This window comes from Stenotrophomonas sp. AB1(2024) (genome assembly GCF_037482345.1).
Taxonomy (GTDB): Bacteria; Pseudomonadota; Gammaproteobacteria; order Xanthomonadales; family Xanthomonadaceae; genus Stenotrophomonas.
The window spans coordinates 1-57,193 of sequence record NZ_JBBHKO020000002.1 but is presented as its reverse complement, the minus strand read 5'-3'; the positions used below and the strand labels follow the sequence as shown (position 1 = coordinate 57,193).

51 protein-coding genes and 1 tRNA gene (1 of these 52 cut by a window edge) are annotated in these 57,193 nt (G+C 66.4%); 22 read left to right on the top strand and 30 right to left on the bottom strand.

Annotation, left to right across the window (positions count from 1 at the left end; translation table 11 throughout):
- The 3 genes from WIX41_RS16845 to WIX41_RS16835 form a co-directional block, all read left to right on the top strand.
- Window positions 1-1,285 carry the 3' portion of an Nramp family divalent metal transporter gene (locus tag WIX41_RS16845; protein WP_339449612.1) on the top strand. 62 nt of this gene lie to the left of the window's left edge, so 1,285 of the gene's 1,347 nt are visible here — the last part of the coding sequence; its start codon lies off the left edge, out of view; its stop codon occupies window positions 1,283-1,285.
- A 155-nt stretch (window positions 1,286-1,440) separates the two neighbouring features.
- Window positions 1,441-2,250, top strand: a complete 810-nt coding sequence (locus WIX41_RS16840; RefSeq protein WP_339449610.1) for a hypothetical protein — start codon at window positions 1,441-1,443, stop codon at window positions 2,248-2,250.
- 29 nt (window positions 2,251-2,279) lie between these two features.
- The gene (locus WIX41_RS16835; RefSeq protein WP_339449608.1) at window positions 2,280-2,456 is read left to right on the top strand and encodes a hypothetical protein; all 177 of its coding nucleotides are present in this window, start codon (window positions 2,280-2,282) and stop codon (window positions 2,454-2,456) included.
- A gap of 72 nt (window positions 2,457-2,528) precedes the next feature.
- Here WIX41_RS16835 and WIX41_RS16830 read toward each other — a convergent pair whose 3' ends face one another.
- The 8 genes from WIX41_RS16830 to WIX41_RS16795 form a co-directional block, all read right to left on the bottom strand.
- On the bottom strand, window positions 2,529-4,793 hold the full coding sequence (locus tag WIX41_RS16830; protein WP_339449606.1) for a patatin-like phospholipase family protein: 2,265 nt from the start codon (window positions 4,791-4,793) through the stop codon (window positions 2,529-2,531).
- A gap of 95 nt (window positions 4,794-4,888) precedes the next feature.
- Entirely contained in the window at window positions 4,889-5,440 is a 552-nt protein-coding gene (locus WIX41_RS16825) for a DUF4136 domain-containing protein (RefSeq protein WP_339449604.1), read from the bottom strand.
- A gap of 116 nt (window positions 5,441-5,556) precedes the next feature.
- On the bottom strand, window positions 5,557-6,078 hold the full coding sequence (locus WIX41_RS16820) for a hypothetical protein (protein WP_339449602.1): 522 nt from the start codon (window positions 6,076-6,078) through the stop codon (window positions 5,557-5,559).
- 1 nt (window position 6,079) lies between these two features.
- The gene (locus WIX41_RS16815; protein WP_339449600.1) at window positions 6,080-6,898 is read right to left on the bottom strand and encodes a DUF2092 domain-containing protein; all 819 of its coding nucleotides are present in this window, start codon (window positions 6,896-6,898) and stop codon (window positions 6,080-6,082) included.
- A 39-nt stretch (window positions 6,899-6,937) separates the two neighbouring features.
- Entirely contained in the window at window positions 6,938-7,921 is a 984-nt protein-coding gene (locus WIX41_RS16810; protein WP_339449598.1) for a SphA family protein, read from the bottom strand.
- A gap of 47 nt (window positions 7,922-7,968) precedes the next feature.
- Window positions 7,969-8,892: a formylglycine-generating enzyme family protein gene (locus WIX41_RS16805; RefSeq protein ID WP_409187522.1), complete on the bottom strand. Its 924-nt coding sequence runs from the start codon at window positions 8,890-8,892 to the stop codon at window positions 7,969-7,971.
- 142 nt (window positions 8,893-9,034) lie between these two features.
- Complete coding sequence (locus WIX41_RS16800) at window positions 9,035-9,547, bottom strand: YidH family protein (protein ID WP_339449595.1); 513 nt, start codon at window positions 9,545-9,547, stop codon at window positions 9,035-9,037.
- Window positions 9,544-9,975, bottom strand: coding sequence for a hypothetical protein (locus WIX41_RS16795; RefSeq protein WP_339449593.1), 432 nt, complete (start codon window positions 9,973-9,975; stop codon window positions 9,544-9,546). The genes WIX41_RS16800 and WIX41_RS16795 overlap by 4 nt, the downstream gene beginning before the upstream one ends.
- A gap of 131 nt (window positions 9,976-10,106) precedes the next feature.
- Here WIX41_RS16795 and WIX41_RS16790 point away from each other — a divergent pair, with 131 nt between their 5' ends.
- Window positions 10,107-11,273: a hypothetical protein gene (locus WIX41_RS16790; RefSeq protein WP_339449591.1), complete on the top strand. Its 1,167-nt coding sequence runs from the start codon at window positions 10,107-10,109 to the stop codon at window positions 11,271-11,273.
- A 15-nt stretch (window positions 11,274-11,288) separates the two neighbouring features.
- Here the strand turns inward: WIX41_RS16790 and WIX41_RS16785 are convergent, their stop codons facing one another.
- The 3 genes from WIX41_RS16785 to WIX41_RS16775 form a co-directional block, all read right to left on the bottom strand.
- On the bottom strand, window positions 11,289-11,678 hold the full coding sequence (locus WIX41_RS16785) for a response regulator (protein WP_339449589.1): 390 nt from the start codon (window positions 11,676-11,678) through the stop codon (window positions 11,289-11,291).
- 117 nt (window positions 11,679-11,795) lie between these two features.
- Window positions 11,796-12,443, bottom strand: coding sequence for a response regulator transcription factor (locus WIX41_RS16780; RefSeq protein WP_339449587.1), 648 nt, complete (start codon window positions 12,441-12,443; stop codon window positions 11,796-11,798).
- 123 nt (window positions 12,444-12,566) lie between these two features.
- Complete coding sequence (locus WIX41_RS16775; RefSeq protein WP_339449586.1) at window positions 12,567-13,538, bottom strand: AraC family transcriptional regulator; 972 nt, start codon at window positions 13,536-13,538, stop codon at window positions 12,567-12,569.
- A 332-nt stretch (window positions 13,539-13,870) separates the two neighbouring features.
- Between WIX41_RS16775 and WIX41_RS16770 the strand changes: the two genes are divergently transcribed.
- A complete protein-coding gene (locus WIX41_RS16770; RefSeq protein WP_339449585.1) occupies window positions 13,871-15,424 on the top strand; it encodes a sensor histidine kinase in 1,554 nt (517 codons plus the stop codon).
- Window positions 15,425-15,508: 84 nt separating this feature from the next.
- The gene (locus WIX41_RS16765; RefSeq protein ID WP_339449583.1) at window positions 15,509-16,372 is read left to right on the top strand and encodes an acid phosphatase; all 864 of its coding nucleotides are present in this window, start codon (window positions 15,509-15,511) and stop codon (window positions 16,370-16,372) included.
- Between the two features lie 316 nt (window positions 16,373-16,688).
- On the opposite strand, the gene WIX41_RS16760 is transcribed toward WIX41_RS16765, so the two are convergent.
- Window positions 16,689-17,675 (bottom strand): AraC family transcriptional regulator, encoded by a 987-nt coding sequence (locus WIX41_RS16760; protein ID WP_409187531.1) that lies wholly within the window; start codon window positions 17,673-17,675, stop codon window positions 16,689-16,691.
- A gap of 291 nt (window positions 17,676-17,966) precedes the next feature.
- On the opposite strand from WIX41_RS16760, the gene WIX41_RS16755 reads away from it, so the two are divergent.
- Together WIX41_RS16755 and WIX41_RS16750 are read left to right on the top strand one after the other, a co-directional pair.
- A complete protein-coding gene (locus tag WIX41_RS16755; RefSeq protein ID WP_339449579.1) occupies window positions 17,967-19,238 on the top strand; it encodes an AAA family ATPase in 1,272 nt (423 codons plus the stop codon).
- The gene (locus WIX41_RS16750; protein ID WP_339449577.1) at window positions 19,223-20,566 is read left to right on the top strand and encodes a CpaF family protein; all 1,344 of its coding nucleotides are present in this window, start codon (window positions 19,223-19,225) and stop codon (window positions 20,564-20,566) included. The genes WIX41_RS16755 and WIX41_RS16750 overlap by 16 nt, the downstream gene beginning before the upstream one ends.
- A 67-nt stretch (window positions 20,567-20,633) precedes the next feature.
- Here WIX41_RS16750 and WIX41_RS16745 read toward each other — a convergent pair whose 3' ends face one another.
- Window positions 20,634-21,401, bottom strand: a complete 768-nt coding sequence (locus tag WIX41_RS16745; RefSeq protein WP_339449575.1) for a SapC family protein — start codon at window positions 21,399-21,401, stop codon at window positions 20,634-20,636.
- A gap of 223 nt (window positions 21,402-21,624) precedes the next feature.
- Between WIX41_RS16745 and WIX41_RS16740 the strand changes: the two genes are divergently transcribed.
- Complete coding sequence (locus tag WIX41_RS16740; protein ID WP_339449573.1) at window positions 21,625-21,933, top strand: hypothetical protein; 309 nt, start codon at window positions 21,625-21,627, stop codon at window positions 21,931-21,933.
- A gap of 37 nt (window positions 21,934-21,970) precedes the next feature.
- On the opposite strand, the gene lldD is transcribed toward WIX41_RS16740, so the two are convergent.
- Window positions 21,971-23,113 (bottom strand): FMN-dependent L-lactate dehydrogenase LldD, encoded by a 1,143-nt coding sequence (gene lldD / locus WIX41_RS16735; protein ID WP_339449571.1) that lies wholly within the window; start codon window positions 23,111-23,113, stop codon window positions 21,971-21,973.
- A gap of 174 nt (window positions 23,114-23,287) precedes the next feature.
- Here lldD and WIX41_RS16730 point away from each other — a divergent pair, with 174 nt between their 5' ends.
- The gene (locus tag WIX41_RS16730) at window positions 23,288-24,382 is read left to right on the top strand and encodes an alkene reductase (protein WP_339449570.1); all 1,095 of its coding nucleotides are present in this window, start codon (window positions 23,288-23,290) and stop codon (window positions 24,380-24,382) included.
- Between the two features lie 40 nt (window positions 24,383-24,422).
- Here WIX41_RS16730 and WIX41_RS16725 read toward each other — a convergent pair whose 3' ends face one another.
- Together WIX41_RS16725 and WIX41_RS16720 are read right to left on the bottom strand one after the other, a co-directional pair.
- Window positions 24,423-26,318, bottom strand: coding sequence for a CocE/NonD family hydrolase (locus WIX41_RS16725; protein ID WP_339449569.1), 1,896 nt, complete (start codon window positions 26,316-26,318; stop codon window positions 24,423-24,425).
- Window positions 26,319-26,953: 635 nt separating this feature from the next.
- Window positions 26,954-29,770: a beta-glucosidase family protein gene (locus WIX41_RS16720; RefSeq protein WP_339449568.1), complete on the bottom strand. Its 2,817-nt coding sequence runs from the start codon at window positions 29,768-29,770 to the stop codon at window positions 26,954-26,956.
- A gap of 491 nt (window positions 29,771-30,261) precedes the next feature.
- Between WIX41_RS16720 and imuA the strand changes: the two genes are divergently transcribed.
- From imuA to WIX41_RS16695, 5 genes are all read left to right on the top strand, one after another.
- Window positions 30,262-30,879: a translesion DNA synthesis-associated protein ImuA gene (gene imuA / locus WIX41_RS16715; protein ID WP_339449567.1), complete on the top strand. Its 618-nt coding sequence runs from the start codon at window positions 30,262-30,264 to the stop codon at window positions 30,877-30,879.
- Window positions 30,880-30,888: 9 nt separating this feature from the next.
- Window positions 30,889-32,304, top strand: coding sequence for a Y-family DNA polymerase (locus WIX41_RS16710; RefSeq protein ID WP_339449566.1), 1,416 nt, complete (start codon window positions 30,889-30,891; stop codon window positions 32,302-32,304).
- Window positions 32,301-35,402 (top strand): error-prone DNA polymerase, encoded by a 3,102-nt coding sequence (locus WIX41_RS16705; protein WP_339449565.1) that lies wholly within the window; start codon window positions 32,301-32,303, stop codon window positions 35,400-35,402. The genes WIX41_RS16710 and WIX41_RS16705 overlap by 4 nt, the downstream gene beginning before the upstream one ends.
- A 186-nt stretch (window positions 35,403-35,588) precedes the next feature.
- On the top strand, window positions 35,589-36,095 hold the full coding sequence (locus WIX41_RS16700; RefSeq protein ID WP_339449564.1) for a hypothetical protein: 507 nt from the start codon (window positions 35,589-35,591) through the stop codon (window positions 36,093-36,095).
- 356 nt (window positions 36,096-36,451) lie between these two features.
- Complete coding sequence (locus tag WIX41_RS16695) at window positions 36,452-37,219, top strand: YggS family pyridoxal phosphate-dependent enzyme (RefSeq protein WP_339449563.1); 768 nt, start codon at window positions 36,452-36,454, stop codon at window positions 37,217-37,219.
- A gap of 133 nt (window positions 37,220-37,352) precedes the next feature.
- On the opposite strand, the gene WIX41_RS16690 is transcribed toward WIX41_RS16695, so the two are convergent.
- Window positions 37,353-38,261, bottom strand: a complete 909-nt coding sequence (locus WIX41_RS16690) for a LysR substrate-binding domain-containing protein (RefSeq protein ID WP_339449562.1) — start codon at window positions 38,259-38,261, stop codon at window positions 37,353-37,355.
- 98 nt (window positions 38,262-38,359) lie between these two features.
- On the opposite strand from WIX41_RS16690, the gene WIX41_RS16685 reads away from it, so the two are divergent.
- The gene (locus WIX41_RS16685) at window positions 38,360-38,548 is read left to right on the top strand and encodes a hypothetical protein (RefSeq protein ID WP_339449561.1); all 189 of its coding nucleotides are present in this window, start codon (window positions 38,360-38,362) and stop codon (window positions 38,546-38,548) included.
- Between the two features lie 85 nt (window positions 38,549-38,633).
- On the opposite strand, the gene WIX41_RS16680 is transcribed toward WIX41_RS16685, so the two are convergent.
- Window positions 38,634-39,182, bottom strand: coding sequence for an outer membrane beta-barrel protein (locus WIX41_RS16680; RefSeq protein ID WP_339449560.1), 549 nt, complete (start codon window positions 39,180-39,182; stop codon window positions 38,634-38,636).
- An 88-nt stretch (window positions 39,183-39,270) separates the two neighbouring features.
- Window positions 39,271-39,672 carry a RidA family protein gene (locus WIX41_RS16675; protein ID WP_339449559.1) on the bottom strand — a complete coding sequence of 134 codons (402 nt, stop codon included), beginning with the start codon at window positions 39,670-39,672 and terminating at the stop codon, window positions 39,271-39,273.
- A gap of 114 nt (window positions 39,673-39,786) precedes the next feature.
- On the opposite strand from WIX41_RS16675, the gene WIX41_RS16670 reads away from it, so the two are divergent.
- Complete coding sequence (locus WIX41_RS16670; RefSeq protein ID WP_409187521.1) at window positions 39,787-40,725, top strand: LysR substrate-binding domain-containing protein; 939 nt, start codon at window positions 39,787-39,789, stop codon at window positions 40,723-40,725.
- Between the two features lie 59 nt (window positions 40,726-40,784).
- Here the strand turns inward: WIX41_RS16670 and WIX41_RS16665 are convergent, their stop codons facing one another.
- Window positions 40,785-41,099, bottom strand: coding sequence for a hypothetical protein (locus tag WIX41_RS16665; RefSeq protein WP_339449555.1), 315 nt, complete (start codon window positions 41,097-41,099; stop codon window positions 40,785-40,787).
- A 185-nt stretch (window positions 41,100-41,284) separates the two neighbouring features.
- Here WIX41_RS16665 and WIX41_RS16660 point away from each other — a divergent pair, with 185 nt between their 5' ends.
- The gene (locus WIX41_RS16660) at window positions 41,285-42,409 is read left to right on the top strand and encodes a sensor histidine kinase (RefSeq protein ID WP_339449553.1); all 1,125 of its coding nucleotides are present in this window, start codon (window positions 41,285-41,287) and stop codon (window positions 42,407-42,409) included.
- Window positions 42,406-43,185: a LytR/AlgR family response regulator transcription factor gene (locus WIX41_RS16655; RefSeq protein ID WP_339449551.1), complete on the top strand. Its 780-nt coding sequence runs from the start codon at window positions 42,406-42,408 to the stop codon at window positions 43,183-43,185. The genes WIX41_RS16660 and WIX41_RS16655 overlap by 4 nt, the downstream gene beginning before the upstream one ends.
- Before the next feature lie 57 nt (window positions 43,186-43,242).
- On the opposite strand, the gene WIX41_RS16650 is transcribed toward WIX41_RS16655, so the two are convergent.
- The 10 genes from WIX41_RS16650 to WIX41_RS16605 form a co-directional block, all read right to left on the bottom strand.
- Window positions 43,243-43,719, bottom strand: a complete 477-nt coding sequence (locus WIX41_RS16650) for a hypothetical protein (protein ID WP_339449549.1) — start codon at window positions 43,717-43,719, stop codon at window positions 43,243-43,245.
- Window positions 43,720-43,777: 58 nt separating this feature from the next.
- Entirely contained in the window at window positions 43,778-44,317 is a 540-nt protein-coding gene (locus tag WIX41_RS16645) for a hypothetical protein (RefSeq protein WP_339449547.1), read from the bottom strand.
- Between the two features lie 327 nt (window positions 44,318-44,644).
- The gene (gene map, locus WIX41_RS16640) at window positions 44,645-45,409 is read right to left on the bottom strand and encodes a type I methionyl aminopeptidase (protein ID WP_339449545.1); all 765 of its coding nucleotides are present in this window, start codon (window positions 45,407-45,409) and stop codon (window positions 44,645-44,647) included.
- Window positions 45,406-45,618 (bottom strand): ParD-like family protein, encoded by a 213-nt coding sequence (locus WIX41_RS16635; protein WP_339449543.1) that lies wholly within the window; start codon window positions 45,616-45,618, stop codon window positions 45,406-45,408. The genes map and WIX41_RS16635 overlap by 4 nt, the downstream gene beginning before the upstream one ends.
- A gap of 70 nt (window positions 45,619-45,688) precedes the next feature.
- The gene (locus WIX41_RS16630; protein WP_339449541.1) at window positions 45,689-46,591 is read right to left on the bottom strand and encodes a cation diffusion facilitator family transporter; all 903 of its coding nucleotides are present in this window, start codon (window positions 46,589-46,591) and stop codon (window positions 45,689-45,691) included.
- A 26-nt stretch (window positions 46,592-46,617) separates the two neighbouring features.
- Window positions 46,618-48,906 carry an Orn/Lys/Arg decarboxylase N-terminal domain-containing protein gene (locus WIX41_RS16625; protein ID WP_339449539.1) on the bottom strand — a complete coding sequence of 763 codons (2,289 nt, stop codon included), beginning with the start codon at window positions 48,904-48,906 and terminating at the stop codon, window positions 46,618-46,620.
- A 21-nt stretch (window positions 48,907-48,927) separates the two neighbouring features.
- Complete coding sequence (gene adiC / locus WIX41_RS16620) at window positions 48,928-50,277, bottom strand: arginine/agmatine antiporter (RefSeq protein WP_339449537.1); 1,350 nt, start codon at window positions 50,275-50,277, stop codon at window positions 48,928-48,930.
- Between the two features lie 13 nt (window positions 50,278-50,290).
- Complete coding sequence (locus WIX41_RS16615) at window positions 50,291-51,721, bottom strand: DcaP family trimeric outer membrane transporter (protein ID WP_339449535.1); 1,431 nt, start codon at window positions 51,719-51,721, stop codon at window positions 50,291-50,293.
- 269 nt (window positions 51,722-51,990) lie between these two features.
- Window positions 51,991-52,824 (bottom strand): thiol:disulfide interchange protein DsbG, encoded by an 834-nt coding sequence (gene dsbG / locus WIX41_RS16610; protein ID WP_339449533.1) that lies wholly within the window; start codon window positions 52,822-52,824, stop codon window positions 51,991-51,993.
- 86 nt (window positions 52,825-52,910) lie between these two features.
- Complete coding sequence (locus WIX41_RS16605) at window positions 52,911-53,981, bottom strand: GlxA family transcriptional regulator (protein WP_339449531.1); 1,071 nt, start codon at window positions 53,979-53,981, stop codon at window positions 52,911-52,913.
- Window positions 53,982-54,198: 217 nt separating this feature from the next.
- Between WIX41_RS16605 and WIX41_RS16600 the strand changes: the two genes are divergently transcribed.
- The 3 genes from WIX41_RS16600 (at window position 54,199) to WIX41_RS16590 (ending at window position 57,092) form a co-directional block, all read left to right on the top strand.
- Window positions 54,199-54,597: a heavy metal-responsive transcriptional regulator gene (locus WIX41_RS16600; RefSeq protein WP_339449529.1), complete on the top strand. Its 399-nt coding sequence runs from the start codon at window positions 54,199-54,201 to the stop codon at window positions 54,595-54,597.
- On the top strand, window positions 54,594-56,960 hold the full coding sequence (locus WIX41_RS16595) for a heavy metal translocating P-type ATPase (RefSeq protein WP_339449527.1): 2,367 nt from the start codon (window positions 54,594-54,596) through the stop codon (window positions 56,958-56,960). The genes WIX41_RS16600 and WIX41_RS16595 overlap by 4 nt, the downstream gene beginning before the upstream one ends.
- Window positions 56,961-57,016: 56 nt before the next feature.
- Window positions 57,017-57,092 (top strand) — tRNA-Ala (locus tag WIX41_RS16590).
- Window positions 57,093-57,193 lie beyond the last annotated feature (101 nt).

The following is a 57,193-nucleotide window of genomic DNA, read 5'->3' as shown; positions in this document are numbered from 1 at the left end:
CAGCCTGGGCGAGATGCATGCCAGCGTGCCCGTGCCCAGAGGCGGGCACTGGTGGTTCCGCCTGTTGGCGTTCCTGGGCCCCGGCTACATGGTATCGGTGGGCTACATGGACCCGGGCAACTGGGCCACCGACATCGCCGGTGGCGCGCAGTTCGGCTACCTGCTGCTGTCGGTGATCCTGCTCTCCAACCTGATGGCCATCGTGCTGCAGGGGCTGTCGGCGCGGCTGGGCATCGCCACCGGGCGCGATCTCGCGCAGGCCTGCCGCGACCACTTCTCCAAACCGGTGAACCTGTGCCTGTGGGTGTTGTGCGAGATCGCGATCATCGCCTGCGACCTGGCCGAAGTGATCGGTACCGCCATCGCACTGAAGCTGCTGTTCGGCCTGCCGTTGATGATGGGCGCGATCATCACCGCGGTGGACGTGGTGCTGGTGCTGTGGCTGATGCATCGCGGCTTCCGCGCGCTGGAAGCGTTCGTGATCGCCCTGCTGCTGGTGATCTTCGCCTGCTTCGCGGTGCAGATCGCGCTGGCCGCGCCGCCGCTGCAGGCGGTGCTGGGCGGCTTCATTCCGCGCGCGGAAGTGGTCACCAACCCGCACGCGCTGTACCTGGCCATCGGCATCATCGGCGCCACGGTGATGCCGCACAACCTGTACCTGCATTCTTCGATCGTGCAGACCCGCGCCTACCCGCGTACCGACAGCGGTCGGCGCAGCGCGCTGCGCTGGGCGGTGACCGACAGCACCATTGCGCTGATGCTGGCGTTGTTCATCAACGCCTCGATCCTGATCCTGGCGGCCGCGGTGTTCCATGCCCACGGCCGGACCGATGTGCAGGAGATCGAGCAGGCATATGAGCTGCTGGCGCCCATGCTGGGGGTTGGGGTGGCCTCGACGTTGTTCGCGGTGGCGCTGTTGGCCTCGGGCATCAATTCGACGGTGACCGCCACCTTGGCCGGGCAGATCGTGATGGAAGGATTCCTGCGCCTGCGCATTGCGCCGTGGGCGCGTCGCCTGCTGACCCGTGGCATCGCCATCGTGCCAGTGGTGATCGTCACCGCGATCTACGGCGAACAGGGCACGGCACGGCTGCTGGTGCTGAGCCAGGTGGTGCTGTCGATGCAGCTGCCGTTCGCGGTGATCCCGCTGGTGATGTTCGTCGGCAACAAGGCGCGGATGGGCAGCCTGGTGGCGCCGAAATGGCTGTTGACGCTGGCCTGGGTAATTGCTGCGGTGATCGTGGTGCTCAACATCAAACTATTGGCTGAGACGTTGACGCGGTAGAGCCAGGCCCTGCCTGGCCGCTCTTGACCTCCATCGAGGTTGAGACGGTAGAAATACCTAGGGCGCTTCGGTGTAACTCCGCTTGTCCGCCCTGCGGCGAGTACGCACCATGGCTCATGGCCTGCCTGGCAGGCCCGGACCCACAGGAGAGCACCATGCGCCCCAGCCGTTCCTGCCTGCTGCTTGCAGTACTGATCTGTGGCGGCGCGGCGGCGCAAACCGCGCCGGGAAGCGGATCATCCACCGACGACATCGCCCGCAAACTTGCCGACCCTGGCGCCGCGCTCATCTCGGTGCCATTCCAGTACAACTACCTGGGCTCGGTTGGGCCCGGCGGCGATTTCCACAACCAGCAGCTCAAGATCCAGCCGGTAATCCCGTTCGTGGGCGAGCACGGCAAGTTCATCCTGCGCCCGATCCTGCCGATCCAGTGGAACCAGTATCCGCAGGACCGCAGTGGCACCGGTGATCTGTTCGTGCAGGGCTACTACATTCCCAAGACCGAAGCCGAAGCGCAGGGCACCGAGTTCGGCTTCGGCGCCGCCGCGTTGCTCGACACCGCTTCGCACGACAGCCTGGGCACCGGCAGATACTCGCTGGGCCCGGCCTTCATTCTGGTGCACAAGACCCGCAATTGGACGTTGGGTGCGCTGGCCAACCACGTGTGGTCGATCGGCGGCGACGGCGATCGCGACGATGTCAGCACCACCAGCCTGCAGCCGTTCGTCACCCGCAACCTGCCCGGCGGCTGGTCGGTCGGCATGACGTCCGAGACCAGCTACAACTGGAAGGCCGGCAGCGGCAATGGTTGGACCGTGCCACTGGGCGCCACGGTGTCCAAGGTACTGCACCTGGGCAAGACCCCGTTCAGCCTCGGCGCCGGCGCCTTCTACAACGTGGACCGGCCGCAGTACGCCAACCGCTGGAGCGCCCGGTTCACGCTGACCCTGGTATTCCCCGAGTAACCTCCACGCAGCCTCCTGCAGGTGCCATCATGGTTTCCCATCCCTGGTTCTGGATCCTCGCCCTGTTCCTGGTGCCGCTGCTGGCCGCGCTGGTGGTGAGCCTGCTGGTGCGCAAGCGCGGCATCAGCGCCAACGCGGTACTGGCCTGGTTCGTCCTGGTCTGCTGGATCGGCGCGCTGGCCGTGATCCTGTCCCAGGTGCTGTGACGGTAGCGCCGGCCGTTGGCCGGCCCAGGCCAATCCCGACCGCCGGCCAACGGCCAGCGCTACCGGTAGACGCTACAGGGATTGTCCCAGTTCAATGAACACCACCCGGTCTCCGCCCTCGCGCATGCCCAGGCCGAAGATCAACGGGCCGATCCACGAATCGAAACCCAGGAACAGGCTGCCGTTCCAGATGCCATCGCTGATCGACATGTCCGAACGGCGCTGCCAGGCGTTGCCGTATTCCACCGTGCCACCGACCTGCGCCGAACGGCCCAGCACCTTGCCCAGCTCATAGGTGTAACCGGCAAATCCCAGCGCGTAGTCCTGGCCGGTCAGTTGGTTGTTCTGGAACCCGGCCAGCCGCCAGCGCCCGCCCAGCCGGTAGATGCTCTGCACCGGTGCGGTGCCCGACGAGGTTACGTGGTAGCGCAGGCCAAGCTGCACCGCGCTGCGTCCGAACGGAAACGCGCCCACTGCATCCAGGTCGATCTGGCCGAACCGCGTGTCGGCCCCCAGGCTCTCGCGCGACTGGTAGGTACCCAGGTTGATCAGGAAGCCATCGCGGGGAAAGTACAGGCTGTCGATGTTGTCGTAGGTGATGCGGGCGGTCAGTCCACCTTCGTCGAAGTCGGTGCGCGGCACCCGGGGCGAGCCGATATCCATCCGCGCACTGCCGGTATAGCGCTCGATGCCGGCGCGCACCGACAGTACGTTGGACACGTTGCGCACCAGGTCCACGCCCGCGCCGGTGCGGCGCATCCGGTAGCGCGAGGTTTTGTTGCCGGCATCGTCGAATACGTTGAAGCTGCGCGTTTCGAAACCGCCCACGGCTTCGAAGGCATAGCGGTTGCCGACGTCGAAGGGATGGTAGTAGCTGCCCTTGAGTGCCGGTTCGCTGCCCACCTGCAGGGTCAGCCGCGCTTCGGCACCATAGGGCGACAACGGCGCGAACAACAGGCCGGCGCGCAGGTTGCTTTCATGGTTGCCGTCCAGGTCGTTGCTCAGGGTCCAGCCTGCTTCCAGGTAGATCGGCCCGTTGGGTTTCTCATGCGCGGTGATCACCACCCCGACCTGGCCGTCGTCGCGGCGCTCCTGCTCGTAGCTGATGCTGGCCAGCGTGTCCATGCCGTATGCACGCAGCACGCCTTCCTGCATGGCCTTGCTGTCCAGCGGCTTGCCGATTTCCACCGGCAGGTAGGACAACAGCAGTTCATCGGCGTAGCCGGTGTGGTTGCGTACCTCGATGAACGCAATCGGTGCCGGTGCTGCACTGGCTGCGCGCGTTTCACGGGTCGCATACCAGCGCTGGTAGACCGGTGCCGGCTGCGAGAACGCACGCAGCGCCGGGGCGGCCTGCTCCGCCGCCTGCTGGCCGATCGCCAGCGCGTCGGGCGCCTTGTCGAAGTCGCCGGTCGCCACCTTGCCGGTGAGCTGTGGCGCGATCAACAGGTCCTGCGGGCCGAGCGTATCCAACTGGCGCTTGGCATTGCGGGTGGTCAGGAAGCCGCTGAGCTGCCCGATCACGTCCACCAGGCTGGCATCGCGGTCGAGCGCACTGAGCGGGGTGCCCACATCCACCGCGATGACCCGGTCGGCCCCCATCGCACGCACCACATCGATGGGGACCTGGTTGGAGACGCCACCATCGAGCAGGACGCGTCCATCGATCGCAATCGGGCGGAAAATGCCGGGCAGCGACATGCTCGCGCGCATGGCCATCGGCAGGCTGCCGTGGTCGAGCACCACCGCTTCACCGGTATTGAGGTCGGTGGCGATCGCACGGAACGGAATGGACAGGTCGTCGAAGTCGCCGGTGACCTGGCTGCCTCCCGTGACGGTCTCAAACAGCGCGATCAGGCGCTCGCCCTGCGACACACCGCCGGAGATCTGGATCCGTTTGCCCTGCCCGCCGAGGCCGATCCCGATCGGCGCCAGCTGTTCGTAGTCGTCGGCCTTGCGCTGCAGCGACCGCTCGCGGCGCGGCAGGGTGTCGCTGAACATCGCCATCCATTGGGTATCCAGCACGACCTGTTCGATCTGTTCGGGCGTCTTGCCCGAAGCATACAGCGCCCCGACCAGCGCGCCCGCGCTGGTGCCGGCAATGCAGTCCACCGGGATGTGCAGGGCTTCGAGCTGGCGCAGGATACGCACATGGGCGATGCCACGCGCGCCGCCGCCGCCCAATGCCACCCCGATCCGCGGACGCGTGTCGCCGCTGTCGCGGTGACCGCACTGCGTGCCGTCCAGCGTCGTGACCGGTTCGGCGGCCAGCACCGCACCGGGTGCCAGCAGGCAGGCCAGCAGCAGGCGCATGCCCGCAGGCGTGGAAATCGCCAAGAGGCACCTCAATGAAAGTGCGCGGCGCCGGGCCGGTGGGAGGGATGGGCCCCGGCGCGGCACCGCGCGGTGAAACGTCGAATACCGCTGTTGCGTTACTTGGCCGGTGCACTGCCAGGCGGGAAGCTGGCGAACAGCCTGTCCAGCCCGGCCTCGACAGCGGCGTTGGTCCGTTCCGGAGTGCGCGGCACCGTACCGCTGGCCGTGCCGCGCCAGACCGCCTGCTTGGTGCGCGCATCGAACATGTCAACCACCAGCGTGCCCACGTCGTAGGTGCGTACCGTCGTGGTCGAGCTGCCCATGCCCATGCCGCCGCCCCAGCCGCCGCCACGCCAGCCCCAACCGCCCATGTTGCTGCCGGTGTAGAACGTGTCCAGGGTCTGCCGCTGGGTGGTCACGATATGCGCGGCCAGCGCCACGTCACCGCCGGTGGCGGCCTGGGTCCAGCCGCGCGCGGCCAGGCGCGCGTCGACACCGTCGACGATCCGCTGCGTGACCAGGGGCGACGCGCCCTGCGGCTTCATCGCCCAGCTGTAGGTCTTGAACGAGGCGAAGTTCGCCCCCGGATCGAAGTCGGTATGTACGGTGGGTGTGGACGCGCAAGCCACCAGCGAGGTGGCGAGGACCGCAATCGCAAAGGCTTTCATGGCACAGGCTCCGGTTCCAGATGGGTAATGGGGTCCACTACAGCCTACTGCCGCTGTCGCGGCTCGTAACCCGCATAACTACGCAGGCACAACAGGCAAAACTACCGGTCCTCCCGTCACCGCGGCGGGTTGATGACAACGTACTGCACCGTGGTCCCGCTGTAGCGCGGCTCATACCAGGTACTGCCGCACTGCTGGTAAGCCATGCCGTTGATGACGGTCGTCACGCAGCTGGGGGGTACCGCGTTGACGATTGAACCGATCACCGCCGAGGTCACCGCCACACCGGCCGTGACGGCTGCAGCGGTCGCGAAGGGATGGTCGTCCCAGTGATTCCAGTGGTCGTCATGGTAGTCCACGTCGACATTGACGTTCCGGTTCACGTTCCTGTTCACATTCCGATCCACATTGCGATTGACGTCATGGTCGATGTTGCGTTGAGCGCCGCCTTGCGGCCGCTGCACCGGGCGGTTGATGTTGGCGTGGGCACTTGCCCGTGCCGCCCCCCCACCCGCGCGCGCGCCGCCGCCGCGATGGCCATGTTGTGCCTCGACCGGGGCGATGTTCAATGCCAGCAGTACCATCAGGCTGCTGGCGGCTGCCAGCCAGGGGGTGCGGGTCTTGGGCAGCGTACGCATATCAGTTCTCCTGGCCGGCATCGGGAACCACCACGGCAACCTCGACCGGCACCAGCTTGATCCGCGCCGCATCGGCCGGCGGGGTGAACTGGAACGCGGTGGCCGGCACCGGCGTGCGTGTATCCCACTTCAGCCGCGCGCGGTACTGCGGCTGGGCCGGGTCGTCCAGTGAATTGATGATCAGCTTCTTCGGCAGCGAGGTGGCCTTGGAGATCCACACCTGCCAGTCCACCGCGTCCTGTTTGAAGGCGTACTGTTCGATCGGCTCGCCGTCGAGCGTACCGCCACCCACGTGCAACGCACTGCGGATGGCGGTCTTGGGCGCCTTGTCGGTGCCCCACAGGAACATGTCGGCCAGCGGCATCTCGATGCCGTAGCGGTTGGCAGCCTGCTCGACCAGCTCGCCCAGCGTGGCGCCCACCCCATCCACCTGCGCGTAGTACTTCAGGCGCGGCGAGTACACCGTCAGCGCATTGCCGTCGTAGAACAGCTGGCGCAGCTGGCGATCGCTGCGCAGCTCCAGGAACAGCTGGTCCGGGGCCTTGACCTTGTAGGTCACCACGCCGTCCAGTTCGATCTTCTGGCCATCCTCAAGCACCACTTCGGTGCTGGCATCGGAGGTCAGAGAAAACTGTTTCAGTCCCCGCAATGCGGCGCCCATGCGGTCCAGCGCGGCCAGCGCCTCCGGGTCGCGCTCGGCGGCGATGGTGGTGGCTGCCGGCGGCGTCGCCGGGGCGGCGGCGAGCGGTTGTGCGGCGCCGGCCAGCCCAGCGAGAAGCAGGCAGGCGGTGCGGGCAATACAGGTGGCAGCGGTGTCCATGAGGTGTCTCCGGAAACGGAAAGTAAATAGGCGGGGCTCTCAGAAACCCGCGCTGATGGACAGGCTCCAGGGATCGCCCTCGAAGCGGTTGCGCACGCTGAACTCACTGAGGTAGCGGAACGACACGTCCACGTGCTCGCCACCGGACCACTTCCTGCCATAGGTCAGCACCGGCCCCACGCCGAACGAGCGGCCCTTGAAGCCATTGAGCCGGTCGGCCACGTCGCCCTCATCGTCCTGCACCTGCTGCAGCCAGCCCGCCGCCGCGCCGAATCCCCAGCCGCTGGCGGTGCGCTTGACCAGCAGCGCGTCGGTGCGAAGCACCAGGCCGTTCTTGTAATCGGTGTCGTCGTTGCGGCTGTACCAGTCCATCCCACCAAGCACGCTGAACTCCAGCGTGCCCTTCTGGAACAGGTGGGTGTAGCCGGCCGCGGGCGACACGGTCCAGACGTTCAGGCCGGGGTTGGCCAGCTTGCCGGGGGTGTACTTGGCGGTGGGTGCGTAGACGTACAATCCGAAGGAAAGGTGCTGTACCTCGTCGATGTGGAAGCCGGCGATGACGGGGGCGAAGTACACATCGAACAGGTTGGAGGCACTGTCCTGCACCCGCACCTGGTTGCCCAGAGGCCCCTGCAGGTTGGCGGTGACATTCGCGTCGATGTAAGGCACGGTCAGCATCGTGGCGAAGTTCCACCTGCCGGTTTTCGTCGGCCACACGTACACACCGGTGGCGGCAAACAGACTGACGTCGGCCTCCAGCCCCAGCGAAATCTGGCCTGCGATCGGCGCGGGCCGACTGCCACCGATCCTGCCGTCGTAGTGCACATAGCTCAGCGACCACTGCATGCCAGGCTCGGGTGGAATGACGCCCACATAAGACGTGATCTGCATACCGGTGATGGAGCGCCCCAGGCCGCCTTCGACCGCGTGCGCCGGCAGCGCGGCCACCAGCGCCAGCGTGCCGAGCAGAACGGCGCAGGCGAGGCAGCTGCGGCGGTAGTGGGTGGCAGAGGGAGCTGGCATGACAATCACCTCGTTCGTTTCGCGACGATCAGGGCCGCGGTTGCGCATCAGCGTTCCACGCAACGGAAGCCGACGTGGCAGGTGGAGGTATCGATCGGCTGGGCCATGCGCGCGGCCGGTCGGTAGCGCCGGCAGTAGTTCGGCGCGCACAGGTACGAACCTCCCTTCATCACCCGCCGTGGAATCGCGCTGCGATCGCCCGGATCGTGGCTGCGCTGACGCTCGCCGCCGCGCGGGTTGTCGATCGCGCAGCACGCTTTGCTCTGCAGCTGGTCGTGCTGCTGGTACCAGTCGCTGGTCCACTCCCAGACGTTGCCGATCATGTCGTACAGCCCGTAGCTGTTCGGCGGATAGCTTCCCACTGGCGACGTCCAGCGATGCCCATCTTCTTCCACGTTCAGCCAGGGGAACTCACCCTGCCAGGTGTTGGCCTGGTGGCGCCCGCGCACGGTGAGGCTGTCGCCCCAGGGGAACTCGCTGGCTTCCTGCCCACCGCGCGCGGCGTATTCCCACTCGGCTTCGGTGGGAAGCGACTTGCCGATCCACTGTGCATACGCCTGCGCATCGTCGAAGGTCACGTGCACCACCGGGTGGTCGTCCAAACCGTCCAGCTGGGTGAACGGTCCGCGGGGGTGCCGCCAGTTGGCACCTGATACGTAGTGCCACCAGTTGTGTGTGTTGGACATGTCCACCGGATGCGAAGGCTGCACGAACACCACCGACGAGGGCACCAGCAATGCCGGATCCGCACCGGGGTAGTCGCACGGATCTGCCGGCCGTTCGGCCGCCGTCACGTAACCGGTCGCGCTGACGAAGCGTGAGAACTCACGGTTGGTGACCGGATAGCGGTCGATCCGGAACGCCCCCACCCGTACCTTGTGCGCCGGCCGCTCTTCCGGGTAATGGTCGTTGGAGCCCATCAGGAAGACCCCACCCTCGATCTCGATCATGGTATCGGCCACGACATTCATTCCCGGCCACCGCTCAGGCAGCAGTGCAGCGCATGGCACCGGCGTCGCTGCCGGCGTGAAGTGGTCTGGAATGCTGTGGCTGCCATTTATGTTCTCCATGACGGGCGTTCAGGAACGTGGGAAGCGGTAGCGGATCCGGGCGTCAGCCGAACGGGGCCACGTTGAAGGTCATGCCGACGATGGCCAGCAGGCCAAGCAGCCACAGCAACCCGGCAGTGATGAGGGTCAGTGAAATCGGGTAGTGGCTTTCTCCATGTACCAGACCCTCACCGATCATCAGCCGGCGTTCGGCGCGCAGCCCCTGCATGTAGCGCACGTGGTAGATGATGCCGAGCGTGAGCATCACGATGCCCAGCGCAACCAGCGCCACCCCGAAGTTGCGCGGCGCATGCGGGCGCAGGGCGACGCCGGGCACCTGCAGCATGTGCCCGAAGAACTGGTAGATGGTGAAACCGAATCCGATCAACGACAGCGCGGTCCGCATGATCGACATGAGGGTCCGGTCCGCGCTCATGCGCGTGCGCTGGAACGACATGCCGGTGCGCCGCGAGGATAGCTCCAGCGATGCCTCGTCCGTACCGCCCAGGGCCTGGCGCGCCTGCTCGATGGTGATCGCGCGCTCGGACATTACCTTTGCCGGATCTTTCTCGGTCATGGCTGGGAATCCTTGCCGTGGTTGGGATGACGCCGCAGCCAATGCGTGGCCAATCGGGTGAAGGGGCCACGCAGAATGAGGTAGGGAATAAAGCCCAGCACCACCGCGAGCACGAACGCCTCGAGCGGGTAGCGGAAGCCGCCGTACACACGGACCTGGTAGATCACATCCATCACCACCCCCAGCAGCAGAATCCGGGTCGTTGCGGTGACACCCTCACGCCAGGCGGTGCGGCGCTCCTCTCCCCTGCTGTGCGCAATGAACCATGCGTAGGGCGGCTTGCCTGCGCGTGCGGCGCGAACCCCGTCGATGAGTGCGGTGATCAGGGCCATGGTCGGCTGCAGGAAGAAGCGAAAGGTCATTGGACCATCGGCACGGCCCATCATGTCCGTCCAGAATCGCGTCAGAAAATCGATGACCAGGAGCATTGCCGTGTTCCTTTCCACAGGGCTCCAGCTTGACGGCGGCGACCCGGGCGCACATCGGGATTGGTACTGCACCGGCATCAGTATTTTTACTGCGCCTGCAGCAGCCGGTCGCAAGGGTATGCTCACCCCGCATGAGCCAGGACAGCTACTCACTGATGCGCGGTGGATTGGTGCACCGCCTGCTGCACGCCAGCGGTGCGCTGCATGGCAGCCGGCGCCTGTCATGGTGGCTCGCCGCAGCGCTGTTGGTGGTCACCCTGGTGCCGTTGCTGCTGCTGGCCAATGCACAGGGCATGCTGTGGCCACGCCCCCACGCCATGGCGCTGCTGGGCGACTACGCCACCCTCGCCCGCCTGCTGCTGGCCCTGCCACTGCTGGTGCTTGCCGCGCCCCGCGCCGATGCGCTGCTGCACGGCGCATTGCGCCAACTGACCCATGCAAGCCTGGTCCACCCGCGCCGGCAGCCCCGGCTGCAGGCACTGCTGGCCAGGGTCCGCCGTGGGCGCGACAGTTGCTGGCCGGAGGTGGCCTGCATCGTGCTGGCCTTCCTGCCGCTGTTCCTCGAGGGCGGCGTGAGCAGCCTGCCCGGCGATGTTCCGGACTGGCACAGCCACGCCGGCGCGACGACGCCGGCCGGCCACTGGTATGCCTGGGCGGGCATGCCCCTGTTCCGGCTGGTCGCGCTGCTGTGGCTATGGCGCTTCCTGCTCTGGGCGATGCTGCTCGCACGGTTGCCGTCAGTGGGCCTGACCCTGCACGCCGAGCATCCGGACCGCACCGGAGGCATGGCGTTTCTCGGCCTGGCGCAGGAGCGCTTCAGCATCCTGGGTGCGGCCGGAGCGCTGGTCCTCTCCGGCGCATGCCTCAACCACATGACCTATCTCGATGCTTCGCTGTATTCGATGCGCCACCTGCTGGCGGGCTATGCCGTCGGTGCGACACTGTTGCTGGTCGCCCCGTTGCTGTTGCTTGCTCCAACCCTGATTCGCGTCCGACGGCATGCTTTGTATCGCTTCAGCGCACTGGGCAACCGCGCGGCTGCGGCATTCGACCAGCGCTGGAAGGCGGCCAGCGATGAGACCGCCAGCACCGAGTCGCTGCTCGATCACAATGACGCCTCTGCCTTCGCCGATTTCAGCGCGGTATACCAGGGCACGGCAGCCATGTCAGTGGTACCGGTCACCCGCTGGAACCTGCTGGGGATGGCGTTGCCGGCGGTCGTACCGCTGCTGCCGCTGGTACTGGTGGCCATGTCGGTGGACGAGCTGGTGGCCAAACTGGCTGGCATCCTGATCTGAGCGTGTACGCACCGCTCAAAGCGAGTGCGATATGAAGCGCTCACCACGCAGCGCCGCCTGCACGGCCAATGCCAGGTCATCGCCCGCGTCGGACTTGAGTACGTAGCTGCAGGGCCCCAGCGCCATCGCCTGGTCCACCATCTGCGGCTCGGCATGTACCGTGATGAAGACCACGCCCAGCACCGGCCGCTGCGCGCGCAACCGGCGCGCCGCCTCCAGCCCGTTGATCTCGGGCATCGCGATGTCGGTCACCACCACGTCGGGCAACATCGTCTGTGCGGCCTTGATCAGCGAGGCGCCATCCTGGACCAGGCCGATCACATCGAACTGTTCGGCCAGCAGTCCACGCAGTTGTCGCCCCATGGCGGAGCCGTCTTCGGCAAGCAGCACACGGACAGCATTCATGGTTTCCGCCAGAGCAACGCGTGCCCTGATGGTGTGCCGCCCCGGTGCCCATAACAAGGGAAAAACAACCGGGCGGGGGCAAGTAAATCTACTTGCCCGCCGCAGCCTTTGGCCGTCTCAATGCCGGATCAACCCCTCGTGCTCGGCTTTGCGCACCAGCTCCAGCGTGCCATGCACGCCCAGCTCCTGCATGATCGCGTACTTGTGCGACTCGATCGTGCGCACCGAAACGCCCAGTTCGTAGGCGATCTGTTTGGAGCGCAGCCCTCGTGCCACGTACTCCAGGATGCGCAGCTGTTTGTCGGTCAGCACGTATTGCTGCCGGCCGGCATTGGTGATGGCGTCGACGGCGAGGGTCGGGGACACATAGGTGTGCCCTCCCATCACGCCCGCCAGCGCACGCACCAGCTCTTCGCCGGCCGCGCTCTTGAGCACGTAGCCGCGCGCGCCGGCGCGGATCGCTTCGGCGGCCATGCTCGACTCGTCATGCATGGTGAGGAACACCACGGGCATCTCGTAGCCCTCCTCGCGCATCCGCCGCAGCGCCTGGATGCCGGTGAGACCGGGCATGCTGATGTCGGCCACCACCACGTCGGGGGGATCGCGCCGGACTGCCTCGACCAGCTCCACACCCGATGAGACCAGCTCGATCGAGTCGAAGCGGTCTTCCAGCAGATGTTCAATGCCCTGTGCCACCACCCGGTGGTCATCGGCCAACACTACCCTGCGATGCCGGCACTCCGCCGTCGAATACGAAACCTGCATGTTGTCGTCTCCCGTGGCATCAATCGTCCCCTGATTGAAGTGCTCTGCGGACCGGCCGTGGCGCCAGCCCCGCACAACGGCTCGACCTTGCTGGTGCCGCCGTGATGGCACCGTGATGTTTTTTCAGCCACGCAGCGTGTCGCGCGGGCTTTCACCGAAGACGTCGCGGTACATCACCGAGAACCGGCCCAAGTGGCCGAAACCGAAGCGCGTCGCCACCTCGGTCACCCCCACCATCCCCTGGGCATGGCGCAGCGCGCTGCGGGCCAGGTTCAGCCGCGCCAGCCTGTGCCAGTGACAGGGGCCATGTCCGTAGACGTCATGGAACAGCCGCTCCAGTTGGCGCTCACCCACGCCCAAGTGCCGCGACAGCGCACCGCTGTCATAGGAATTCTGCAACTGCGACTTCAGGTACGCCTCGGCCTGGCGGACAATCGCGTCGCGGCGGCGTTCGCTGCAGTTGCCCTGCCCGCGTCGCTCCGGTCCACCATCGGACGCCGCCACGGCATCGATGAACACCCCCAGCAGAGTGGCCGCCTCCTGCGCCAGCTGTTCGGGCGGGATCACCCCCTGCCAACCGGCGGCCTCCTGCAGCACCTTGAACACGCCCTCGCGCAGATTGAGCGCATCGCGCGGGGCGGCGGCACGGCTGTACCAGCCGTCGCGCGGCAGCCGCAATTCCCGCCCGACCCGCTGCATCGCCTCACGCTGCAGCACCTCACGGGGAATCAGCAGCACCGCCCACTGCCAGCCACCGGGACTGGGCCGGACATTCAACTCGCTGTCCTCGGCAAACACCATGACCTGGCCAGCCGCGATCCAACGGCCGTTGGCCCACATCGGCTGCGCGCAGGTGACCGCCAGCGCCAGTGCGATCATCCCTTGGCTGAAGCTGCCACTGGCGAAGATCGGCAGCGTATAGGCACCGCTGTCAAGGCTGAATTCCGGAAAGACCAGCCGTTGCACGCACGCCCGGAAGTGGCCGGCAGCCAGCAGCCGTTGCTCGAAGCGGGTATCGCGCACGACCCCCAGCAGGGCGTCCGCATCAAAGCCGTCAACCACGAAACGGCTGTAGGGGCACATCGCTTCGTCCATCGCCAACTCCCGGATCTGGTCGGAATGTGGATAGCGCGCATCGCGTCAATCTGTTCCCATCAACGTGATTGTGCGGCAGATACGACAAGGCGACAAGCCATGCCGTCCACCACCCAGGCCATGACCGGTCGCAGTCCCGTTGCTCACCAGAAAGTCGTACCACGTTATGGCGCATGGATCGCCGTGTGGCGATCCCGCGCATCTCCCCGAGGTGCAGAGTGCAGGCCAGCAGCCAGGTGAACCCGGTCGGGGTCCATACACCCGACACTGCCAGCAGTTCCGTGCCCCTACTACGTCCCGAGCGTTTCACATCGTCTCCACTGGATGTGCGCATGCTCATCACAAATATCCTTCCCCTGCTGCTTGGGTGCATGCTGGGCCAGTGGCTGCCCACCGTGCAGCAGGCGCCGCAGTTGCATGTGCTGTGGATTCCCGGCCCACTACTGCTGGGCTGGTTGCTCTTCACTCCCCGCAACCAATGGCGCGGCTGCGTGCTGGCCGCCTGCGCCGGCACCGTGTTGTCGTTGTTGCTGGTACCCCTGTCCGCGTTGCCGCGGCTGCTGGCCAGTCTGGGCGAGTTCGCGATGGTGGCCGTGGTGGCGTGGCTGCTGCTGCGCTGGCGTGGCGAGCGCGCCGCTCTGGAGGACTATCGCGACCTGACCCTGTTCCTGCTGCTGGCCTGCGTGCTGCTGCCACTGTGTGGCGCGTGGTGGTATGCGCTGGCACTGGGCGGCCGTGACGCTGCCCCCGGTGCGATGCACATGCGCGAGTTCGCCCTTACCAGCGTCGTCAGCTACCTGCTGATCGTGCCGGCGCTGGTCAACGTGGCGCGCATCCTGGAAGCGCCCGAACGTCGCCACGGCTGGCACTGGCAGACCCTCGGGCTGGCCCTGGTCCTGCTCGGGCTGCTGGTGGTGTTGTGGACCGTGGACTGGCAGGACGGCGTGGTCACCCCGCTGCTCACCCTCGCCCCCATCCCGCTGCTGGTATGGGCCCTGATCGTGTTCGGCATCGCGGGCGCCTCGATCATCATGTTGGCCGTGGCCGTCCTGGGCATGCAGCTGGGCATCGAGACGATGGGGCCGTTCGGATTCTGGACGCCGGAGCGCAACCTGCTCACCGGCCAGGCCTGGACGTTGTGCACCGGCTTTGCGTTGTTGTTCCTCGGTGCGCTGTCGGAGCAGAAGCAATCCAACCGGATCAAGCTGCAGCGCGCCCACGCGCGCCTGGGCGAAGTAACCGGGCGCATGCTGGTGGTGCAGGAAGAAGAGCGAACCCGCATCGCGCGGGACCTGCACGATGACGTCAATCAGTCGCTGGCCGCGATTTCCATCCGGCTGAGCACGTTGCGCAATCACATCCCGCCCAGCGAGCGCCCGGCCGTGGCGGAGCTGCAGGACCAGTTGCTGTCCGTATCCAACGATATCCGCGCCATCTCGCACGAACTGCACCCGAGCATCCTGCGCTTCACCGGCCTGGCCCGTGCTCTGGATGCGTTCTGCATCAAGCGAAACGCCCACGGCCACTTGCGGCTGCGCTGCAGCATCGAGGACGCGCCACGCTTGAACGACGAACAGGAGCTGAGCCTGTTCCGCATCGTGCAGGAAGCGGTCAACAACGTGGACAAGCACGCCCGCGCCAGCGTCGCCGACGTGCTGGTATGCGTGCGTGGGCAACACGTGGTGCTGCGGGTGGACGACGACGGCGTCGGCATCCTGGCCAGCCACCTGCGGCGTGCGCCCGGGCTGGGCCTGATCAGCATGGAAGAGCGCGCCCGACTGCTGGCCGGCACACTTCACGTGGGCACCAGCCCGTTGGGCGGTGCCAGGATCGAAGTGCGCTTCCCGCTGCGCGAGGCCGCACCGCGCAATGCGGCCGGCCAGTAGAACTACTGGCGGCCCACGCGTAGAAAGCCGGTTGTGCGCGTTGTCCGGGAACGACAGATTGCCCGGATCCCTCTGGAGATTCCCATGCCCGCTCTTCGCAAGGCGTCCCTGCTGACCTTCGCCGCGCTGCTGGCCGGCTGCGCCAGCGGCCCGCTGACCAGCCCCGCGCCGGCCTTGATTCCCTCCGCGCCTGCGCCCCAACCGGCGCCCGTCCCGGAGCTGCGTCCGGGCGTTCCTGCCGGTTACCTGGGCCATGCCCTGCCCGACAGCCTGGCGCTGTTACCGCCGCCACCAGCCAAGGGCACGCCCGCCTTCGCCCGCGACCAGGCGGTAAGCCGCGCGTCGCAGAAGCTGAAGTCGGGCCCGCGCTACGCACTGGCCAGCCGCGATGCCGACCTGCGTTTCCCCCAGGTGGCCAGCACGTTCTCCTGCGCGCTCGGGGTACCGATCAGCCAGCAGGACACACCGCGCCTGTATCTGCTGCTGCAGCGCAGCCTGGTCGATGCAGGCCTGGCCACCTACGCCGCCAAGGACCATTACAAGCGCACCCGGCCGTTCGTGTTCTACAAGGAAAAGACCTGCTTCCCGGCCGATGAAGCGTCGCTGCGCACCGACGGCTCGTATCCGTCCGGGCATACGTCAATCAGCTGGGCATGGGCGCTGCTGCTGAGCGAGCTGAGTCCTGCCCAGGCCGACGCCCTGCTCGCCCGTGGCCGGGCGTTCGGTGAAAACCGGTTGATCTGCAACGCGCACTGGCAGAGCGACGTGCTGCAGGGGCGCGCCGTGGCTGCCGGAACCGTGGCCGTGCTGCATGCCAATGAGGTGTTCGCGGCGGACATGCGCGCGGCACGTGCCGAAATCGACAGCCTGCGTGGCAGCGGCGTGGTGCCGCAGGATTGCGATGCCGAGGCGGCGGCCTTGAAGGTGAAGATCCCCGGCGTGGAGTAAGCCACCGTGGTGATTACCAGCGAGCATGGTGCCGGCGGGGATGCATCGCAAGGGATGGAATGGCCTGGCTCGCTGCCCCCTGAGCGATGACGGGGGAGACATCCCGCGGTTGACAGCGAGCCAGGACAAAGAGTGCCGGTCGCGTGGCGTGGTACGTCAAGGGTGGCATCCACGCGTTGGCGCTTCATGGCCATTACAGCCCTGGACGGGGTACGCAGACGCCTCGATCCGGCAGCACGAGCGTGCGTTCCGGCAAGCCGAGGAAGGAAAGCGGCAAGCGAATGCGCAATTCCGGCACATTGCCGGAAACGTGCATTCAGGCCGGAATGCCCGCCGAGGCGGGCGCACGCATCAACGTGTCGCGGGGAAGTTCACCAAATACACGCCGATAGTTGTCGGCGAACCGCGACAGATCCCACAGACCGCAGCTCAGTGCCACCGCCTTGACCGATTTGCGGGTAGCGTCGGCCATCGAAAGGCCCCGGCACGCGGCGCACAGCCGCAGCATGGACAGGTACCGGTTCGGCGACGTCCCGAACAGGTCCTCGAAGGCGTATCGCAGGGCACGCTCGCTGACACCGGCGGCGGCGCAGATCTCATGCATGTAGATGTTGCGCCGCAGGTTCTGCCGCATGAACGTCTCTGCACGCTGGGAAATGAGGTAGTGCGCACGCCGCGCGCGGGTATTGGCCGGCCGGCTCTGTCCCTGGGCGTCGAGCAGGGCCTGCACGTGATCATGCAGCAGTGTCTCCACTGCGTCAGACGGCAGGCCGGGGCCGTGTCCGCCCAGCCATGAGGGGAGCTGGGCGTAGCGCTGGCCAATGCGGGATCCACCGGTGCCATCATCGGCCTGGAACAATGACAGCGCGTGCCCGAAAGGCAGGCTCGTACGCAGACTGAGCTCGCTGAGTTTGCGCTGCACCCGATGCATCGGGGCAAGCAACAGACTGAAACGCGTACCCGCACTGAGCGCGAATTCACTGGTTCCGTCTGGACGCACCGTCAGTGCCGTGCCCGCGCTCAGGCTCACCCCGTGGCACCAGCTCCTTTCTTCATCGGTTTCATGGATGAAGCCAAGCAGGCACCATTCCGGCGGCAACACAAAACGGGCGCGGAACTGGAAACCACAGGTGCCTGTGCACAACAGCGATTCATCATGCACCTGCGACTGGATCGATGCCCACGGCCCATTGTCATCCAGCAGCACCAGTTCCAGTTCGCAGACGCGAAGCAGGCTGCCCAGCGACGCCAGGTCATATTGATGCAGCGCGGTATCGTCAACGCCTTCAACACCATCAGCCATGACAGTGATTTCCCCGGTTGGCCTGGACTCCACGGCGGTTGCCATCCACCGTGCAAGCCCTTGCTTCCATTGCCGCCTCCGTTCTGGACGCGCCACTGGATCAACTCAACAGAATTCCCCCGCGCCGCCGAGTTTCTGCGTAAAGATGTTCATACGACGTCAATATTCTCCGGTCACACCGGCGCAATCGCCCCATCACCCGGCGACGCTGGGGGAACCCTGCCGATTTTGTGCATCCCGCCAGGCCTCATGTGGCCGAGAATCGTGCCCTGCACGCAAGGATGCCCGCCCATGCCCGCTACCCTTCAGCTGCTGCATCCCAAGCCGCCCCCGATGACCCTGGTCCTCTATGCCCCGGCCAGCCACCTGGCCGCCCTGCTCGAAGCCCGGCTTCCGGTCGGCATGCGCGTGCACTGGCAGGACAGCGCCGTGCCGCCCGGTTCGCTCGACGTCCATCGTCGCAGCGGCCCATGCCTGGTGCTGCTGGACTATCTGCGCGGTGCCGCGAAGGCTTCCAGCGAATTGGCCCGGCTGCTCCAGCGCAGCCATCCCGACCTGCCATTGGTCGCCGTCGGATCGACGTCCCCGAAGGAAGAAGAAGGGATCCTTGCAGCCGTGCGTGCGGGCCTGCGCGACATCCTCGACCTGGAAGCCAGTACCGCCGAGATCGACACCGTGCTGCGGCGCGCTGCCGCGCTGCCCGCCGATATACCCGGCACGCCAGCGCCGGGCACCGGGAAGGCACGCCTGATCCTGCTCCTGGGCGTGCGCGCCGGGGTCGGCACCAGCACCCTGGCCGCGCACCTCGGGGTCATGGCGCAACAGCTCAGCTCGCAGGGCGCTGCCGACGGCGACGGCGACGCCACCGACACGCTGCTTGTCGACCTCGGCCTGCCGACCGGCGACACCGCGCTGTACCTCAACATGGACAGTCAGTTCCATTACGAGGATGCGTTACGCCACGCCAACCGCATCGATGCCACCCTGGTCCGCACGGTGATGGCCCGGCACCCAGGTGGACTCCGCCTGCTTGGACAGCCGGCGGGTGGCGACGGCGGCACCCTCGCCGATCCTGCGGTGCTGATGCAGCGCCTGCGCGGCTTCTTCGGCACGGTGCTGTGCGACCTGGGCGGCGTTCCGGTACGCCAGATTCCCCGCTCTCTGCTCAACGGCGCCGACGAAATATGGCTGATCGCCGACCCGGCCATCGGCACGTTGGTCTCACTCGACTACCTGTTGAAACACCTGGACGCCATCGGCACCCGCGACGCGCGCCTGCACCTGGTCATCAACCGCCACCACGAGGGCGGCGGGCTCGGCCCGGTCCAGATCGCCGCCCGGTTCGCGCTGCCGTTGCTGGCCACCCTGCCCTGCTGCGAACGCCTGCGTACCAGCGCCAACCACGGGCATCTGCTGTGGCAGGATGCGCCGCGCGCCCCCTATCTGCGCGCCCTGGATCCATTGCTGCGCCGCCTGTTCCCGGCCGCCCTGCTGGCCCGGCCGCGCACCCTGCTGGAAAACATCGCGCTCGTCCTGGATGGCCATCAATGGAAAGGAAAATAGCCCCCGCCCAGGCCCCGGATCCGGATCCGGATCCGGCCACGGAACCACGCCAGCCGTTTGCCCAGTCCGACCACTATCTCAGGGTGCTGGCAGCCGCCCACGAGCACCTGCTCAACCGCATCGAGGACGACCAGATCGACGTCGACGCCTGGTCGCCGGTCACGGTAGCGCGCTACGTGACTTACCAGACCGACCAGTTCGTGCAGGAATGGCGCATCCCGGTCAACGCCGCCGAGATGGAAATCGTCGCTGCCGCGCTGGTCAAGGAGCTGACCGGCTTCGGTCCACTGGATGACCTCCTGCGCGACCCGGCCATCGACGCCATCCTCATCAACGGCTACCGGGATATCCATGTTTCCCAGGACGGGCAGCTGGTGCCCATCAGCCAACGCTTTACCGATGATGATCACCTGCTGCGCATCCTGCGCCGCATCCTGGCCCCACTGGGTCGACGCTTGGACGAAGACAGCCCGATCGCGGATGTGCGCCTGCCCGCGGGCGGCCATCTCAACGCGATCATCCCGCCGCTGGCCCTTGACGGCCCCGTCGTGTCCATCCGCAAGCTCCGCAGGAACCCCTTCACCTGTGACGAACTGCTGCGCATGGGCACCTTCGATCCGGCCGTGCATGCACTGCTGCAGGCGATGGTGCTGGGCCGCTGCAACGTCCTCGTCTGCGGCGGCAGCGAATCGGGGAAGACCTCGCTGCTCAATGCCATGGCCAGCTGCATACCCGCCGACGAGCGCATTGTCACCGTCGAAGAGGTTGCCGAACTCACACTCCGGCACCCGCATGTAGTGCGCCTGGAGAGTCGCGTCGGGGGTGCCGATGGCCAGAGCGCAGTGGGCATCTGCGAGCTGATGCGCAGCAGCCTTGGCATGCGCCCGGATCGGATCCTGGTGGGCGAACTGCGTGGGACCGAAGTGCTGGACATGCTGCAGGCGATGGGAACCGGTCACGATGGCTCCATGGCAACCGTCCGCGCCAACTCCGTCCGCCACTGCCTGCAGCGGCTGGAGATCCAGGCCGGACTGGCGGGTTTCCATGGCAGCGAGGACAACGTGCGCCGGCAGATCGCCGGTGCGGTTGATGTCGTGGTGCATATCCAACGCCTGGGCAGCGGTCGCCGCGTGATTGCGTCGATCAGCGAGATCACCGGCATCAGCGACAACATCATCGATACCCGGGAACTGTTCCGCCACGCACTGCAGGTCGACGCCGACGGCAGCGAGCACGACCACTGGATCGGGACGGATATCCCGCCGCGCTCCTGCAAGCTCGAACCTTTCCGGCGGCAGCTGCGCACCGGGCCGGGCAGCGGTACCTGATACACGGGCCTGCAAGCACGAACGGCGGCCCTGCGGCCGCCGTTCGTGGCATCACGCAACCGCGTGATCAGGCCGCAGCAGCGACCTGCGCGCTCTGGCGCTGCACCAGCGCATTGAAGCGCGCCAGCGAGCTCAGGTGATGGTGGATCGAAGCCAGCCAGCCATTGCGGTGCCAGGCAACGATGATGTCGTCGGGCAGCTTGGCGAACTTCTCCACATCGACCACGTGGAAACCATTCACCGACATCTTCTCGCCGGTGGGCAGGGTCACGTCGATGCTGCGCTCGACCAGCAGGTCCTGCTCCTTCAGCGCGGCGCTGAACTGGCGGGTCTGCTCGTACTCGCGGGTGAAATCGCTGCAGAACTTCATGGCGTTGTCGACCAGCTCGGTGGCCTTGCCATTGACGAACAGCGGCTCGCCTTCATCGTTGACGCCCTGGTTGACCTGCTCCGAGTCGGCATCCAGCGCCAGCAGGAAGTTACCGTCTTCATCGGACTGCATGAACACGAACGGGTAGCGGCGCAGGTAGGCCGGCGCGTAGGTGTCATCGGCCCATTTGCCGTCGGTCACGAACAGGTTGCGGCGGGCCAGGCCCACGGCCACGATCGGCGACGCATCCTGGCCGGTGAACAGGATCGGGAAATGCTGGGCGGCCATGCCGAATTCGCCGATCACGGCCGGAATTGCGTTGGTTTCGGCAGCGAACGCCAGCGAACCTGGGCGCAGGCGCCAGTTGGCGTGCTTGTCCGATTGCAGCGGCAGCGGCTGGCGGTAGAACAGCGGACCGGAAGTCTGGGCCGGAGCGGCCGGCGGAGTAGTCGTTTCAGCAGTCATGAATTTAGTCAGGTACGGCGCGCCAGACAGCCCGGGCGCGAAAGCGGGCACCGCATTGAACAGCCACTATAGCGTGGCTGTTTGACGATTGCCCCTGCCGGCCGGCACCGCAATACCCGGCCTGGTTCGTCCGGTCGTGGCGGGCGCAGCCTGCCTGGCATTGCCGGCCACCGTCGCGCCCGGGCGGTGGTATGGTCGGGGCTGGCAACCGCAGGAGCACCCCATGATCTCCCGTTCACGCAACGTGATTCCGCTGATGACCCTGGCCACCGCCCTGTCCCTGAGCGCCTGCGCCACCGCGCCAGGCCCGGAAATCACCGGCAGCGGCCAGTGCCACGCCGAAAGCCTGGACTGGGCCATCGGCAAGAATGCCGACGAAGCCACCATGCGCAGCGTCTTCAAGCAGAGCGGCGCCGGCCTGATCGTGCCCATCGGCCCCGGCTCCACCATCGCCACCGGCGACCGCCGGCCCGACCGCCTGCGCGTGTTCCTCGACAAGAACAACATCATCACCGCCATTCGCTGCGAGTAAGGCTACCCGCAGCCCAAGGCTCTTGCGCACCACCGCTTTACCGCGTCAAACCAACCAACGAATCCTCACTGATCTCCCGAATACTCCGCGCCCCGGTCAACGTCATCGCCACGCGCATTTCCTGGGCCACCAGATCCAGCAGATTGGCCACCCCAGCCTCTCCCTGCGCCGCCAACGCATAAACGAACGCCCGCCCAAGCAACACCCCGTCCGCGCCCAGCGCCAGCATCCGCACCACGTCCAGCCCGCTGCGGATGCCCGAATCAGCCAGGATCTCCACCTCACCCTTGACCGCACTGGCGATCGCCGGAAGCGCACGTGCCGTGGACAGCACCCCATCCAGCTGGCGGCCACCATGGTTGGACACCACGATGCCATCGGCACCGAAACGGACCGCATCGCGTGCATCCTCTGGATCCAGGATGCCCTTGATGACCATCGGCCCGGTCCAGAATTCGCGGATCCACTCCAGGTCCTTCCAGGAGATGGACGAATCGAAGTTGCTGCCCAGCCAGCCGATGTAATCGCCCAGGCCGGTGGGATTACCGCGATACGTCGAAATGTTGCCCAGGTCGTGCGGCCGCCCACGCAGGCCAACATCCCAGGCCCAGCGCGGGTGCGTGACCGCCTGCAGCATGCGCCGCAGCGAGGCGTTGGGCCCGCTCATCCCCGAATGCGCGTCGCGGTACCTCGCACCGGGCGTGGGCATGTCCACCGTGAACACCAGCGTAGTGACACCGGCGGCCTTGGCCCGCTCCAGTGCATTGTGCATGAAACCGCGATCCTTGAGCACATACAGCTGGAACCACATCGGGCGTTCGATGGCCGGGGCCACCTCCTCGATCGGGCACACAGACACCGTCGACAGCGTGAACGGAATGCCGCGGCTGGCAGCGGCCTTGGCCGCCTGCACTTCGCCGCGGCGTGCATACATGCCGGTCAGCCCCACCGGCCCCAGCGCCACCGGCATCGCTATGCGCTCACCGAGCAGCTCGGCGTCCAGGCTCAGGTCGGCCACGTTGCGCAGGATCCGCTGGCGCAGCGCGATGTCGGCCAGGTCCGCGACATTGCGCCGCAATGTGTGCTCGGCATAGGCACCGCCGTCGATGTAATGGAACAGGAACGGCGGCAGCCGGCGCTGCGCGGCGGCGCGGTAATCTGTGGAAGCGGAAATGATCATGGTCCAACCATGGCCGAGTGTGCACGACCCGCCCATTAGACCAAATATCTACCCCGCGCTCCGCCTTGCGCGCCTGGCCGCAGCCGCGGCCCACAACAATGCTTCCCATCGCTGCAACGCACCCGGGCGCATGCTGGGTGTCGTACTCCTGTCCCCCATCCCAAGGCACCGCACATGAACCAGTCTGCTAACGGTACGCTGTTCACCCCCACCCGGCTCGGCGCCCTCGACGTCGGCAACCGCATCGCGATGGCACCGCTCACCCGCAACCGCGCCATCAACGGCCGCGTTCCCAACCCACTGGCCATTCAGTATTACGCGCAACGCGCCAGCGCCGGCCTGATCATCGCCGAAGCGACCCAGATCAGCCCGCTCGGCCAGGGCTATCTGGACACCCCCGGGATCTACAGCCAGGCCCAGATCGATGCCTGGCGCAAGATCACCGACGCGGTGCACGCGCGCGGCGGTCGCATCGTGCTGCAGCTCTGGCACGTGGGCCGCATCTCGCACACCAGCCTGTTGCCGGAAGGCGAAGTGCCGGTGGCACCCAGTGCATTGCGCGCCAATGGCAAGACGTTCACTGCCAAGGGGTTCGAAGAGGTATCCGAGCCACGCGCATTGCGCCTGGACGAGATTCCCGCACTCGTCCAGGACTTCCGCCAGGCTGCGCGCAACGCCATCACCGCCGGGTTCGACGGTGTGGAAGTGCATGCTGCCAACGGTTACCTGATCGATCAGTTCCTGCGCGACGGCAGCAACCTGCGCACCGACGAGTATGGCGGCAACATCGAAAACCGCACCCGCCTGCTGGACGAAGTGGTACGTGCCATCGCCTCGGAGATTGGTGCCGAGCGCACCGGCGTGCGTCTGTCGCCCGTCACCCCGGCCAACGATGCGCGCGATTCGCAACCGCAGCCGTTGTTCGAGCGCGCGGTCGAGCGCCTGGACGCCATCGACGGGTTGGCCTTCGTGCATGTCATCGAAGGCGCCACCGGTGGCCCGCGCGACAACATTCCGTTCGATTACGCGGCGCTGCGCGCGAAGTTCCGCGGCCCGTGGATCGCCAACAACGGTTACGACAAGGACAACGCCGAGCAGGCAATCGCGTCCGGCTACGCGGACATGATCGCGTTCGGGCGTGCGTTCATCGCCAACCCGGACCTGGTCGAGCGCCTGCGCCTGGGCGTGGTCTTGTCCGAGCTGGATCCGGACACGCTGTATGGCGGCGGGGCCAAGGGATACACCGATTACCCCAGTGTGTCTGGTTAGCCGGTGCCGGGGCGCGGCAAAGCCCGGCTGCACGTTTTTCTCAGTAAACCGGCAATGAAATGAACGACGCGTTCGCCGGTGCATGCCACACCTGCTGGGTTGCCTTCTGGTAGTCGCCCGGCTTGGCCAGGTAGATGTTGGGCACGAAGGTCTGCGGGTTGCGGTCGTACAGTGGGAACAGGCTGGACTGCACCTGCACCATCACCCTGTGGCCCGGCTGGAACACGTGGTTGGCGGTCGGCAGACCGAACTTGTAATCAAGCACCTGGTTCGGCGCGACTGCCTTTGGTTCGCTGAAACTCTCACGGTAACGTCCGCGGAAGATCGCCATCGACACGCCCAGCTCATAGCCGCCCATCTCCGGCGTCGACGGCACCTGGTCGGGGTACACATCGATCAGCTTCACCACCCAGTCGCTGTCGCTGCCGCTGGTGGCCGCCTGCAGGTTCACCTGCGGCGCGCCGCCGATCCGCAGCGGTTCGGTCAGCGGTTCGCTGACGAAGGTCAGCACGTCGGTGCGGCCATCGACAAAGCGCTGGTCCTTGACCAGCCAGCTGGTCCACATGTCGCGGTCGGCGAAACGCACCGGGCGCGGCGCGAACGGCACCGGCTTGGCCGGGTCGGACACATACGCTTCGTATGTCGCCTCGCCCGCCTGCGGTGCCTCGAACGACAGTTTGCCGCCTGCACGCAGGTACAGCGGCCGGGTCTGCGCGGCGGGGCGCGGCCACTGCTGCAGCTTGTCCCAATGGTTCTCGCCGGTGTTGTAGATCAGCACCGGCGGCGTACCGGCCTTGGCCGCGCCGTCCACCAGGTACTGGTCGAAGAACGGCTTGAGCACGTCGCGGCGGAACTGCAGCGCGGTGTCGCCCTCGAACTTCAGCGCGCCCAGGCTGCTGCCGTCATAGTTCACCTGGCTGTGCCGCCACGGGCCCATGACCAGGTAGTTGAGGGTGTTGCTGCTGTCGCGCGGCTCCATCGCCGCATAGCTGTGCACGGCGCCCCACATGTCTTCCTGGTCCCACAGGCCCTGCAGCCACATGGTGGGCACCTTCAACTCCGTTTTGGCCATGCGCGCATCCAGCGCCTGTTCCTGCCAGAAGGCGTCATAGGCCGGGTGTTCGACCAGCTTGTGCCACCACGCCAGCTGCTCCAGGCCATTGGCCTTGGCATAATCGCCGGCCGAACCGGCGCGCAGGAAGGTGGTGTAGTCGTCGTAGCCGGTGCTGGGAATGGACGGGCCCTTGCCGCGCTTGGCCAGCTGGCCGGTGAAGTAGCCGAAGTTGACCTGCCGGAAGGCGCCGTAGTTGAGCCAGTCGTCGCCCATCCAGCCGTCGATCATCGGGCTCTGCGGCGCGGCGACCTTCAGCGCGGGATGCGGGTTGGTCAGCGCCATCACCACGGTGAAGCCCTCATACGAGGAGCCCAGCATGCCGACCTTGCCGTTGCTTTCGGGCACGTGCTTGACCAGCCAGTCGATGGTGTCCCAGGCATCGGTGGCATGGTCGACCTTGGTGGAATTCAGCGGCCCGCGCAGTGGCCGGGTCATCACATAATCGCCTTCGGAGCCGTACTTTCCGCGGATATCCTGGAACACGCGGATATAACCGGCATCGACGAACACTTCATCGCCCTGCGGAAGGATGTCGCGCATATGCGGCGAATCGATGCGCTTGGCGCGGTTGGCGGCATCGTATGGCGTACGGGTCAGCAGCATGGGCGCGTTGCGCGCGCCCTTGGGCACCACGATCACCGTATAAAGCTTCGTCCCATCGCGCATGGGAACCATCACTTCGCGCTTGTCGTAGTCATATCCCGCAGTGGGGGTGACAAACCCCTTGGCCGGAATGTCCGGCGTCATCGGCGCGGTCTGCGCCGACACGCTGGCGGCAATCATCAGGCTCAACAGCACCACAGGCACGACACGAACACGCATGGCTCTCTCCGGGAAGGTGATGGCGACCAACCTCCGCAGCCTAGCGCCGTTCTTCCCTGCCCGATATGTGCCGATGGTTGGCCGCGAACGGCCTCCTGGAGCAAAGCCTTGAAGCCTTGAAGCCTTGAAGCCAAAGCCTTGGTCTGCGGGCGTCCCTGGCTTGGGCCGGCGGGCATGGGGGTACGGGGGGCGCCGTAAACCCATCCATGGGGGCTCTTGCGAAACATCCATGTTTCGCAAAGCCCCCGTACCCCCATACCCGCCGACCCTTTGACAGTGAGCCGGTGGCCAATGAAACAGCGGAAAGTACCGACCGTTGGTCGGCACCGACGCCTAGGGTCGGTTACCAAACGACCGCCAACATTGCCAATCGGCACGGTAACGCATGACCCCAACCGAAGAATGCCGTTGCCGTTGCATTTGATTTCCCGGGGCAACCAGCCAACTGTCAAAGGCTGGCGGGGGTGGGTTTGCGGGACCGTAGAGCGCCATGGATGGCGCGAACGAGCCCCCATGGATGGGTTCACGGCGTGTCCCGCAAACCCACACCCGCCAGCCAAGCCGCAGACACCTACAGCCCAGAGCTTTTCGCGGTAAAGCGTGAGCGTTCTGAACGCCCACGCACCACGCAGGCCTTACTTCACCACACCACCACCCAACACCATCGGCGAAGTCTGCAGCGTCTCATTGGCCGAACGCGAAAGCTGCAGCTCGTAACGGCCTTCCGCAATCTTCCACTGCTTGTCGCCCGTATCGAAACTGGCCATTGCCTTCGGTTCGGCCTCGATGCGGATCCGGCGCGACTCACCCGGCTGCAGCATCACCTTCTGGAACCCGATCAGGCGGATCGGCGTGGTGCTGCCTTCCGGCATCTTCAGGTACAGCTGCGCCACGTCCGCGCCGGCCACCTTGCCCGTGTTGCGGACGTCCACCGTCGCCACCAGGCGCTGGCCCATCGCCGTGTAGGTCAGGTTGTCGTACTGGAAGCTCGTGTACGACAGACCGTGGCCGAACGCGAACTGCGGTGTCAGCCCCTTTGCCGCGAACCACTTGTAGCCCACGTTGGCGCCTTCGATGTTGTAATCGATGGTGTCGTCCGGCTTCTGCTTCGGGCTGAAGCCCAGCCCGTTCACGTGCGGGCGCGGCAGCTGCGACGCATCCACCGGCCAGGTCACCGGCAGCCGGCCGGACGGATTGACCTTGCCCGTCAGCAGCGCCGCAATCGCCTCACCGCCACGAATGCCCGGGTACCACGCCTGCAGCACCGCCGGCACCTGCTGCAGCCAGGGCAGCTCGACCGGGCCGTTGGTTTCCAGCACCACCACCGTCTTCGGGTTGGCCTTGGCCACCCCGGCAATCAGTTTGTCCTGGTTGTCCGGCAGTTGCATGTGCGGCAGGTCGACCGATTCGGCCGACCACTGGGTCGCGAACACGATCGCCACGTCGGCTGCGGCGGCAGCGCGCGCGGCAGCGGCCACGTCACGGCCGTCCACGTACTCGATGGTCGCGTCCGGGCGCTCGGCGCGCAGCGCCTCCAGCGGCGAGGACGGGTGGAAGATCACCGGGCCCGGCCACGTGGTCGGCAGCACGCCCGGCACCGCATTGGTGCCCTTGGCCGTCCAGCCCACCATCGACGAACCACCGCCCCCGATCACGCCCTTGTCGGCATGCCCACCGATGATCACGATGCGCTGCACGTCCTTGCCAAGCGGCAGCACATCGCCGGCATTGCGCAGCAGCACGCTGCCCTCTTCCACCGTGCGCTGCGCGGCGGCGAAGCCGGCTTCATCATCGATCGGCACATGCTGCGGCGGCAAATCGAAATTGCCGTGCGCGAACATCGTGCGCAGGATGCGCGCGACCATGTCATCCAGGCGCGCCTGCGGCACCGTGCCGCCGGCCACCGCCAGCCGCAGCGGCTGATCGAAGTACACCGCCTTGTCGAACACCTCGCCCGCCGACTGCTGGTCCAGCCCGGCCAGCGCCGCCTTGGAGCCGCTGTGCACGCCGCCCCAGTCGGACATCACGAAACCGGGGAACTTCCATTCCTGCTTGAGCACCTGGTTCATCAGGTAATCGTGCTCGCAGCCGTAGATGCCGTTGATGCGGTTGTACGAACACATCACCGAACCGGGCTTGCCGGCGTCCAGCGCGATTTCGAACGCCAGCAGGTCCGATTCGCGCATCGCCTGTTCGCCGATTTCAGCGCTGTGGAAGTTGCGCGAGGTTTCCATGTCGTTGAGCGCGAAATGCTTCATCGTCGAGATCACGTGCTGGCTCTGCACGCCCCGGATCGACTCGCCGACCAGGCGGCCGGCCAGCAGCGGGTCTTCACCGGCATATTCGAAGTTGCGGCCGTTGCGCGGGTCGCGCTGCAGGTTGACGCTGCCTGCCAGCAGGATGTTGAAGCGCTGCTGCCAGGCCTCGCGACCCATCGTGGCGCCGCCGGTGAACGCGATCTGCGGGTTCCAGCTCGAGGCGGTGGACGGGCCCGACGGCATCGCCGTGGCATGGTCGCCCTTGCGGATCCCGCCCGGATTGGTCACGCCCACACCGGCATCGGCCGACTGCTGGGCCGGGATGCCCAGGCGCGGCACGCCCGGCACGAAACCGGCCGAACCGACCGCGCCTTCCGGCAGCGGCCCGCCATCCTTGCCCAGCCCGAAGTAGCTGTGCAGCATCTGGAACTTCTCGTCCACGGTCATCCGCGCCACCAACAGTCTGGCGCGCGCATCCGCGCTCAGGCTGGTGTCCATCCACGGCGTGTCGCCGCCGACCGGTGCGCTGTAGCCCAGGGTCAACAACTGGCCGGCAACGGCCGCATCGTCGGTGAGGCGCAGCTTCACCGCTTTGCTGCTGGCCGAGTCGAAGCCCAGGCGGTAGCCGGTGCCATCTGCAGCCTTGGCAAACCCGGCTGCTATCGCAGTGGCGTCATCGGTGTTCAGCAACACGGCGGGGGCACCCAGGCGCGAATTGTCCACCAGTGCCTTCAGTCGAGTGCCATCGGCATCGGTGGCCCCGGTGTACAGCGCCACCACGTGGCGACCGTCAGTGAGGCGCAGGTAATTCAGGCCCGGCGCTTCCACGCCCGATTCTGCCTCCACCGGCAGGCGCGATAGCACGATACTGCCCCGCTGTTCGGCGGCGGCCGGATCGGCGCTGACGAAGCGATAGGTGTAGCCGAGATCGTCGGCCATGGCCGCCAGCGGGTCCGGGGCCTGCGCGCTTTCCATGGTGTCGGCCGGACGGATCGCATTGCCGATGGTCAGCGCATCCACGTCCAGCGCTTTCAGCTGTTCCGCCACCGTCTTGGCGTCCAGGTACGTCGGTGCCTGGTCCAGGCGCAGCACGGTGAAGGCATCGCTGGCGACGACGGGCGCGGCCAAGGCGGAGGCAGACAGCGACAGGGCGATGGCGACCGTCAGGACCAAGGGCTTTGTAATCGTTTTCATAAGCGGGCGAAACACCTTTGCTGACGCAGAAAATCCAGGGAGTCTTGCCGCAGAAGGGTGCAGCGCGCCGTCATGGCGGGATCCCGGCATGCATTGCGGCCGGCATCGGTCTACACGGGCACGCCAGCCACGATCAGGCCCCTCCGCCTGTCGCCACACAGCCATCGCATCCGCCGGGTGCCGTCACCAACACCCATCCGGCCAAGAGTCGTTCACCCTGTTCATCCGTGTCAACAGCGTGTTCAGGTTCGGGGCACATCCGAAGCCGTCCGTCCGGCGTTCATGGCCCCGGAACGAAGAGCAGCCGGCCAACGGCCGGGGCTACCCATTTAGGGAGTCGCCGACATGGCGGGTAAATTCATTAGCAATTTTGCTAATAATACGTAGCATGTCGGTCTCAACCCTTGACACCCGCACTGCCCATCCTCGCCCCCCATGCCCCGGTTTTCCGCCCTTTTCACCCTGTTCCAGCCTGACCGGGAGGTGCGTTGATGGGCGCGGTCGTGGCCCTGGAGCAGCTGCTGGAAAGCCGCCAGGTCTGGCGCGGACAACCGCGTGTGGCGGTTCCGGAAGCCGCTGCCCATCCGACCGGACACCCGGCGCTGGACAGCCGCCTGCCCGGCGGCGGCTGGCCGCCGGCAGCCTTGTCCGAAGTGCTGCTGGCCGCGCCCGGCCAGGGCGAACTGGCGCTGGTCTGGCCGACCCTGGCCCGGCTCAGCCAACTGCAGCAGACCGTGGTACTGGTCGCCCCGCCGTACCTGCCGCATGCTCCGGCCTGGGCCGGCGCCGGGCTGGCCCTGGGCCAGCTGCAGGTGGTCCACGCCAACCCGCGCGAAGCGCTTTGGGCCACCGAACAATGCCTGCGCTCGGCCGCCTGTGCGGCGGTACTGTGCTGGCCAGGGCATGCCGACGACCGTGCCCTGCGCCGGCTGCAGGTCGCCGCTGAAACCGGCCAGTGCCTGGGCTTTGCCTTCCGCGACAGCCGCCTGGCCCGCAACCCCTCCCCCGCCCCGTTGCGCCTGCAGCTCGATGCCGGCCAGGTGCGGGTGCTCAAATGCCGCGGCGGCATGGCACCGGCGCAGCCGTTGCCGCTGGCCCTGGCTCATTGAGGCGCCGCCATGCAGTGGGCCTGCCTGTTGCTGCCTCAACTGGCGCTGGACGCGGCCCTGCGCCAGCAGCCCGATCCGCGCGCACCGCTGGTGCTGGTCACCGGCCCGGCCCAGCGCCGCGTGCTGCATGCGGTCAGCCCGGCGGCGCGCCAGCTGGGCCTGCGCCGCGGCATGCTGCTGTCGGCCGCGCAGGTGCTCACCCGCGACATGCTCACGGTGGACTACGACCCGCGCGCCGAACAGGACACCCGCCAGCTGCTGGCCAGCTGGCTGTACGGCATCAGCTCGCAGGTGAGCTTGGCCTTCCCGCATGCGCTGGCACTGGAAATCGGCGCCAGCCGCGCGTTGTTCGGCGACTGGCCGGCGATTGAACAGCGCCTGCGCGAGGGCCTGGAGGAACTGGGCTTCCGGCATCGTCTGGTGGCCGCACCGAATCCGCACGCGGCCTGGGTGCTGACCCGCGTGCACGCCCGGCTGGGGGTGGATGCACACGCACTGGAGCCTGCACTGGCGCAGATCCCGATCGACCGCAGCGGCCTGCCCGCCGAGGCCGTCACGGTACTGGCCCGCTCCGGTCTGCGCACGCTGGGCGAGGCCTTCGCACTGCCCCGCGAGAGCCTGGCCCGGCGGTTCCCGGCCCAGGTACTGGCCCACCTGGATGCGCTGTGCGGTATCGGCAGCGCGCCGCTGCAGTACTTCCGCCCCCCGGACCGGTTCGATGCGCGGATCGAGTTCGAGTACGAAATCGACTCGACCCAGGCATTGCTGTTCCCGTTGCGCCGCCTCACCGCCGACCTGGCCGCGTTCCTGTGTTCGCGCGATGGCGGCGCGCAGCAGTTCGACCTGTGGTTCGAACATGAGCGGCACCCCGACACCCGGCTGACCGTGGGCCTGCTCGCACCCGAGCGCGACGCGGCGATGCTGTTCGAACTGGCGCGCAACCGCGTCGACCACCTGCGCCTGCCCGCCGGCAGCCGCGGGCTGCGCCTGCAGGCCGAACACCTGCCGCCGTTCGTGCCGGCCGCACGCGACCTGTTCGACCCGCGCCCGCAACAGGCCATGCCGTGGGAACAGCTGCGCGAACGCCTGCGTGCACGCCTGGGCGACGAGGCCGTGCAGGGCGTGGGGCTGCGCGCCGAACACCGGCCCGAACGCGCCAACGGCACGGCCGTCCAGACCATCAAAGGCCCGCCGCCGGTGTTGCCGTTGCGCCCGGGCTGGCTGCTGGCCACCCCGCAGCCACTGTACGACCCGGACCTGCGCATCCTGTCGGGGCCGGAGCGGATCGAATCGGGCTGGTGGGACGAAGGCGATGTGCGCCGCGATTACTACGTGGTGGAAACCGGCCAGGGCCAGCGCGGCTGGGCCTATACCGCTGCCGGTGCGCGGCACGGGCCGTTCATGCTGCATGGCTGGTTCGCATGAGCACCGCCCTGCCCGGTTACGCCGAACTGCATTGCCTGTCGGCCTTCAGTTTCCAGCGCGGTGCTTCCATCGCCGAAGAACTGTTCGCGCGTGCAAAGGAACAGGGTTACCAGGCCCTGGCGATCACCGACGAATGTTCGCTGGCCGGCATCGTGCGCGCCTGGCAGGCGGCGAAGAAACATGAGCTCGCCTTGATCACCGGCGCGGAATTCCAGATCGAAGACGGTCCCAAGGTGGTGCTGCTGTGCACCGACCTGGCCGCCTATGCCGGGCTGTGCCAGTTGATCACCACCTGCCGCCGGCGTGCGCCCAAGGGCCAATACCGTTGCCTGCGCGAGGATTTCGACGCCCTGCCCGACAGTCTGCTGTGCCTGTGGCCGGCGCGTGCGCCCAGTGCGGAGGATGCGGCCTGGCTGCATGCGCGCTTCGCGCACCGGCTGTGGCTGGCAGTGGAACTGCACCGCGAGGCCGACGACGTGGCCCGGCTCGAAGCACTGCTGGAATTCGGCTACGCCCACGACCTGCCGCTGGTGGCCGGCGGCGATGTACACATGCACGTGCGCCGCCGCCGTGCGCTGCAGGACACGCTCACCGCAATCCGCCAGCACTGCACCATCGCCGATGCCGGCTGGCACCTGTTTCCCAATGGCGAACGCCACCTGCGCACCCGCCAGGCCCTGGCCGCGCTGTACCCGCCCGAGCTGCTGGAAGAAACCCTGCGCGTGGCCGCGCGCTGCCGCTTCGACCTGGCGCAGCTGCAGTACACCTACCCGCGCGAGCTGGTGCCCGACGGCCACGACCCGGCCAGCTGGCTGCGCACGCTGGTGGAAGACGGCATGCGCTGGCGCTGGCCGGACGGTGCCAGCGCCGCGCAGCGCCGGCAGATCGAACACGAACTGGGCCTGATCCACCTCAAGCAGTACGAATCGTACTTCCTGACCGTGCACGACATCGTGCACTTCGCGCGCAGCCAGAAGATCCTGTGCCAGGGCCGTGGATCGGCGGCCAATTCGTCGGTGTGTTTCGTGCTGGGTGTGACCGAGATCGACCCCAGCCACATGGAGCTGCTGTTCGAGCGTTTCATCTCCGCCGAGCGCGACGAACCACCGGACATCGACATCGATTTCGAACACGAACGCCGCGAGGAAGTGCTGCAGTACGTGTTCAACCGCTACGGCCGCGAACGCGCCGCGCTCACCGCCGTGGCGATCAGCTACCGCGGCCGCAGCGCGGTGCGCGATGTCGCCCGCGTGCTCGGCCTGCCACCGGACCAGGTCAACGAACTGGCCGCCTGCCTGGACCGCTGGAGCAGCCACGAGCCGCTGCCCGAGGCGCTGCGCGAGCGCGGCTTCGACCCGGACACGCCGTTGATGCGGCGGGTGGTGGCGCTGACCGCCGAACTGGTGGATTTCCCCCGCCACCTGTCCCAGCACCCGGGCGGTTTCGTGATTTCCGAATACCCGCTGTCCACCCTGGTCCCGGTCGAGAACGCAGCCATGGCCGACCGCACCGTGATCCAGTGGGACAAGGACGACCTGGATGCCACCGGGCTGATGAAGGTCGACTGCCTGGCGCTGGGCATGCTCACCGCCGTGCGCAAATGCCTGGCCATGCTGCACGCGCACGGTGCCCCGGCGATGGGCATGGCCGACATCCCGGCCGGCGACACCGCCACCTACGACATGATCTGCCGCGCCGATACGCTGGGCGTGTTCCAGATCGAATCGCGCGCGCAGATGGCCATGCTGCCGCGCATGCAGCCTCGCTGTTTCTACGACCTGGTGATCGAAGTGGCGATCGTGCGGCCCGGGCCGATCCAGGGCGACATGGTCCATCCCTACCTCAATCGCCGCAAGCGGCTCAAGGAAGAAAGCATCGAAGAAATCGACTACCCACCGAAACTGGAAAAGGTGTTCAAACGCACCCTGGGCGTTCCGTTGTTCCAGGAACAGGTGATGCAACTGGCGGTGGCCGCCGCCGGTTTCACGCCCGGCGAAGCCGATGCGCTGCGCCGCTCGATGGCCGCCTGGAAGCGCCACGGCGGGCTGGAACCGCACCGCGACAAGCTGCTGGCCGGGATGGAAAAGAACCACTACAGCCGCGAGTACGGCGAGCGCCTGTTCGAGCAGATCAAGGGCTTTGGCAGCTATGGCTTCCCGGAAAGCCATGCCGCCAGCTTCGCACTGATCACCTACGTGAGCTGCTGGCTGAAGTGCCACCACCCGTCCGCGTTCGCTGCCAGCCTGATCAACAGCCAGCCGCTGGGCTTCTACACCCCCGACCAGATCCTGCAGGACGCGCGCCGGCATGGCGTGCCGGTACTGCCGGTGGACGTGCGCCACAGCGACTGGAACTGCACGCTGGTGCCGGCCGCACAGCCCGATGCCCTGCCCGGCATCCGGCTCGGCCTGCGCATGATTGACGGCTTCATCGAGGGCGTGGCCGAAGCGGTGATGCAGGCGCGCGCCCGGCATGCCTTCGACAGCGTGGCCGACCTGAGCCAGCGCGCACGGCTGGACCGCCGCCACCAGGGGCTGCTGGCCGACGCTGGCGCGCTCAAGGGGCTGAGCGGGCACCGCCACCGCGCGCGCTGGGATGTATCCGGCGTGGAAAAGCCGCTGCCGCTGTTCGAGACCGTCCGCGCCACCGCCGATGCGGACGTGGCGTTGCCGCCGCCAAGCGCGTTCGAGGACATGCAGGCCGATTACAACAGCACCGGCACCACGCTGGGCCAGCATATGGTGTCGTTCATCCGCGCCGAGCTGCGCGCACGCCGCTGCCAGCGCTCGGACGAACTGGCGCAGCTGCCGCATGGGCGCAGCGTGCGCTTCGCCGGGCTGGTGCGCATGCGCCAACGCCCGCAGACCGCCAGCGGGGTGACCTTCCTCACCCTGGAAGACGAAAGCGGCATGGTCAACGCGGTGGTCTGGCGCAGGACCGCCGACCGCCAGCACCGGGTGCTGGTGGAGGCACAGCTGATGCAGATCGATGGCCGGCTGGAGCGGGTGGATGGCGTGCAGCACCTGATCGTGCAGCGCATGCACAACCTCGACGCGCTGATCGATGGGGTGCGCACCCACAGCCGCGACTTCCATTGACCGTTTCGCGCCCCCCGTAGAGCGGGGCTCTGCCCCGCTGCTCTGCCCCGCTGCTCTGCCCCGCTGCTCTGCCCCGCTGCCCCATGTGATCCACATCACGCCGACGATAGATACAGACTTTTCCGACTGGTGCAGCCAATACGCCTTCGGCTATCGTCGCTGCCATCCAAGGATCCGGAGCCGGCCATGTCGCGCGCACTCACCCTCACCACACTGGCGGTTTCCAGCCTTGCCCTGCTGGTCTCGGGCTACACCGCCGTACGGCTGCACCAGAGCGGGTCGGCCGAGCGCGTGATCACCGCGCGCGGGCTGGTCATCCAGGATGGCAGCGGCCAGGCCCGGGTGATCCTCGGCGCGCCCCTGCCCGACCCGCTCAGCAAGGGTGTCTCGCAGGGCCCGCGCGCCTCGCCGCTGTCGGGCGTGGTGCTGCTCGGGGCCGACGGTTCCGAACGCGGCAGTTACGGCACCGCCGATGTCGGCGACGAGGCCTCGTTCACGCTGGACGATGCCAAGGGCACCACCGAAGTGTTCAAGATCACCGCCAACCCCGATCGCGGCGCCACCCTGGTGATCAAGCACCAGAACAGCACCGGCGCCATGCTCACCTCGTGGCAGGGCAAGCCGGAGCTGATTTTCCTCAACGATAACGGGCAGTCGCATTACATTCGTCCGGGGGCGGCTGCGGCGCCGTGAGAATTGGGATCTATCGATCCGGTAGCGCCGGCCGTTGGCCGGCTGCTTTTCGATCCGGGGTCATGAACGCCTGATGGGCGGCTTCGGTGGGCGTAAACGTCGGATCGTTGGCCGCAATCGTTGCGGGACCGGTTTCGGACGCTTGTGCCGCGCTGCGCGCGGTGTCCGGCCAACGGCCGGGGCTACGAATTCATACGTACCCATTGGGATCGGTATCAATCAACCATGGGCTTCGGCTATACCGGTAGCGCCGGCCGTTGGCCGGCCCAAGCGGGCTGCGATGGGCACGAAATGTTACGGACCCCATTTCGTCTGCCCGTGCGAAAATGCCTACTACGCCTGTTCCAGAACACACCATGTCCATCCCCGCCCCTGCCTGGCCGCAGGCCAATACCGTTGACGACTTCCGCCACAACCTGGACGCGGTGCATGCGCGCATTGCGGCCGCCTGCGCGCGTGCCGGGCGCGATCCGGGCAGCGTGCGCCTGCTGCCGGTGAGCAAGACCGTGGACGAAGCGCGCCTGCGCCTGGCGGTGGCCGCCGGCTGCGATACGCTGGGTGAGAACAAGGTGCAGGAAGCCAAAGGCAAGGCCGAAGCAATGGCCGACCTGGGCATCCGCTGGTCGGTGATCGGCCATCTGCAGACCAACAAGGCCCGTGATGTGGCCCGCTTTGCCAGCGAATTCCAGGCGCTGGACAGCCTGCGCGTGGCCCAGGCGCTGGACCAGCGACTGGCACAGGAAGGCCGCACGCTGGATGTGTTCGTACAGGTCAACACCTCGGGCGAAGCCAGCAAGTACGGTCTGGACCCGATCGAGGTCGCCGACTTCATGCAGCAGTTGCCCGCGTTCACCCAGCTGCGCGTGCGCGGGCTGATGACCCTGGCAGTGTTCTCTGCCGATCCCGAACAGGTACGCCCGTGTTTCGTGCGCCTGCGCGAGCTGCGCGACCGCCTGCGTCCGACCCTGCCGGCTGGCGTCAGCCTGGACGAACTGTCGATGGGCATGTCCGGCGATTTCGACATCGCCATCGAAGAAGGCGCCACCGTGGTGCGCGTTGGCCAGGCGATTTTTGGGGCGCGGGCCACTCCGGACAGTCATTATTGGCCGACGCCCGTCGCCTGATCCTGGTCCGCGCAGCCACGCAGGGCGTGGCTCTACGCCGCATCAACCACGGCACACCGCACGCCGTTACGCCGCATCAACCACATGCACCGCCCCGCCGTAGCGCCACGCCCTGCGTGGCTGCGATGCCCCCTCAGCGCGCCTGATCAACCACTCTCTGCATATGCCGCGCATGCTCCGCCGCCTGCGCCAGCAACCACTCCCGGAATGCCAGAAATCCCCGGTGCGTGGACGATCGTGGCGGATACACCAGCCAATGCGACCAGCGCGTCTTCAATCGATGCGGCGACAACGCGATCAACTGCCCTGAATCCAGCAACAGCCGCGCCCGCGTCACCCGTCCCAGCGCCACCCCGAAGCCATCCAACGCGGCACGGTGATGCGATTCGGAGTCATTGAGCATGGCCACATAGCGCGAAGGTGCGACCTCCCCGACCGCCGCGAACCAGCGCTGCCATTCGCCATCCGGATCGCCCAGCAGCGGCCACTGCGACAGCGGCAGCGCGCCTGCCCCGCCCATGCGCTCGACCAGTGAAGGACTGGCCATCGGCACCAGCCATTCGTCGAACAGCGGCTCCACATGCAACCCGCTCCACTGCCCGGCCCCCACCCGCAACGCGGCGTCGCACTGCAGCTGCCGCTCGAAATCGATGAGCCGTTCGCTGGATTCCAGGTTGAATTCTATTTCCGGATGGCAGGCCACGAACGAGCCCAGGCGAGGTACCAGCCAGTTGGACGCCATCGACGGCAACGCGCTCACCGACAGCACCCGGTCGTGGCGCGCTCCGAAGGGCTGCAGCGCCTGCGCGATCGCATCCAGGTGTGGACCGACCTGCTCCAGCAACCGCTGGCCTTCCGGCGTAACCCGAACCCCGCGCGGTTGCCGCTGCAGCAGCGCATAGCCCAGGCGCTCTTCGAGCTGCCGCATCTGGTGGCTGAGCGCACTGACGGTCAGGTTCAACGAATCCGCCGCCCGGGTCAGGTTGCCCAGGCGTGCGGCGGTGACGAAATTCTGCAACGGCTGAAGGGGGATGCGGGACATTGCGACTTGATTCCATTTCAAGTGAGACTTGCGAAATGATCGCTTTTGCAGCCACCATCCTGCCCCTATCGTGAGCTCCTCTCAAGTGGAGGACGCACATGAACATCTACAGCGGATTGTTGTTCCTGCACGGGCACATTGCCGATACGGGGCTCGCCCGGCAGTTGGCGGCCACCCCCGCCGCTCCGCAGGAGCCGGCGTTGGGCAGCCCACGCGCCAGTGTCGCCGCACGGACCGCACCCACCCGGCCGTCGCCCACCCCGATCCCCGGTACCTGCAGCCGCTGAACAGCACGATCGCCGGACCCGCGCAAAAGAAAACGGCAGGCCGTTGCACCGGCCTGCCGTTGTCCTGTCACTGCATGCGGTGGGGTCAGAAGCGGAACTCGCCGCCCACGCTGATGGTGTCCACGTCCACGTCCACGCCGCTGAAATCGCCCTGGCGGCGGTCGTAGTTCAGGCTCAGGCCCCAACGGCGGTTGAAGTCGTAACCGACGTTCACGCCGTAGTACGGCTTGGTCGAGCTTTCGTCATCGACCACGTCGAAGGTGTCTTCGCGCACCTGCGCGGTCAGGCGCGCGATGCCGGCGCGGGCGCCGATGAAGAAACCGGTGTTGTCGACGCCGAAGTTCTTCTTGGCCACCAGGCCCACGCCGATCGAGACCAGGTCCAGCTCCTGGTCGTAGCCCAGGTCCTTGTTGTACAGCGAACCGATATGGCCTTCGACACCGATGTTCGGGGTGAACCAGTACCCGCCGCCGACTGCGCCGGAAGTGTCCGACTCGCTGCCACGAAAACCGTCGTAGCGCACTTCGGTATCGCTGCTGCCCAGTTCCGCGCGGACAAACGCGTGGCCGGCCATGGCATCGGTCGACAGGGTGGCCAGCGCAATGGCGGCGGCCAGGGTCACGTACTTCTTCATTCAGATCCTTCCAAAAGATGGTTTGCCCGTCTGGGCGGCGCCACTTTGCCTCCTGTTCATGTTTGTGTCAATTCCGTTAAACGAGCGCTCAGGCCGCCGCCTCGGGGAGTCTGGCAATCACCTTGAATTCCACGTCGAATCCACTCAACCAGGTGACTCCGACTGCAGTCAGGGTCGGGTGCGGCGCCTGCCCCCAGTACTCGGGCACGATTGCCCACACCCGCTCCAGGATGCGGTCCGGGTCGATCATGAAGACCGTCACGTCGACCACGTCGTCAAACGTGCACCCGGCCGCCGCCAGCACCGCGTTGAGGTTGTCGAAGAGCTTGTGCACCTGCGCTTCCAGCCCCGGTTCGGGCGAACCGTCCTCACGGCTGCCGACCTGGCCGGAGACAAACAGGAAGCCATTGGAACGAACCGCCGGCGAATAACGGTAGCGGGCATACAGGTCCTGCCGACCGGAAGGGAACACGACCTCGCGACTTGCCATTGCTGACTCCAAAGGGGTATTCGCCCCGGGTGATGGGAGGTCTCCACGGTAGGTGCAGCGGCGCTGGCGATAAACGACCCACCTTGACCATCACTGTTTGTAGAATCCAAACAATTGCCCGCAGGAGTGCCGATGGACCGTTTCGATGCCATGCAGGCCTTTGCCCGGGTCGTGGAGACCGGCAGCTTCACCAAAGCCGCACAGACCCTGCACATGAGCCGCACCACCGTGACCCAGCTGGTGCAGCAGTTGGAAGCGCGGCTGCGCGTGCGCCTGCTCAACCGCACCACCCGCCAGGTCAATGTCACTGCCGATGGCGCGGCGTACTACGAGCACGTGGCCCGGCTGCTGGGCGACCTGGACGATGCCGAGACCAGCCTGTCCAGCTTCGCCGCCAGCCCGCGCGGCCGGCTGCGGGTGGATGTGCCCGCGCCGCTGGCGCGGTTCCTGCTGGTTCCGGCCCTGCCTGGCTTCCATGCGCGTTACCCGGACATCCAGCTCGACCTCGGCGTCAGCGACCGCAACGTGGACCTGATCGATGAGAACGTGGACTGCGTGATCCGCGGCGGCGTACTCACCGATCCATCGCTGGTGGCGCGGAAAATCGGTGACCTGCAGGCGGCATTGTTTGCCGCGCCGGCATACCTGGACAGTGTCGGCGTGCCAGATCATCCCGGCGCACTGGAAGCCGAACCGCATCGCATCGTCGGCTACCGCGGCTCACGCAGGGCCGGGGTCATGCCCTACGTCCTGCAGCGCGGCAACGAGACGCTCACCGTACAGGGCCGACATGTACTTGCGGTGGACGATGGCAACGCCTACCTCGCCGCCGGCGTCGCCGGCCTGGGTGTGTTGTGGCTGCCGGAGTATGTAGCCGCCACACATGCGCAGCGCGGCGAGCTGCAGCGCGTGCTCACCGACTGGACGGTACCCGCCATGCCACTGCACATTGCGTTCCGGCCCAACCGCCATGTCAGCGCCAAGCTGCGGGTCTTCATCGACTGGGTCGCGGACCTCGTGGCCGCTCACCTGCCCATCGCCACCCCGCCGTAGAGCCACGCCCTGCGTGGCTGAACCGGCAAGCATCGCGCACAGCCACGCAGGGCGTGGCTCTACCTGACGACCAGAGTATCGCCCCTGCAGATGTCCACGTCGCGATAGAACGCCTGGCTCCCGTTGCGGAACTGCAGGTGCAGGTCGAAGCGGCAGCCGGCATTGCCCAGGCGCACCGTGGTGCTGCCACCACCGCCCGCGACGGGGTCGATCTGGCGCGACTCGAAGGCCTCGGTACCGGCCGCGGCCACCTGCAGTGCGGTGATGCTGTTGTCGCTGCGGTTGAGCAGCAACAGGTAGCGCGGCACGTCACCCGCCTGGGCAGTCAGGGCGGCGAGCAACAGGGCGGTCACAACAGCGCGACGACAGAACATGGCGGCAGGCTCCAGCGGGAATGAGACTGCATCACGCGCCCGCACTACCGGCGCAGCAACCGATCCGGGACCAATCGTCGTAGCGGAAGGACCAATCGTAATGGGCCCCCATGGCGCTTCTTCGGTGCCCGCCGTGCGCCTAAGATGGCCCTGCCCCGCCATCCCGGGCGTCCTGGATACCGGCCATGATGGTTCGCCTTGGCAGTACCTCGATCACCCTGCCCCGCTACCTGCTGCTGTGGACGGCAGTGGTGCTGGTGTTTGCCGTGCAGCATTCGCTCAGCGATGGGTTGCATGGCAACAGCTGGCCCTTCCTGGTCCACCTGCGCTGGGCGATGATCCAGTGGTACACGTGGGCGGCACTGGCACCACTGGTATTCCGCCTGGCCGAACGCTATCCGATGGATCCCGCCCGACGCCTGCGTGGCCTCGGTCCGCAGGCCCTGGCCAGTCTGGTCGTGACCTTCGGGGCGATGGTGATCGGCGCGCTCACCTCCACCCTGTTCGAACCCAGCGACTTCTTCGAACAGCTGGGCTACTTCCTGGCACAGCACTTCGCCATCGGCCTACTGACCTATTGGGCGCTGTTCGCGATCCAGCAGGCGCTGCACTTCCATGCCGAGAAGGCACGACGCGAAGTAGAAGCCAGCCGGCTGGCCACCGAACTGGCGCAATCGCGCCTGCTGGCCCTGAAATCGCAGCTTCAGCCGCATTTCCTGTTCAACACGCTGCACGCGATCATCACCCTGCTCGACGAAGACACGGTCTCGGCCGAAGACATGCTGCTGCGCCTGAGCGAGCTGCTGCGCGCCTTCCTGGAAGACTACGACGGCCAGGAAATTCCGCTGCGGCAGGAGCTGGACCTGATCGAGCTGTACCTGGGCATCCAGCGCATCCGCTTCAAGGATCGGCTCACCACACGCACCTACATCGCCCCTGACACCCTCGACTGCGCCGTGCCCAGCCTGCTGCTGCAGCCGCTGGTGGAAAATGCGGTGCGCCACGGCATCGGGCAACGCGTGGGTAGCGACGTGATCGAAATCGAAACGCGCCGCGACGGCGAGGTGCTGTGCATTGAAGTGCGCAACCGCAACAGCACGCTCCACGCCCTGCCCGGTGCACCGGCGGGGCACGGCATCGGCATGTCCAACACGCGGCTGCGCCTGAAGGAACTGTACGGCGACGCCGCCGACGTGCGGCTGGACATGATCTGGCCCGAAGGCGTGGCCTGCCGTGTGCGGCTGCCGTTCCGTGACGTTGGCCCGGCAGACGATGAGCCGGAATTCCATGCCGGGGTCGCGCCAGCGTGAGCATCACGGTACTGGTGGTGGACGATGAACCCATCGCCCGACGCGCGATCGTGCGCCTGCTCGCCGAAGACCCGGCGCTGGAACTGCTGGGCGAATGCGGCGACGGCGTGTCGGCCGTAAAGGCGATCCGCGACCGATCACCGGACCTGGTATTCCTGGACATCCAGATGCCGGCAATCACCGGGCTGGACGTGGTGGCGACCATCGGCGCCGAGCGCATGCCCGCCACCGTGTTCGTCACCGCGTATGAGCAGTATGCGGTGAAGGCCTTCGAAGCCAATGCCGTGGACTACCTGGTCAAACCCTTCAGCCGCGAGCGCTTCGCCGCCACCCTGCAGCGTGTACGGCAGCGCCTCGCGCAACCAACCGGCAGCAGCGCACAGGCGACCACGCAGATCCTGCAGGCACTGGACGCGCTGCGCCAGCGCGAAGCCTACCTGCAGCGCATCCCGGTGCGGGTGGACGAACACGTCGTGCTGATCGACGTGGACGACATCATCTGGGTCAAGGCCGCGCGCAACACCGTTGAGATACACCTCGCCAGCGGCATGCACGAACATCGCGGCACCATGGTCGCCCTCGCCGCGCGGCTGGACCCGCGCCATTTCGCCCGGGTCCACCGCTCGGCCATCGTCAACATCCGCAGGGTCAAGGCCATCCACCCGTGGTTCAACGGCCACCATGTGGTGACCCTGGACACCGGGCAGCAACTGCGCATGAGTCGGTATCAGAATGAAGCCTTTCTCAAGCTGGTGTCCACACGCCACCCCACGTGACGCGTTCACCATGTCACCACCCCGAACGTCAGTATCTGGATGCGGTGCAGAGCTGGCTCAGCCGGATGTACGTTCCGCATCGGAGGGCGGCTCGACTTCATGGGCGTTGGCAGGGTTGTCCAATTTCATCGTATTCCCATCCGAAGAAGCTCTCAGCATCACTCTGGACTCGTTTCCAAACTGGTCGATATAGCCCATCAACCCGTGTTGATAGCTGTAGTTGTTGCACATTCGCCCCATGCCGTCGCGAATGCGAGCTGCCGTCGCCTCTCCCGGCCTATCATCTACTGTGAACGAGACCACATAGCCATGGCCGACGCAACTAGCATAGGTCACTTGGCGCCGCTCCCCTTTGGGAAACGCGATGTGCTCCATTCTCCCGCTATCCTTGTTCCACGCGTAGTGGGCCCCACGCTGATTGAGCTCTCGATGGTTGACGGAGCCCACAATTTTGTAATTCGGGTCCGTGAAATATATGTAATAAAGATCGACATCAAAATTGGGGGAGTTCGCCGCATTATGCGGTCCCGTCATGCCAAAACAAGACCAAGGGAGCTCCTTGGGCGCCCGCCCATCAACGATGATGTAGCTGTCAAACTTTCCCGGAGAGGGATTTGGCGTGTTCGATACGAACGTGACCCCTGCGGGAGATACGCACCGCAAGTTTTCTTGTCTGCACGAGGTCGGTGTACAGCCAGCGCCTAACCACCTGGGCGCGACCGAGCTGAGACGCAGGCTGGTCTACGGGGTGGACATCGTGGGAGCCGTCACGCGCTCCCTGAACCTGCCAGTCGTAAACGAAGTCAGTGTCCGCGAACAGAGCCTGCCCGACCCTGTACGGATACGATTCGGGATCTTCATATTCGCACAGACGCAGATCGAGGCTGGAATAGTCAGTGGGAATCTCCACTACAACGCCATCTTCATCACGCGCCTCCAGAATTATCTCGACAGGGATCTGCTGCCGGTTGTTGGCATAGACCGGGCAACGCACCTTGTCCCTACCCTGACAGGTAACCTCAAACCTGCTCAGGTGCGTCCAAGGCTTCTTCCACTCTGGCAGCTTCCCCTCAGGCACGACCTCATCGCAGGAACTACCAGCACTTTCAGTATTATCGGCTCCCATCTTCATGTACTCCCATGTCAAGGACCTCGGCTGTGGTTTCAAACAGCATGGATCGCAAGCGCGGGATACGTGGACGATGATCCGCTCACGGAACCACTGGGCTGTACCGAACAGGCAATGTGTAGCGGGCGTGTCATCCAGGACAAGCCCACTGAGCGCAGCTCACTGCTCGCGATTCATCCCCGTGAGACGCCAACATAATCCGGAGAATGTTATCGGGGCGTAGTCAAAGCAACGGGCGCAGAACGCTGCTGGGCATCGACACAGCGCGTAGAGCCGGGCTCTGCCCGGCTGCCCGCAATGTCGGACGTCCCGGCCGGGCAGAGCCCGGCGCTACAAAGGGCGCTCGTCGCTGCGTAGGGTCAGCACTTCCACGCCGCTGTCGGTCACCAGTACCGTGTGTTCGGCCTGCGCCGACAGCTTCCCATCACGCGTGGTCACGGTCCAACCATCCTCACTCATATCGATCGCCGCCCGACCCTGGTTGATCATCGGCTCGATGGTGAAGGTCATGCCCACTTCCAGCTCCACCCCGGTCCCGCGCTTGCCGTAGTGCAGCACCTGCGGCTCCTCGTGCATTTCCCGGCCGATGCCATGCCCGCAGAACTCCCGCACCACGCTGTAACCGTGCGCCTTGGCATGCTGCTGGATGGCAAAGCCCACATCGCCCAACGTCACGCCCGGGCGGACCACTGCGATTCCCTTCCACATCGCTTCGCGGGTCACCCGCACCAGTCGCTTTGCCTGGAAATCGACCTCGCCAATCAGGTAGGTCTTGCTGGAATCAGCAATGAAGCCATCCTTCTCCAGCGTGATGTCCAGGTTGACGATGCTGCCGCTGCGCAGCACGTCGCCCGCAGACGGCACGCCGTGGCACACCACATCGTCGATCGAGCTGTTGAGCACATAACCAAATCCATACTGGCCCTTGCTCGCGGGCCGCGCGCGCAGCTCGTCGACGATAAACCGCTCCACCCAGTCATTGACCTGCAGCGTACTCATGCCCTCGAGCGGCAGCCGGTCCAGTGCCTCGAACACCGACGCCAACAGACGTCCGGATGCCCGCATCAGCGCCTGTTCCTCAACTGTCTTGATCACGCGACCGCCACCCGCAGGGCGCCGGGGTCCACACCAGCCGCCCTGAGTTCACGGTTGACGATCTCCTGGTAGCTCATGCCCGGACTCATCTCGCACAGCATGCCTACCTTGATCCAGAAGCCGGCCTGCGCGTTGATGGAACGGCCGGAAACGCTGCTGGCGCGGCGCAGGTTGTCGTGCAGTTCGTCGTCGATGTTGACGATGCCCATGGAAAGTCCCGCAGTGGCGTATATACGAATTATATACGATACGTATACTAACGTCAGCCCAGATGCGCCATCATGTCCAGGCGGGGTCCGCAGTGAAATCGATGGTCAACCAGAACTCACTGCCACGCGCCTCCAGACGCTCGGCGATTTCATCACGCAGCGCATCCACGTTCCCGATGGTGCCGATCACCGTGTCGGGATGGGTCAGGATGTGGATTTCCACGAAGCGCATGCGCCCCATCTTGGCGACGTGGCTGGTGAAATCAAGATAGCCGTGTTCGGCTACGAACTGCGTCATCACCGCCTGCACGCGCGCGTCCAGCGAATCCGGCGCGACCTGCAGCACTTCGCGCATGGCCTTCCAGGCACTCCGCAGCGGCACTGGCAGCACCGCCAGGCTGATGATTGCCAACACCAGCGGATCCAGGAACGGAATCCAGTGCGCGTGGTCGCCGTCTTCCAGCAGCAGCGCCAGGGCAAAGGCCAGCACCACTGCCAGGCTCATCATGCCGCTGAGCAGCCAGGCACGTACATCCAGCCACAGCAGCGGCGAGTTCAACCGTGCCGCATGGATGCGCACAAACCCGGCCATGCCCAGGTTGCTCACGCACAGCAGGGTCGCCCACATCAAGGCCGGTCCCGCGCGGACCACGTGTCCGCCGGTGGTGAGCCCAATGACCGAATTGGCCAGCGCATAGATGCACGCCAGCGCCAGGATCGCCCCGCCCAGCGCTTCCACCATCGGCTCCAGGTGCCAATACCCGTACTGGAAGCGCGGGCTGCCTTCACGCCCCAGCAGCCGCAGCACCGCCAGTGCCACCAGCGTCAGCGCCACATCGACCAGGCTGTACACGCCGTCGAACAGGATCGCCTGCGACCCCACCAGCAAGCCGCCGATGAAGCCGGTGGCGCTGACCGCCACCGTTACCCCGATCGAGAATTTGAGGATCCGCTGCTCGCGTGCTGTGTCCATCGCCTGCCGAAGATCCTGGCCACAGCTCAGGTCTTCAGTACCTCCACCTTGTAGCTCGGCACGTCGCCGTCGCGGTCGATGATAAGCCCGTGCACGTCCGACTCGAAGCCCGGGAAGCGCGCGTTCTGCTCGCGGGCGATGCGCAGCGACTGGATGATCGGCTCATCCGGTGCACCGAAACGTTCGCCGGGCATGATCGTCGGAATGCCCGGCGGGTACGGCACCAGCATGGTCCCGGCGATGCGTCCGCTGATCGCTTCGATATCGACCCGCTCGATCTGCCCACGCACCAGGTGGTCGTAGGCCTCGGCCGGGGTCATCACCGGCTCGGGCAGGTCCACGTACATCTCGCGCATCACCTGGGCCACGGCAAACTCACGATTGAAGGCATGCAGCGCACTGCACAGATCACGCAGGCCCCAGCCGGCATACGCCTGCGGGTAGTCGGCAGCCAGGCCGGGCAAGGCGCGGGTCAGCGGCGCGTTGGCGTCGAACAGCGCCTTGAAGGCCATCAGCTCGGTGACCAGCGTGCTCCACTTGCCCTTGGTGATGCCCATCGAGAACAGGAACAGCACCGAGTACAGGTTGGTCTTCTCCACCGTGATGCCGCGCGTCCACAGGAACTTGCTGAGCACCGCAGCGGGAATGCCAAGCTCGCCCAGCTCGCCGTCGATGGAAAGTCCCGGGGTGAGCAGGGTCACCTTGATCGGGTCGATCAGCACATAGTCCTCGACCAGCCCGTCGAACCCGTGCCAGTGCGCATCGGGCTGCAGGTACCACTCCTCGCGCTTGGCCACCATCGGGGCGGGTGCGTCGCCCTTGGCCAGCGAACGCTCCAGCTTGTCCGGCTGCCACACGCTGAACCACCAGTCGTCGCGGCCCAGGTCTTCGCGCACGTGCAGCATGGCGCGACGGAAGGCTATCGCCTCATCATGCATCTCCTGCACCAGCGACTCGCCCGCCGCGCCCTCCATCATCTTGGAGGCCACGTCGCAGGCAGCAATCACCCCGTAATGCGGGCTGGTGGTGGTGTGCATCATGAAGGCTTCGTTGAAACGTTCCGCATCCAGCGCGCGGGTGGCCGCGTTGCGCACGTGGATCATCGAGGCCTGCGAGAACGCAGCCAGCAGCTTGTGGGTGGAATGGGTGGTGAAGATGATCGCATCCTGGCCACGCGGCTTGCCCTTGGCCATGCCGTAGTGGTTCTCATAGAACGGATGGAACGCCGCATAGGCGTACCAGGCCTCATCGAAGTGCAGGAAATCCACCGCACTGCCGATTTCCTCGGCAATCTTCTCGGCGTTGTAGCACAGCCCGTCATAGGTGGAATTGGTCACCACCGCGATGCGCGGCTTGGAGCCGGCGCGGAACGCCTTGCTGGCCAGCGGATTGGCGGCGATGGCCTGCTGCATCGCCTCGGGGGTGAACTGGTCCAGGCTGATCGGCCCGATGATGCCGTGCGCGTTGCGGCTGGGGGTGAAGTACACCGGCACCCCGCCGGTCATGATCAGCGCGTGCAGCAGCGATTTGTGGCAGTTGCGGTCGACGAACACCACATCGCCCCGCCCCACCGTGCCATGCCAGACGATCTTGTTGGCAGTGGAGGTGCCGTTGGTGACGAAGAAGGTGTGGTCGGCGCCGAAGTTGCGCGCCGCCTCGTTTTCGGCTGCCTTGATCGGCCCGCTGTGGTCCAGCAGCGAACCCAGCTCCGGCACCGAGATCGACAGGTCGCTGCGCAGCGTGTTCTCGCCGTAGAACTGGTGGAACGCGCGCCCTACCGGCGACTTGGTGAACGCCACCCCGCCGGCATGGCCGGGCGTATGCCAGGAATAGTTGGACTCGGCTGTGTGGTGGATCAATGCCTTGAAGAACGGTGGCAGCAGGTTGTGCATGTAGTCTTCTGCGGCACGCATCACCTGGCGGGCGATGAAGCTCTTGGTATCTTCGAACAGGAAGATATAGCCGTGGATGTACTTGAGCAGCTTGCTTGGCACCTTCTCGATGGTGCGGCGCTCGCCGTACAGGAACACCGGCAGGCCGGCGCGGCGTGCGCTCTGCTCGCGCAGGAAGGCCAGCAGGCGCTGGAACTCACCGGGCTTGTCCTCGGTACCATCGATGGAGATCAGTACCGCCGATGCGGCCACATAGGTGCGCGCACCGGCCTGGGCGTCAGCCAGGGTGAGCCCGCACAACACACGCTGCTCGCTGCCACGCAGCTCCTCGACCAGTGCGCGGATCAGGATGCCACCGATGCGCGGGGACTCGTAGTCGTCGTCGATGACGATGATCGGGTAATCCAGAGACTTGAAGTACACAGCATTTCTCCTGGGGGAAGGTCACGAAAGCGTCGTACTGCCGGCCGCGTCCAGCGGCGGCAGCTGGCCACGCTGGCGGCGGCGCTCCTCGCTGAAGAACGGGTAGAACACGGTGATGAACAGCACGAACAGGAAGGCGTACTGCACGATGCTGCCGGACGAGCCGAAGATCGCCCACAGGCAGTACACGACGGTGATGCTGGTCAGGAACCAGAACGCGCCGGTATGCACCAGGGTGTGCGAGCGCTCGACCACGAAGTAGCAGGCCACGCAGGAATAGATGTAGGGCAGCAGGGTCAACACCACCGCCGCCGAGGTGATCACGTCGAACTGCGCCGATGCGGTTTCCGAGGTCGAGGTGACCAGCACCGCCAAGGTCATCAGCACCGCCACGATCAGCACGCCCTTGACCGGCACGTCGTCCTTGTTGGTCTTGCTGAACACGCTGGGGAACAGCCCGTCATCAGAGGCCGCCTTGGCGCTCTGCGCGGTCAGCAGGATCCAGCCGCCCAGCGAACCGGCCGCGCCCACGAAGGCGCACAGGCTCACCAGCGCCCCGCCCCACCCGCCTACCGCGTTGGCCGCCGCCAGCGCGAACGGTGCATCGGACACCTGCAGGTCGCCATTGGGCACCATGCCCATGATCACCGACGAGCTGGCGATGTAGGCCACTGCTGCGAGGAACACGCCGGCCAAGGTGGCACGCGCCACGTTCTTCTCCGGGTTCTCCACCACCCCGGCAGTGACCGAGGCCGATTCCACCCCGATGAATGCCCACAGCGTCAACGCAGCTGCACTGGAAATCGCACCGAAGTTGGATTCGCCCGACACGTTGTAGGCGCCCTTGAAGATGGCCGGGTCGAAGAAGAACCAGCCGAAGATTGCAATGCCCAGGATCGGCACCAGCGCGAAACTGGTGGTCACCGTCTGCAGCCGGCTGACGAACGCCGGGCCGATCACGTTGGCGAAGCTCAGCGCCCACACCAGGGCCAGCACCGCGATGCAGCGCGGCACCGGCTGGGACAGGATCGGGAAGAAGTAACTGAAGTAGCCCACCGCCGCGATCGGGATGGCCACGTTGCCGATCCAGTTGGCGAACCAATAGATGGTGTTGGTCTGGAAGCCCATGTATGGCCCGAACCAGTCGCGTGCATAGGCATAGGGGCCACCCGCCTTGGGCGCCAGCTTGCCCAGCTTGGCGAACACGAAGGCCAGCAGCAGCGCACCGGCCGTGGTTACCAGCCAGCCCCAGATCGAGGCGGTGCCGATCTTGGCCAGGCTGGAAGGCAGCAGGAACACCCCCGAACCCATCATGTTGCCGGCCACCAGGAAGGTGGCGCCGACTACTCCGATTTTCTTCGCTTGCGCCATGACCGTCTCTCCGCTACTTGATGAAGTTGTATTGCAGGCTGCCCTGCACCCGCACCGTGTCGGCGCGTTGTCGGTCCTGCTGTTCCAGTTGCCCGTACAGCACTTCCATGCCCATCGTCCACGACGGTGCCGGGCTCCAGATGAGGTTGAAGACCCCGTAACGGCTCTGGCGGAAGGCATCGGCCGCGAGCGCGGCATTGCGCGCCATGGTCAGCTGGCCGTAGATCAGGTTCGATCGCCACAGCGGCGACCAGTAATGCGTGTAGCCGACGAAGCCGCCCTGCAGCGACAGTGCGTGCAGGCGTCCGTCCAGGCCGATCACCGCGTCCAGCCCAGATCCGGTGAGGTCGGCGGTGTAGCGGCTCAGGCCCTTGCCGCCCAGCGCGCCGAACAGCAGCAGGTCCTGTTCGCCTACCGAGGCCGAACCACTGAGCTGGATGCCGCCGCCGAAACGACGGTCATCGCGCTGGTCGCCGTCATAGCCCAGGCTGCGCGCCACCCCGCCCAGCTGCAGGTGTCCCCAATCGCGTTCCATGCGCGCGGTGACGGTTACGTCCGGCATGCGGTTCGCCGCCACCGTGCCATCGGTGATGCCGGCCAGTTGCGCGTCGGGATCTTCAGCCGCGACGGTCAGCGTGTTGCCCTTGCCCATTGCGAAGTTGTGGTGGATGCCGGCCACCAGCAGGTAGCCGGCGCCACCGGGGCCGGCGAAATCCAGCGTATCGGGCAGGCTGTCGGCATCCATGAAGGTTGCGTAGCCATAGCCGGCATAGGTGTTGCCGAGCTGCCCGTACGCATGCCGCAGGCGGAATTCGTACCCGTCGCTGCTGCCGAAGAAATCGTTCTCCAGGTAGAACCGCAGGTTGCCGCGCGTGGTCGGGCGGCGCGCTTCGAAGCTGAAACGGGTCTGCTTGGCATGCAGGTTGAAATTGGAGACATCGCGGTGGCTGCTGCCGACCGGAATGGACGACGTCACGAACTGGTCTTCGTCACCGGCCGCACGCGTATCAGCAATCGCATCCAGCTTTGCGTAGCCGCCGATGCGGATCAGCGTATCGGTGTTGGGAATGGCGAAGAACCCCTTCAGGTCGGGGTCGGTCGGACCGGCGGCACTGTCAGGGCGCGACGCCGCCGACGACGGGTCGGCCACCGAATCGCGTGGCGGCAGGATCGCGTGGCCGGTGCCGGGCACCTGGGCGGTGGTGGCATGGGCCAGTGTGGCCGACGGCGTGACCGCCGTGGGGGCTGCGGTAGTCACTTCGGGGCGCGCCGCAGGCGTTCGCCCTTCCGCCGTTTCCAGCGCATCCAGGCGTTTTTCCATCGCCTCCAGCGTCTGCCGAAGGGTGCGGATGTCCTGCCGCAAGGCGTCGGCGGAATCCTGTGCATGGACGGGTACCGCGAACAGGGTGACGGCAGCGAACAGCAGCACGACAGAGCAACGCATCACGCCCTCCTTGAACCGCAGACGATACTGCCGGCAACGGCTGGAACGCTCACGCGTCCGGCTGATATCGGCACCCGCGTGGGATTCCCTCCTCATCCCGGGTGGCGCGCAGAATCCACGCGTGCCAGCGCTTTGAGTAACAAGGCGGAAGTGAGTGTGTCGTGAAGTCTGTGCGTCCGCGCCATGACGTGGCGGCACCGCACTGCAGAAGCTGTCGAAACCCATGCGCGCAGTGTGGTCGCGCGCCTGGGTTTCGACCTTGATTCAGATCAACGCGGGCCCATCACCTTTTCCATGTCCTCGCCCTGCGGCATGCCGGACACGCGCTGCACCAGGCCCTGTGCATCACGGAACAGAATGCCCGGGGTGCCCTGGAAGCCCAGTTCGACCATCAGCACCTGGTTGGCGTCCAGCTTGTTGGCCAGTTCCGGCGCGATGCTGGCTGCAGGCTTGATACCGCCCTTGCTGAAATCATGTTCGTTCTGCAGGAATACCGCGCTTGGATTGGGTGCGCCAAGGATCGCCGCTGCCTTGGCCGGGCTGTCCTCGCGGATCACCCCCACCATCACGTGACGCAGCTGCACCTTGCCGCTGTCCACCCATGGGCGGGCTGCTTCCCAGAACCGATGGCAGTACGGGCAGTTGGCGTCGCTGAAGGTGTACACCACGCGCGGCGCATCCGAACGGCCATCGCGCACCCAGGCGCTGGCATCCAGCCGCGACCAGATCCGGTCCGCCATCGGCTTGGCGACCAGCTTGTCCAAGGGCGTGGCACCGACATCTTCGCCCTTCTCATTGAAGAGCGTACCCACCATCACATTCTTGCCGTCCGCAGTAACATACGCGGCCGCCGGCTGCTGCCCGCCTACCACGCCGGCAAAGCCACGCAGGCCGCCCGGCGCGTCGAATTCGCCGATCACCTCAAAGCCATGCTTTTCGATCCCCTTGAGCACCGCCGGCCGGCTTGCGTCCGCTCCGGCAGCAGGCTTCGCGGCAGCCTTGGCCGGCGCCGGACCTTGCTGGGCCTGGCTGCAACCGGCCACCGCCAACAGCAGGGCGGCACCCAGCACGGAGCCCAGCATGGGCGAGGTCTTCAACAACATGGCAACTCCTGGAATAAACGCCCACGGCGAACGACACACAGGGTAGTCGCATCTGTCCGTGCGTGCAGCCGCTGGCCGCCCCTGTATCAGGCGGCCGGGCGCAACGGTTCGCTCTGCAGCTGCGGAAGCGGGCCGCGCGGACGCTCACGGCGCTGCGCGAAGATCTGTCGACGGTAACGTGCCGGCGTCACCCCGACGATGCGCAGGAACAGGCGGCGGAATGCACTCTGGTCCGAGTAACCCACCGCCCACGACACCTCATCGACCGCGCCGCCGGCCTGCAGCAGCAACTGCGCCTTGGCGATGCGCAGGCGCTGGCAGTATGCGATCGGGCGCAACCCGGTGGCCTTGAGGAAGCGCCGTTGCAGGGTGCGGGGCTCCAGCCCGGCCGCATCGCAGATGTCCTGCAGGGTCACGCCGCGCGCGGCGATGCTGTGCAGCCAACGCTGCGCCTTGAGGATGCCGCGGTCGCCATGGGCGAAGTTCGGACTGAAGCGCTCCAGGTCTTCCTGCACACCGCGCGGAATGACCAGCTGCAACTGCTGGATTGCCGCACTCATCACACTCTGCCCGTAGATGCGCGCCAGCAGCCGCAGACTGAGGTACTTCCACGCATCCGGGCCGGACGCGGTGAGCAGGTCGCCGTCGTCCACCAGCGCCCGCTCGCTCGGCTGCCAGCTCGGCAGCACCGCCGCCAGCGACGGGCAGCGCGACAGATCGGGGACACTGACCGAGCGCCCGGTCATCACCCCGGCCGAGGCCAGCAGCAGCCCACCCTCTTCGCAGCCCGCCAGCAGGCTGCCGGCATCATGGCAATCGCGCAGCCAGGTCAGCATGCGTACGTCGGCCTGCATCAGCGGCCAGCTGGGTTCGTTGCCCGGCACCACGATGACCGCCGGCGGCGTGTCGCCGAACAGCTCGGCGCCCGCCACCCGCTGCATGCCATGCCCGCGCGTGGACAGCGTCCAGCGGGTCACCAGCATGCGCGCGCCCGTGCGTTTACCGGCCGCAGCGGTACGGTTGCAGCGCTGGGCAAGCTCGGACAGCACCGGCGCGGCAGCGCGCAGGCTGCCGGGATATTCGAGAACGGCCACTTCCATCAAGGTCGGTGAGATGGGCTTGTGGGTCGGCGATGAAGAGGGGGAAAGTGCTTCCATGGCGGCGCTCCTGGAACGGCTGCTGAGACCGCCAAACCCTGCTGGATCAAGGCCTGACGGCGATTCCAATGGAGGGTACGGAGCGCTTCCCGCAGCAGCTATGAAACAAGTTGTAAATCTGGCCCGCTAACGACATTCGAACCGTATGCCGCAAACCCTTGACTCTTGACCAGACTCCAGGGTTCACACTGTGTCCCTGTTCCCCAGAGAGGTCGCCGTGAACATTGGACAACTCGCACGCCAGGCCGGCGTGCCCATCGATACCGTGCGTTACTACGAACGCCAGCACCTGCTGGCCACTGCCCAGCGCAGTGCCGGCGGCTACCGGGTGTTTACCGACACCGACCTGACCCGCCTGCGCTTCATCCGCCGGGCCAAGGCGCTGGGCTTCACCCTGGAGGAAATCGGCGAGCTGCTGGCCCTGAGCGACCACCGCAGCCAGGACATGGCCCAGGTCCGCGACACCGCGGTACTCAAGCTGCAGGACATCCAGCAGCGCATCGCCGAACTGCAACGCATGCACGCCGCGCTCGAACAGCTGGTCGACGCCTGCCCCGGCCACGGCGACCTGGAACACTGCCCGATCCTGGGCGCGTTGACGGAGCCGCGCCAATGAGCATCCCGCACACCCACGCAGCGGCACCGCAGCCGAAAGGCAGCTGCTGCTCCGCCCACGGCGGTGGTGGCGGCAACACCGTCAAGGACCTGGTCTGCGGCATGGACGTGAACCCGGCCACCACCGCGCACCATGCCCGGCATGCCGGCAGCGACTACCACTTCTGCAGCGACGGCTGCCGGCGGAAGTTCATCGCCGAGCCGCGGCGCTATCTCGACCCTGCCTCGCACGTCGCCGAACCCGTACCGGCCGGCACGCTCTACACCTGCCCCATGGACCCGGAAATCGTGCAGGAAGGCCCCGGCACCTGCCCGATCTGCGGCATGGCGCTGGAGCCGATGATGCCCAGCCTGGACGAGGGCGAGAACCCGGAGCTGACCGATTTCCGCCGGCGCTTCTGGTGGAGCCTGCCGCTGAGCATCGCCACCATGGCGCTGGCGATGCTGGCGATGACGCCCTTGCTGCACGGCGTGCCGCCGGGCGTGCGGGTATGGATCGAGCTGGCCCTGGCCACGCCCGTGGTGCTTTGGGCAGGCTGGCCGTTCGTGCAGCGCTGGGCCCAGTCCCTCCGCAACCGCAGCCCGAACATGTGGACCCTGATCGGCACCGGCGTGCTGGCCGCGTACGGCTACAGCGTGGTGGCAACCGTTGCGCCGGGCCTGTTCCCCCCCTCCTTCCAGCAGCACGGGCATGTAGGCGTGTACTTCGAGGCCGCTGCGGTGATCATCTCGCTTACCCTCCTCGGCCAGCTGATGGAGCTGCGCGCCCGCGCCCAGACCTCGGCGGCGATCAAGGCACTGCTGGGGCTTGCACCGAAAACCGCGCGGGTACTGCGCGACGACGGGCACGAGGAAGACGTGGACATCACTGCACTGCAGGCCGGCGACCGGCTGCGGGTGCGGCCCGGTGAAAAGGTGCCGGTGGATGGCAGCGTGCTGGAGGGCCGCTCCACGGTGGACGAATCGATGCTGACCGGCGAACCGGTACCGGTCGCCAAGTCTGTCGGCGACACCGTCATCGGCGCCACCCTCAACGGCACCGGCAGCCTGGTGATCCGCGCCGAGCGGCTGGGCGAGGACAGCATGCTGGCGCAGATCGTGCAGCTGGTGGCACAGGCGCAGCGTTCGCGCGCCCCCATGCAGCGGATGGCCGACAAGGTGGCGTACTGGTTCGTGCTGGCCGTACTTGGCGTGGCGGTACTGACGTTCTTCGGCTGGGGCCTGTTCGGGCCGGAGCCGTCCTGGACGCACGCTGTGCTCAGCGCGGTGGCGGTATTGATCATCGCCTGCCCCTGCGCCCTGGGCCTGGCTACGCCGATGACCATCATGGTCGCCACCGGCCGCGCCGCCCAGCATGGCGTGTTGTTCCGCGATGCCGAGGCCATCGAAGCCCTGCGTGGCGTGGACACGCTGGTGGTGGACAAGACCGGCACGCTCACCGAAGGCCGTCCTGCGTTCCGCGAAGTGCATGCAGTGCCCGGATTCGAGGCTGACGAGGTGCTGCACTGGGCGGCGAGCCTGGACCAGGGCAGCGAGCATCCGCTGGCGGCGGCGATCGTCGCCGAAGCACGTCGGCGGGGGCGCGCGCTCGCGGTGGTTGCTGATTTCGATTCGCTCACCGGGCTGGGTGTACGCGGTACGGTGGACGGCAAGGCATTGCTGCTTGGCAACGTGGTGCTGATGACCGACCACGGCGTCGCGCTGCAGCCGTTGCAGGACGCTGCCGAACGCCTGCGCCATGCGGCGGCCAGCGTGATGTTCCTGGCCGTCGACGGTGCGCTGGCCGGCTTGATCGCGGTGGCCGATCCGATCAAGGCCTCCACCGCCGAAGCGATCGCGCAGTTGCAGCGCGACGGGCTGCGCATCGTCATGGCCACCGGCGACGGCACGGCCACGGCCGACGCGGTGGCGCGCGAGCTGGGCCTGGACGAGGTGCACGGCGAGATGCGCCCCGCCGACAAGGCCGAACTGATCCGCACGCTGCAGGCGCAAGGGCACACGGTGGCGATGGCCGGCGATGGCATCAATGATGCACCGGCGCTGGCCAGCGCCAACGTCGGCATCGCGATGGGCAACGGCACGGACGTGGCGATGTCCAGCGCGCAGGTCACGCTGGTCAAGGGCGATCTGCGCGGAATCCTGCGCGCGCGCCAGCTGTCCACCGCCAGCGTTCGCAACATGCGCCAGAACCTGGGCTTTGCGTTCCTCTACAACGGGCTGGGAATTCCCGTCGCAGCCGGTGTGCTGTATCCGCTGGGCATCACGATGTCGCCGATGCTGGCAGCGGTGGCGATGAGCTTCAGTTCGGTGTCGGTGATCAGCAACGCACTGCGACTTCGCCATCAACGTTTGTCGAATGGATGACAGTTTTTTCTTGCCAATCGAAAACAGCGTCGTTATGATCTCGCTCCTCACGACGTGGGGCCATAGCTCAGCTGGGAGAGCGCCTGCATGGCATGCAGGAGGTCGGCGGTTCGATCCCGCCTGGCTCCACCACTCCGATCATCAGGCCGATCGGAAGGTAGTGAACACAATTCGAGTTTTTCGTGCGTCCCCATCGTCTAGAGGCCTAGGACATCACCCTTTCACGGTGGCGA

Coding starts and splice junctions, on each gene's coding strand:
- WIX41_RS16675 (WP_339449559.1), bottom strand. CDS start 39,672: ATGGCAAGTCGCGAGGTCGTGTTCCCTTCCGGTCGGCAGGACCTGTAT.
- WIX41_RS16725 (WP_339449569.1), bottom strand. CDS start 26,318: ATGCGTGTTCGTGTCGTGCCTGTGGTGCTGTTGAGCCTGATGATTGCC.
- WIX41_RS16785 (WP_339449589.1), bottom strand. CDS start 11,678: ATGAATGCTGTCCGTGTGCTGCTTGCCGAAGACGGCTCCGCCATGGGG.
- WIX41_RS16660 (WP_339449553.1), top strand. CDS start 41,285: ATGATGGTTCGCCTTGGCAGTACCTCGATCACCCTGCCCCGCTACCTG.
- WIX41_RS16605 (WP_339449531.1), bottom strand. CDS start 53,981: ATGGAAGCACTTTCCCCCTCTTCATCGCCGACCCACAAGCCCATCTCA.
- WIX41_RS16805 (WP_409187522.1), bottom strand. CDS start 8,892: ATGAATGTCGTGGCCGATACCATGATCGAGATCGAGGGTGGGGTCTTC.
- WIX41_RS16840 (WP_339449610.1), top strand. CDS start 1,441: ATGCGCCCCAGCCGTTCCTGCCTGCTGCTTGCAGTACTGATCTGTGGC.
- WIX41_RS16700 (WP_339449564.1), top strand. CDS start 35,589: ATGTCGCGCGCACTCACCCTCACCACACTGGCGGTTTCCAGCCTTGCC.
- dsbG (WP_339449533.1), bottom strand. CDS start 52,824: ATGTTGTTGAAGACCTCGCCCATGCTGGGCTCCGTGCTGGGTGCCGCC.
- WIX41_RS16710 (WP_339449566.1), top strand. CDS start 30,889: ATGCAGTGGGCCTGCCTGTTGCTGCCTCAACTGGCGCTGGACGCGGCC.
- WIX41_RS16615 (WP_339449535.1), bottom strand. CDS start 51,721: ATGCGTTGCTCTGTCGTGCTGCTGTTCGCTGCCGTCACCCTGTTCGCG.
- WIX41_RS16635 (WP_339449543.1), bottom strand. CDS start 45,618: ATGGGCATCGTCAACATCGACGACGAACTGCACGACAACCTGCGCCGC.
- WIX41_RS16800 (WP_339449595.1), bottom strand. CDS start 9,547: ATGACCGAGAAAGATCCGGCAAAGGTAATGTCCGAGCGCGCGATCACC.
- WIX41_RS16815 (WP_339449600.1), bottom strand. CDS start 6,898: ATGGACACCGCTGCCACCTGTATTGCCCGCACCGCCTGCCTGCTTCTC.
- WIX41_RS16790 (WP_339449591.1), top strand. CDS start 10,107: ATGAGCCAGGACAGCTACTCACTGATGCGCGGTGGATTGGTGCACCGC.
- WIX41_RS16650 (WP_339449549.1), bottom strand. CDS start 43,719: ATGACGGGACCGCATAATGCGGCGAACTCCCCCAATTTTGATGTCGAT.
- WIX41_RS16740 (WP_339449573.1), top strand. CDS start 21,625: ATGATCTCCCGTTCACGCAACGTGATTCCGCTGATGACCCTGGCCACC.
- WIX41_RS16780 (WP_339449587.1), bottom strand. CDS start 12,443: ATGCAGGTTTCGTATTCGACGGCGGAGTGCCGGCATCGCAGGGTAGTG.
- WIX41_RS16690 (WP_339449562.1), bottom strand. CDS start 38,261: ATGTCCCGCATCCCCCTTCAGCCGTTGCAGAATTTCGTCACCGCCGCA.
- adiC (WP_339449537.1), bottom strand. CDS start 50,277: ATGGCGCAAGCGAAGAAAATCGGAGTAGTCGGCGCCACCTTCCTGGTG.
- WIX41_RS16810 (WP_339449598.1), bottom strand. CDS start 7,921: ATGCCAGCTCCCTCTGCCACCCACTACCGCCGCAGCTGCCTCGCCTGC.
- WIX41_RS16835 (WP_339449608.1), top strand. CDS start 2,280: ATGGTTTCCCATCCCTGGTTCTGGATCCTCGCCCTGTTCCTGGTGCCG.
- WIX41_RS16630 (WP_339449541.1), bottom strand. CDS start 46,591: ATGGACACAGCACGCGAGCAGCGGATCCTCAAATTCTCGATCGGGGTA.
- lldD (WP_339449571.1), bottom strand. CDS start 23,113: ATGATCATTTCCGCTTCCACAGATTACCGCGCCGCCGCGCAGCGCCGG.
- WIX41_RS16825 (WP_339449604.1), bottom strand. CDS start 5,440: ATGAAAGCCTTTGCGATTGCGGTCCTCGCCACCTCGCTGGTGGCTTGC.
- imuA (WP_339449567.1), top strand. CDS start 30,262: ATGGGCGCGGTCGTGGCCCTGGAGCAGCTGCTGGAAAGCCGCCAGGTC.
- WIX41_RS16730 (WP_339449570.1), top strand. CDS start 23,288: ATGAACCAGTCTGCTAACGGTACGCTGTTCACCCCCACCCGGCTCGGC.
- WIX41_RS16745 (WP_339449575.1), bottom strand. CDS start 21,401: ATGACTGCTGAAACGACTACTCCGCCGGCCGCTCCGGCCCAGACTTCC.
- WIX41_RS16665 (WP_339449555.1), bottom strand. CDS start 41,099: ATGTTCTGTCGTCGCGCTGTTGTGACCGCCCTGTTGCTCGCCGCCCTG.
- WIX41_RS16750 (WP_339449577.1), top strand. CDS start 19,223: ATGGAAAGGAAAATAGCCCCCGCCCAGGCCCCGGATCCGGATCCGGAT.
- WIX41_RS16645 (WP_339449547.1), bottom strand. CDS start 44,317: ATGAAGATGGGAGCCGATAATACTGAAAGTGCTGGTAGTTCCTGCGAT.
- WIX41_RS16680 (WP_339449560.1), bottom strand. CDS start 39,182: ATGAAGAAGTACGTGACCCTGGCCGCCGCCATTGCGCTGGCCACCCTG.
- WIX41_RS16795 (WP_339449593.1), bottom strand. CDS start 9,975: ATGCTCCTGGTCATCGATTTTCTGACGCGATTCTGGACGGACATGATG.
- WIX41_RS16595 (WP_339449527.1), top strand. CDS start 54,594: ATGAGCATCCCGCACACCCACGCAGCGGCACCGCAGCCGAAAGGCAGC.
- WIX41_RS16720 (WP_339449568.1), bottom strand. CDS start 29,770: ATGAAAACGATTACAAAGCCCTTGGTCCTGACGGTCGCCATCGCCCTG.
- WIX41_RS16705 (WP_339449565.1), top strand. CDS start 32,301: ATGAGCACCGCCCTGCCCGGTTACGCCGAACTGCATTGCCTGTCGGCC.
- WIX41_RS16695 (WP_339449563.1), top strand. CDS start 36,452: ATGTCCATCCCCGCCCCTGCCTGGCCGCAGGCCAATACCGTTGACGAC.
- WIX41_RS16775 (WP_339449586.1), bottom strand. CDS start 13,538: ATGGACGAAGCGATGTGCCCCTACAGCCGTTTCGTGGTTGACGGCTTT.
- WIX41_RS16760 (WP_409187531.1), bottom strand. CDS start 17,675: ATGGCTGATGGTGTTGAAGGCGTTGACGATACCGCGCTGCATCAATAT.
- WIX41_RS16770 (WP_339449585.1), top strand. CDS start 13,871: ATGCTCATCACAAATATCCTTCCCCTGCTGCTTGGGTGCATGCTGGGC.
- WIX41_RS16765 (WP_339449583.1), top strand. CDS start 15,509: ATGCCCGCTCTTCGCAAGGCGTCCCTGCTGACCTTCGCCGCGCTGCTG.
- WIX41_RS16820 (WP_339449602.1), bottom strand. CDS start 6,078: ATGCGTACGCTGCCCAAGACCCGCACCCCCTGGCTGGCAGCCGCCAGC.
- WIX41_RS16685 (WP_339449561.1), top strand. CDS start 38,360: ATGAACATCTACAGCGGATTGTTGTTCCTGCACGGGCACATTGCCGAT.
- WIX41_RS16755 (WP_339449579.1), top strand. CDS start 17,967: ATGCCCGCTACCCTTCAGCTGCTGCATCCCAAGCCGCCCCCGATGACC.